Genomic DNA, 55884 nt, shown 5'->3' on the forward strand with positions numbered 1-55884 from the left:
GAACATCATGAGCCGCATCATCCCCTTCCTGATCGCCCTGTGCCTGGCCCTGCCGGCCGCCGCCGAGCGCAAGCAGAGCTTCGGCGATCTCGACGTGCACTACAGCGTGTTCAACTCCAGCTTCATCCAGCCAGACATTGCCGTGGCGGCGGGACTGACTCGGAGCAAGACCCTGGGCGTGATCAACGTCGCCGTGCTCAAGGCCGGCAAAGCCAGCACCGCCGTGGTCGGTGGCGAGGTGAAGAACCTGCTGGGGCAGAGCACCGCGTTGACCTTCAGGCAGGTCACCGAAAGCGGCGCCATCTACTACCTGGCGCAGTTCCCCTTCTCCAGCCGCGAGATTCTCAGTTTCACCCTCGATGTGCGCCAGGGCGACAGCACACACCGCATCACCTTCAACCAGGAAATGTTCCCGGATGACTAATCCCGTCAGTGGTTTCAAGGAACTGGTACTGGCCAGCCATAACGCCGGTAAGCTCAAGGAGCTGCAGGCCATGCTCGGCGATGCGGTGCGCGTGCGTTCCATCGGTGAGTTCAGCCAGGTCGAACCGGAAGAAACCGGTCTGTCGTTCGTCGAGAACGCCATCCTCAAGGCACGCAACGCCGCGCGCATCTCAGGCCTGCCGGCGCTGGCCGACGACTCCGGCCTGGCGGTGGATTTCCTCGGCGGCGCGCCCGGCATCTACTCGGCGCGCTATGCCGATGGCCAGGGCGACGCGGCGAACAACGCCAAGCTGCTCGCTGCCCTGAAAGACGTGCCAGACGCAGAGCGCGGCGCGCAGTTCGTCTGCGCCCTGGCCCTGGTGCGTCACGCTGACGATCCGTTGCCGATTCTCTGCGAAGGCCTGTGGCATGGCAGCATCCTGCATGAGGCACGCGGCGAGCACGGCTTCGGCTACGACCCGCTGTTCTGGGTGCCGGAAACCGGCTGCTCCAGTGCCGAACTGCCTGCCGAGCAGAAGAACCGCCTCAGCCACCGCGCCCGCGCCATGGCCCTGCTCAAGCAGCGTCTGGGGCTGGCATGAGCGATTCCGCTGGCGGGAGTTTCCTGCTCCCGCCCCTCGCGCTTTACATCCACATCCCGTGGTGCGTGCGCAAATGCCCTTACTGCGACTTCAACTCCCATGCTGCCGGGCCGACGCTGCCTGAAGAAGAGTACGTCGACGCCCTGCTCGCCGACCTCGACATCGACGTGCAGCACGCCCATGGCCGGCCGCTGAGTTCGATCTTCTTCGGCGGCGGCACGCCCAGTCTGTTCTCCGACCGCGCCCTGGGCCGCCTGCTGGAAGGTGTCGAGCGGCGCATTGCCTTCGCGCCGAACATCGAGATCACCCTGGAAGCCAACCCGGGCACCTTCGAGCAGGCCAAGTTCAAGGCCTACCGCGCGCTGGGCATCAATCGTCTGTCCATCGGCGTGCAGAGCTTCCAGGAAGCCAAGCTCAAGGCGCTGGGACGCATCCACAATGGCGACGAGGCGATCCGCGCCGCCGATATGGCGCGTGCTGCCGGCTTCGACAACTTCAACCTCGACCTGATGCACGGCCTGCCCGAGCAGAGCATCGAGGACGCCCTGTTCGACCTGCGCACCGCCATCGCCCAGGCCCCCACGCACCTGTCCTGGTACCAACTGACGATGGAGCCGAACACGGTGTTCTGGAGCCAGCCGCCCGAGCTGCCCGAGGATGATCTGCTGTGGGACATCCAGGAAGCTGGCCAGGCGCTGCTCGCCGCCGAGGGCTACGCACAGTACGAGGTGTCCGCCTACGCCCAGCCCGGCAAGCAGGCGCGGCATAACCTCAACTACTGGACCTTCGGCGATTTTCTCGGCATCGGCGCCGGCGCCCACGCCAAGCTGAGCACACCCGCAGGACGCATCCAGCGCACCTGGAAAACCCGGCTGCCGAAGGACTACCTCGACCCGGCCAAGGCATTCCAGGCCGGTGAACGCCTGCTGGAAGCCGACGAGCTGCCCTTCGAGTTTCTGATGAACGCGCTGCGCCTGACCGAAGGCGCGCCGGCCGAGCTGTTCAGCCAGCGCACCGGCCTGCCGTTGCAGCAGCTCGAACAGGCGCGCCGCGAAGCCGAACGTCTGGGCCTGCTGCAAGCCGACGAAACTCGACTGGTCGCCACGGCGAAGGGGCAGCTGTTTCTCAATGATCTGCTGCAGCAGTTCCTGGCCTAGTTCACCCACAGCGCAACGACAATCCGTTAGTCTTGGGCGCTTCGCTCGCGCAGCACTGATTCCGCTGCACTGACCGTTATGCCTGCCAAGGAGCCTGAATGGATCTGCTACTGGACCTGATCGTCACCCTTTCGCGCTGGAGCCGCAGCCACCTCGGCGATATCTCCCTGGCCATCATGGCCACTCTGCTGGTGCTGTTCGGCCCAGCCATCAACGCCTGGGTTCAACGCACCATCGGCAACCTCAATTTCGTCCTGCGTACCCTGCTGTTCGTGGTGTTCTGCGCGGTCGGCTACGGCCTGGCGATCGTCTTCCTCACACCCTGGCTGGCCAAGGGCCTGGCGCACTTCAACAACTACACACTGGCGCCGGTGCTGATCCTGATCTTCGTGGTGATCGGCATATTGGCCGACAGGAATTAGGTCGACAACGACGCGCGATCGCATTCGCTGCAAGAAGAACACCGCCCGACTGGATGCGATTTCCCTTGCGGAGCGGTGTCAGCCACGGATAGTGGCCTTCGCGGCTGAAGCCGCTCCTACGGCGAGGGGGCGAACCGCTGTTTCTACAGCACGAACTTGGACACTTCGCTACCGATCTGCCGGCCGAGCGCCTGCAGGTTGGAGGCAGCTGCCGAGGCAGCATGGCTGCTCTGCGACATCTGATCGCCCATGGCGCGGATGTTCTCGGTGTTGCGGTTGACCTCCACGGTGACACAGGCCTGCTCTTCCGCCGCCGAGGCGATCTGCGCGGCCATGTCGTTGATCTGCCCGACCGCCTCGGTGATCTTCTGCAACAGGTCACTGGCCGCCTGGGCATCACTCACACTCTGCGAAGCCTTGGCAGCGGCGTTGTCCATCACCCCGACTGCCTGGCGGGTGGCGTCCTGCAGTACCTGGATCATCGCCTCGATCTCGCGGGTCGATTCATGGGTGCGCTTGGACAGTACGCGCACCTCGTCGGCCACCACCGAAAAACCACGACCGTGCTCGCCGGCACGCGCCGCCTCGATGGCCGCGTTGAGGGCCAGCAGGTTGGTCTGGTCAGCGATGCTGGCGATGGTGGCGAGAATCGAGCTGATCTCGTTGGAGTGGCGGTGCAATTCATCGATGATACGCCCGGCCCCTTCGACTTCTTCAGCCAGCAGGGCGATGGACTGCTGGCTGCGCTCCACCTGGCGGCGCCCTTCCACGCTCAGGCTGACCGAATCCACGGCCTGGCCGGAGGCGGTCTCGGCATTGTGCGAGATTTCCTGTGTGGCGGAAGCCATCTGCGTCACCGCAGTGGCCACCAGGTGCAGCTCGGACTGGTGCTGCTGCACGTGCTGGTTCTGCGCTTGAGCATCCTGCGCCACCTGTCCGGACTCGTTGCTCAGCGCCACGGCGACCTCGCGCAGACGGGAAATGATGCCGTGCAGTTGCTCGATGAAGCGGTTGAAGCTGCTCGATAGCTGGCCAATCTCGTCGTTGGAGTTGACCGGCAGACGCTGGGTCAGGTCGCCATTGCCTTCGGCGATGGCGTTGAGGTTGTGACGGATCTGCTCGAGATCACGGAACAGCACACGGCCCAGCAGAGCCAGCACCAGAATGGCGACGGCCAGCATGCCGGTACCGATGATCAACTGCACAGCAAGCTGCTTACGCACCGGCGCGAGTACTTTTGCCTCATCCATGACCATCACGAACGTCCACCGGGTATTGGGAATCTCGACGGCGTACAGCAGGCTGTCGGTGCCCGCCACCTCAGCCTGAGTGAGACGACGATGCTGCACCAGGGCCTTGAGCTGCTCGCCACCCAGCGTTGGCGAAAAGTCGGAAGCCGACTTGGTGCGCCACTCCTTGTCGGGGTGCGCGATCATCTGCCCGCTCTGGTCGATCAACAGCGCGTAGCCGTCACCGGGGATACTCAGTTGGCCGATTGTCTCGGTCAGCGTATCGAGCGTCAGGTTGGCACCGACCACGCCAATCAGCGTGCCGTTGCGGCGTGCCGGGTAGGCGATGGTCACGACGTAGGCACCATCGGTGAGCGAAACGTAAGGGTCGCTGATGAACACATCGTTGTTCTTCTCAGCGCCCTGATACCAGCCGCGCTGGCGCGGATCGTAGTTCTGCAGGATCACCGTCGGGTCATTCTGCAGCATCTGTCCATCGACGGTGCCGATGTAGGTGATATTGAAGGCGAAGGTCGCCCAGGTCTGCTGCAGCAGGATGTGTGGGGCGATCTGCGGCTGCTGCACCAGGCTGCCCGCAGTGGTCTTCACGGCGTTGATGCGGTCGTGCATCCAGTTGCCCAGGTTGACCGATATCGACTGAGCGAAGCCATCGATATCCCGCCGCAGGGTGTCATTGACGGTCCGATCCAGGGACGAAACGCTCTGCCAGATCAGCACGATGCTGACCAGCGATAACAGCGCCGCCGCCGTCAGAGTGATTTTCAGGCGCAGCGGCCAATCCTTGATGTTCATGCACAGGACTCCATCGATGCCAGGCTCGAGCAGACACCTGTCGTTGAAAGCCAGATCCATGACAAAGCGACGCAGCGCAGGAGCACGAGCCTCTGGCGGTCGTTCAGCGCAGAGCGTTATCAGCGGGATCTGGAAGCGGTTATGGGTTGCCCGGGAACCTGGGTAGCCTTGACGGGCACACGCAGGTAATAAGCGACCGTAAGACGGAGAACGTGAAGCCGAAAATGTGCAAAACCGCTTAAAAGCACTGAACTAGAGCGGCCCCATACTTCCAGCGGGGGATCTGCTGAGCCCCTCGCTCAGGGCTGCAGCCAGCTCAGCACGCGCTCAGCCAGTTGTTCGGGCGTGTGCCGTGTGGAGTCGAGCCGCAGCAGCGGGCAGCTCAGATGGCGAGCCATCCAGGTTTCGTGCATAAGCAGGCTGCGTGTTTGCAGGTCCCCCTGCTCGTAACCGGCGGCCCATTGCAGGAAGGCCTGACTCTGCTCGTGCATGTCACCTCCCTGCTGGATGCGCCCGCCATAACGCTGCGCTTCACGCTGACGCAGCCGGCGCATGCGCTCCTGGTCATCCAGACGCAGGAACAGTGCATGGCTGAATGATGGGATCAACGCCTCTCCCCAGCTGCACAGCGAACCACTGAGCACCCAGTTGGGCGCTTGTGCGCTACGCTCGCGGATCAGCCTGACGCGTTCCTCGGGTAGCCGCTTGTACAGATAGGGCGGCTCGCTGGGTAACCAGTAGACATCGTCGGAATCCAGATGCAGCCAGCCATTGCGCTCGGCCAGCGTGCGAGCCAGGGTAGTGGTACCCGAACCGGATGCACCGAAGATATGTAACCGAACCTCCATGGATTCACCTCTCCTCGAACAGGATCTCATCATGCTTCGCCCCTACCAGCCCACAGACAGCGACACCGTACTCGACCTTTGGTTGAAGGCCTCCATTCAGGCCCACGACTTCGTGCCGGAGACCTTCTGGTACGAGCAGCTACCCGCCATGCGCGAGCTGTACCTGCCGCAGGCCGAAACCCTGGTGCTGGAGGAAAACGGCCACGTGCTGGGCTTCGCGTCGCTGCGTGAACAACGCCTGGCCGCACTGTTCGTCAGCCCGAGCGCCCAGGGGCGCGGCCTGGGCCGTCAGCTGCTGGACGAAGCCAAGCGCAGGCGCGACAACCTCGAGCTGGGCGTCTACCGCGCCAATACTCGAGCCGTGGCTTTCTACCGAGCGAACGACTTCATGACGCTAGAAGAGACACGCGACCCGCACACCGGCCAGACAGAGCTGACGATGCACTGGTCACGCGGATGATGCGGGTTCAGTTACCTTCGCGGCGCAACGCCTGCGGGGTGAAGTCGCGCGGGCTCAGCCGGGCGTTGAAGTCGTACATCTTCTCGTTGTTATCCAGACCGTCTGCGAAGTAGCGGCCTCCCTTGAGGTCGTAGATGGTCTCCAGAGTCGAGCCGAACATCGGCACGTCGTAGTAGCTGATCGGGTGGGCTTCCTGCAGGCCGATCAGGTTGCCGTCGCGGTCATACAGGTCGACCGCGAGGATCTGCCAGCTGTCCTCGTCCAGATAGAAGCGGCGTTTGCCATAGGGATGGCTGAAGCCGGTACGCAGATCCGCCTCGACCACCCAGACGCGGTGCAGCTCGTAACGCAACAGTTCGGGGTTGATGTGCTTGGCCTGCAGGATATCGGCGTAGGGAATGCCGCGCTGGTGCACGGCATAGCTGTTGTAGGGCACCAGCATCTCGCGCTTGCCCAACAACTGCCACTCGTAGCGATCCGGGGCGCCATTGTAGGAATCCACCTGGTCGGCGGTGGCCATGCCGTTGGTGTCAGGCTGCAGGGTATCGTAGGCAAGCATCGGCAGACGGCGCACACGGCGCTCGCCACGGTTGAAACGCCAGGCCTTGCGGATCGCCAGCACCTGATCGAGGGTTTCCTGCACCACCAGCGCCGAGCCAGCCAGCTTGGCCGGGGCCACGACCTTGTACTTGTAGTGGAACAGGGTGTTGTCCAGGTCCTGCGGGGCCACGCCGTCACGGCCGTAGACGAAGTAGATGTCGCGCTCGAGCTTGAGCAGGTTGTAACTACCGTTGCTGAGCACCGCCGCCTGATTGGTGGCCATGCTGATCTGGTCACCGCGATAACGCATGACGTGGTTCCAGATCGCTTCCTGGCCGTTTGCCGGTAGCGGGAAGGGTATGCCGGAAGCAGCCCCCTGGACGCCATTGCCACCAGCAATCAGCTCGGCATTGAGGGCGTTGAAGCGAGTGGCGTCGTAGATGCGTTGTGGCGCGGCTGCACTGCGGCGGGTCGGGAATACGCGCAGGTAGAAGCTGGGGTTCTGCTGCAGCAGGGTCTTGAGGCCGACCGGCAGCTGCTGTTCGTACTGCGCCAGGTTCTGGCTATCGACCCGGTACAGCAGTTCGTCGTCAGCATAGGGATCAGGGTGATGCATGCCGGGCTGGTAATTGGCCGGCGGCGTGGCCAGGCCACCCGTCCAGGCAGGGATGGTGCCACTGGCATTGCCGGCACGTTCGCCGCCAAGTGGCGTCAGCTCCTGACCCAAGCGCGCGGCCTGGCTGGCGTCGACCTTGGCCTGGGCCTGAAACGCCAGGGCAGTCAGCAGAAGAAGGGAAACCGATCTCAACACAATGCTCTCCTCGCGGCGCCTGCAAGCGGTGCCACTATTGCCCGCGCACCTTGTAGGTGCGCTTGTCTTTGTTGTGTTTGCGGTGAGGCGCCATCCTGGCCGTCGGGTTATCCCGATCTAATCGTGCATCCTGCCGGTTCTAATCGAACGCTTGTCGCGGGGTGGATTATTCCTGACGCTGGAATTTCAGATCCCACACGCCATGGCCGAGACGCTCGCCACGACGTTCGAACTTGGTCACCGGGCGCTCCTCGGGACGCGGCACGTAGGTGCCATCGACTGCCAGGTTGCGATAGCCCGGCGCCGCATTCATCACTTCGAGCATGTGCTCGGCGTAGTTTTCCCAGTCTGTGGCCATGTGCAGTACGCCACCGACCTTCAGCTTGCTGCGTACCAGCTCGGCGAACGCCGGCTGGACGATACGGCGCTTGTGGTGCCGCGATTTGTGCCAGGGGTCGGGGAAGAACAGCAGCACGCGATCGAGGCTGGCATCGGCGACGCAGTCACGCAGTACTTCCAGCGCATCGCAGCTGTAAACGCGAATGTTGCTCAGATTCTGCACCATCGCGCCGCTCAGCAACGCACCGACGCCGGGTTTGTGTACCTCGACGCCAATGAAATCCTGCTCGGGTGCGGCAGCGGCCATCTCCAGAGTGGAGTGGCCCATACCGAAGCCGATCTCGAAGGTGCGCGGCGCACTACGGCCGAATACCTGATCGAAATCGCGCAGGCCATCTTCCAGCTCCAGGCCGAACAGCGGCCAGCCCTTGTCGATGCCGCGCTGCTGGCCTTCAGTCATGCGCCCGGCGCGCATCACGAAGCTCTTGATGGTACGGCGCTGGCGACCGTCTTCGGTCAGTTCGGGCTGTTGGGTATCGGTCATGCTGGGCTCTTGTCGAGTGTTTTACGACTCTGCGGGCTGAAGCCCTGCCTTCAACGCAGCAGGGCCGACGCGCAGCAAATCGTCATCCTTAGTTGATCAGGCCAGTCAGCGGCGACGATGCACTGGCATAAAGTTTCTTCGGCATGCGGCCGGCCAGGTAGGCCAGGCGACCCGCCTCGACGGCATGCTGCATGGCGCGCGCCATCAGCACCGGATTCTGCGCTTCGGCAATGGCGCTGTTCATCAGCACGGCCTCGCAGCCCAGCTCCATGGCGATGGTGGCGTCGGAGGCAGTACCCACACCGGCATCGACCAGCACTGGCACTTTCGATTCCTCGAGAATGATGCGCAGGTTGTACGGGTTGCAGATACCCAGGCCCGAGCCGATCAGGCCGGCCAGCGGCATCACCGCGATGCAGCCAATCTCGGCCAGTTGACGCGCGATGATCGGATCGTCGCTGGTGTACACCATGACGTCGAAGCCGTCCTTGACCAGCACTTCGGCGGCCTTGATGGTTTCAATGACGTTGGGAAACAGGGTTTTCTGGTCGGCCAGCACTTCCAGCTTGACCAGGTTGTGGCCATCGAGCAGCTCGCGAGCCAGGCGGCAGGTGCGCACGGCCTCGACGGCGTCATAGCAGCCGGCGGTGTTCGGCAGGATGGTGTACGTGTCCGGGCTGATCACGTCGAGCAGGTTCGGCTCACCGGGGTTCTGGCCGATATTGGTGCGGCGCACCGCCACGGTGACGATCTCGGCGCCGGAGGCGGCGATGGCGTCACGGGTCTCGTCCATATCCTTGTACTTGCCGGTACCGACCAGCAGGCGCGACTGGAACGTACGACCGGCCAGGGTGAAGGGCTTGTCGCTGCGAACTTGGCTCATGGAATACTCCTCGTGAGGTCAACCGCCGCCGATGGCGTGCACCACTTCCACCTGATCGCCTTCGGCGAGCTGGGTGCTGTCGTGCTGGCTGCGTGGAACGATGTCCTGATTGAGCTCGACCGCCACACGGCGCCCGGTCAGATCGAGGCGAACCAACAGGTCGGCGACGCTCTGGTTATCCGGCAGTTCGAAGGGTTCACCATTCAACTGGATACGCATGACGACTCGGTCACAACTGGAAAGAGGGCCGGCATTCTAGCCCGTTAACTGGCCACTACCAAGGTTAAAAGGCGCCATTCGTCCTCATTTCTGACGCCAGGGTCAGGTCAGCTTCCAGGCGCTCAGGCCCAGGCACAGCCAGCCAACGAGGAAGGCGACGCCGCCGAAAGGCGTGATCATGCCCAGCTTGCCGATGCCGCTGAGGGTCAGCAGATAGAGGCTGCCGGAGAACAGCACGATGCCTAGCGCGAAGGCGCCGCCCGCCAGATTCACCAGCCGTCCGGGTGCATGCATCGCCAGCAGGCCGACGCCGAACAGGGCCAGCGCGTGGATCAATTGGTAATGCGTGCCGGTCTGGAACACCGCCAAGTACTCCGGGGTCAGCCTGTGCTTCAGACCATGGGCTGCGAACGCGCCCAGAGCGACACCGGTGAAACCGGTGAATGCGGACAACAGTAGCCAGAGACGCGCCATGGAAACTCCTGATGAAATCGACCTGAACACAGTTTAACCATTGAGCCTGAAGACGAAATGATCGTTATTGTCACACCGGTACCCAATCCTGTGGTTTCGCGGGAACTGACTCGGCACTTTTTGTTGCCCGCCACCCCTGGCAGCAACCCTTCGGGCCGTCGCAAAGCGACGTCAAAAATCGCTTCCGGCGATTTTTTGTTTTAATAGCGCAACATCCGATCAATGCGAGACCTCATGCTCCGAGCCCTGACCCGCCGCCTGCTGAAACTGCTGCTCTGGCTGATCCTGGCCAGCGTGCTGCTGGTGCTTGCCCTGCGCTGGGTACCGCCGCCCGGTACGGCGCTGATGATCGAACGCAAGATCGAATCCTGGGGCAGCGAACAGTCCATTGAACTGAAGCGCCAGTGGCGTCCCTGGAAAGAACTACCGGACCACCTGAAGATGGCGGTGATCGCCGCTGAAGACCAAAAATTCGCCGAGCATTGGGGGTTCGATGTCGGCGCGATTCAGGCAGCCCTGGCACACAACCAGAGCGGCGGGTCACTCAGGGGCGCCAGCACCCTCAGCCAGCAGGTAGCGAAGAACCTGTTTCTCTGGTCCGGTCGTAGCTGGCTGCGTAAAGGGCTGGAAGCCTGGTTCACCGCGCTGATCGAGCTGCTCTGGCCGAAGGAGCGCATCCTCGAGGTCTATCTCAACAGCGTCGAGTGGGGCGATGGAATCTTCGGCGCCGAAGCCGCCGCACAACATCATTTTGGCGTCGGCGCGCCCTATCTGAATCGCCAGCAGGCCAGCCAATTGGCAGCGGTACTACCCAATCCGCTGCGCTGGAGCGCAGGCCGGCCGGACGCCTACGTCAATCGTCGCGCTGCCTGGATTCGTCAGCAGATGACGCAGCTCGGTGGCAGCCACTACCTCAATCAGCTCAAGCCGCAGCGCCCCGATTGGTGGCCGCGCTGGCTGTAGAATCCGCCGGATGACGCTGCTCGGTGTGCGCGGCGCACCCTACGGTCGGAACGCCGGACGGCGTAACCAGGGATCTCAATCAGCGCGCTAGCGGTGAGGCGCGAACGCGCCTTTGGGCACCGCATGCAGCAACGCGACGTCATCGCCACGCAAGTGCACGGTGAGCCCCCATTGCGGATAGACCCAGGCCTGGCCATCAGCCAGTTCCAGGCTCAGCCGTGGTTGCCCGAGACTGGCGGCCACGCGCTCGCTGGCCAGCGCTTGCGGGGCACTCAGATTGAGGCTGGCAATGGAAAAACCAGCCATCTGGTCGATCAGTGACTGACCAAGGGCCAGCTCGGCGTCACCGGTCTGGAGGCCCTGCGCCACCATCAGGCTGTCGCGCTGCTCCAGGCTCAACCTCAGCTCCGCCTCGAGCAACCAGCCGCCCCCTTCCCCCTCGAGCGACGCACGATAGAAAAGCCGTGCACCGTCCAGGCGCGGTTCCAGCCACAGCTCTCCCGGAGCCACTGCCTGCACATCACCTAGCGTCAGTTCGTCTTCGGCCAACGGCTGCAACAATACATCACGCCACTGCTGCAGATTGGCTAGCGGATGCACCTCACCGCTGCGCATCAGCCAGGCACCCCAGGCGAAAAACAGCACGGCCACGACCACGAATACCAGCCAGTGCTGTGCTTTCAGAGGGGCTTTGTTCACGGCATTGCTCCAGACAGAAAAAAGCCGCACCAGAGTGCGGCTTTTCAGGATCACGACAAACTCAAGCGGCGATGCAGCCCTTGAGCTTGTTCATGGCGTTCTTCTCGAGCTGGCGAATACGCTCGGCGGACACGTTGTACTTGGCAGCCAGGTCGTGCAACGTCGCCTTCTCCTCGGCCAACCAACGCTGGTAGAGAATGTCGCGACTGCGCTCGTCCAGGCTTTCCAGCGCTTCGTGCAGGTTGCTGCTGGAACTGTCACTCCAGTCGGCATCTTCGAGCTGACGAGCCGGGTCGTAGCGGTGGTCTTCCAGGTAATGTGCAGGCGACTGGAAGGCGCTGTCATCGTCGGCATCGGCTGCCGGGTCGAAGGCCATGTCCTGGCCGGTCAGTCGACTTTCCATCTCGCGCACTTCGTGCGGCTCGACGCCCAGGCTTGCGGCCACGGCGGTCACTTCATCGTTGTTCAGCCAGGCCAGACGCTTCTTCTGGCTGCGCAGGTTGAAGAACAGTTTGCGCTGCGCCTTGGTGGTAGCCACTTTGACGATGCGCCAGTTCTTCAGGATGAACTCATGAATTTCCGCGCGAATCCAGTGCACGGCGAAGGACACCAGGCGCACACCCATTTCCGGGTTGAAGCGCTTGACCGCCTTCATCAGGCCAACGTTGCCTTCCTGGATCAGGTCGGCCTGGGCCAGACCATAGCCGGAGTAGCTGCGGGCGATATGCACCACGAAACGCAGGTGGGCCAACACCATCTGGCGGGCGGCCTCAAGATCCTGCTGGTAAAAGAGATTTTCGGCCAGTTCACGCTCCTGCTCGGGCGTCAGCAGCGGAATGCTGTTGACCGCATGCACGTACGCTTCCAGGTTGGCGCCTGGAACCAGAGCATGAACAGGTTGCAAGGAAGTGGACATTCGAATCCTCCGATTCATAAAACTCGTGCAGTGTAGCACTGCGCTATCTGATACAGAGCCTGTGGATAAGTTCCCTGACAGATAGTCAATATCAACCAAAACAATGACTTGCCAGCTTTCGTTCAGCCTCTCCGAACAGCGCCCTAGCGGGGCGCAAGTTCGTTCAGATGCCGTGCCACTGCTAGCCAGGCGCCAATATAGCCCAACAGCACGGCGCCGAGCAGCAGCGAAAAACCGTCGGAAGAAGGTACGCCACCCAGCGCGAAATCGCTACCGTAAAGGCCGGCCAAACGTACTACAGCATCGTTCAGCCAATCCAGCCCGAAGGCCAGCAGCAGCCAGGCGAAGATGCCGGCGCCAAAACCGTACAACGCGCCCATATAAAGGAAGGGACGACGCACGTAGCCATCGGTACCACCAACCAGCTTGATCACCTCGATCTCGGCGCGGCGGTTCTCGATGTGCAGGCGGATGGTGTTGCCGATCACCAGCAGCAGCGCCAGGATCAGCAGCAGGCTGAGGCCGAAGACAAAGCGATCACCCAGCTTGAGGATCGCAGTCAGGCGTTCGACCCAGACCAGATCGAGCTGCGCCTGCTCCACCTTGGGCAGCTCCGCCAGGCGCTGGCGCAGGGCTTCGAGTTTGGTTTTGTCGACCTCCTTCGGCGTCACCAGTACCACGCCCGGCAGCGGGTTCTCCGGCAGCTCCTTCAGCGCCTGACCCAGCCCCGAGAGTTGCTGGAATTCCTCCAGCGCCTGCTCGCGACTGATCCACTCGGCGTCGGAGACGTCATCCATCGCCGCGATCTGCTCGCGCAGCGCCTGGCCGTCACGCTCGCCAGCGGACATGTCGAGAAACAGGGAAATCTGCGCCGCACGCTGCCAGGAACCGCCGAGTTTCTCGACGTTATCCAGCAGCAGCGACAGGCCCATGGGCAGGCTCAGTGCCACGGCCATCACCAGGCAGGTGAAGAAACTGCCGATGGGTTGGCGCGCCAGGCGGCGCAGGCTGTCGACCAGGCTGGCGCGGTGGCTTTCCAGCCAGGCATTGAGCAGCGTGCGAAAATCCGGCTCATCCGCCGGCCCGTCGACCACCTTGTTGCGCGGCGCCGCGCCGACCCGTTCGGCCGGTTGTGGTGTGGGCATCTTCGATGCGCTCATCAGGCAGCCTCCCCGTCACCGATCAGGCGACCGCGTTGCAGGGTCAACATGCGCTGGCGCATGCGCGCGATCAGCGCCAGGTCGTGGCTGGCGATCAGCACCGTGGTACCCAACTGGTTGATGTCTTCGAACACGCCCATGATCTCGGCGGCCAGACGTGGGTCGAGGTTACCGGTGGGTTCGTCCGCCAGCAGCAGGGCCGGCCGGTGGACGATGGCGCGGGCGATGCCGACGCGCTGTTGCTGGCCGGTGGACAGGTCGCCAGGCGACTGCGCCGCCTTGTCGCTGAGGCTGACCCGCTCCAGCGCAGCGCCGACGCGCTTGCCGATTTCCGGCTTGGACAGGCCGAGAATCTGCAGCGGCAGGGCGACGTTGTCATACACGGTGCGGTCGAACAGCAGTTGGTGATTCTGGAACACCACGCCGATCTGCCGACGCAGGAAAGGAATCTGCGCATTGGTGATGGTCGACAGATCCTGCCCGGCCAGCAGCAATTTGCCGCTGGTGGGCCGCTCCATCGCCAGCAGCAGACGCAGCAGTGTGCTCTTGCCGGCTCCGGAGTGACCGGTGACGAAGAGAAATTCGCCGGGGCGAACGCGGAAACTCAGTTCGTGCAGCCCGACATGGCCATTGGGGTATCGCTTGGCGACCTGCTCGAATCGGATCATCCGCGTTCACGCTCCTCGAAGAGTGCCTGGACAAAGGCCTGCGCCTGGAACGGACGCAGATCATCGATGCCTTCACCCACGCCGATATAACGAATCGGCAGGCCGAACTGCTTGGCCAGGGCGAAGATGACGCCGCCCTTGGCGGTGCCGTCGAGCTTGGTCAGCGCCAGGCCGGTGAGGTTCACGGTCTGGTTGAACTGCTTGGCCTGGTTGATGGCGTTCTGGCCGGTGCCGGCGTCGAGCACCAGCAGCACTTCGTGCGGCGCCGTCTCATCCAGCTTGCCGATCACGCGGCGGACCTTCTTCAGCTCCTCCATCAGGTTGTCTTTAGTGTGCAGGCGCCCGGCGGTATCGGCGATCAGCACATCGATGCCGCGCGACTTGGCGGCCTGCACCGCATCGAAGATCACCGAGGCAGAATCGGCGCCGGTGTGCTGGGCGATCACCGCGATGTTGTTGCGCTCGCCCCAGACCTGCAGCTGCTCCACCGCAGCGGCGCGGAAGGTATCGCCAGCAGCGAGCATGACCTTCTTGCCTTCTAGCTGCAGCTTCTTGGCCAGCTTGCCGATGGTGGTGGTCTTGCCCACGCCATTCACGCCCACGACGAGAATCACGTAAGGCTGCTTGGCAGTGTCGATGACCAGCGGCTGCTCGACCGGCTTGAGCAGGGTCACCAACTCCTCCTGCAGCGCCTTGTACAAAGCGCCGCTGTCGGCCAGTTCCTTGCGCGCCACACGCTTGGTCAGGTTACCGATGATCGCGGTGGTCGCCTCGACGCCAACGTCGGCGGTCAGCAGGCGGGTTTCCAGGTCGTCGAGCAGGTCATCGTCAATGGCCTTCTTGCCGAGGAACAGGCTGGCCATGCCCTCGCCGAGACTGGCGCTGGTCTTCGATAGACCCTGCTTGAGGCGGGCAAAGAAACTCGGCTTTTCCTGCGTGACTGGCGCAGCGACGGCAGCCGGCGCAACAACTTCGGGCAGTGCTTCGACGACAGGCTCAGGCACGACCGGCGGCTGTTCAGCGACAACAGGACTGGCGGCCGGGGGTTCGGCAACGAGCGGCTCAGACTGTGGCGCGGGGGCAGGTGCAGGCGCGGCATCGAGCACTTCAGGCTCGACTGCCGACAAGGCTTCGGGCGCGGGCTCAGGGGTCGATGGCTCGGCTGGTATCCGAGCAGACGCTGACTGGTCGGCGGCCTCGGGCTGAGCCGGCTCGACAGCAGTCTCTGCGGGCTTCTTGCGCCACCAACTGAACAGGGATTTCTTCTCTTCATTCACAGGCTGAGCCTGAGTACCGACCTCGGCCGGTGGATTCTTGTCGTCTTTGGAACCAAACATGGGTCATCTCAAAGGGGCGAGCAGTCGCCGCAGGCAGCCTGCGCCGCGGACCGCATCCAGAAAAATTCGCTTGCCAGGCATGTCCCGGGGCAACAGCCCGCACGGGCACATCAGAAGGGCTTGCGCTGTCAGAACAACCCGAGACTTTACCACTTTAGAACGCTACCGCGCAGCGTTGCTGGCTGCCCGTTGCCAGCCGCTGATCAGTCGCCTGCCGCCACCGCCTTCGCCAGCGAGAGCGCCAGGAGCGGCAACGCCAAAAACCTATACAAAACCTGTACAAATCAATGCACAATTGTCGAGAATTTTTTCTAAGCTCAGTCTTTTTGCGGGGTCGCCAACATGCTCGTTCGCCTAACCTATGCCAGCCGCGCCAGCCATGGCATTTCTTCGCAGCTGATCCGCGAGATTCTGGAAAGCTCGCAACGCAACAACCCGGCACGCGGCCTCACCGGCATTCTGTGCTGCAACGCCGATACTTTTCTTCAGGCATTGGAGGGACCGCGGACGGCCATCAACGCCTTGTACAACCGCCTGGCCGAGGACAATCGCCACAAGGACCTGACGATTCTCGACTACGAAGAGATCAGCGTACGCCGCTACGCCAACTGGAGCATGGGCTGGGCCGGCGCCAAGCAGGCCAACCGGGAGCTGTTTCTGAAGTACTCCTGCAGCGACCGCCTGGACCCTTTCAGCATGAGCGCAGCGCAGATCAATGGCCTGTTGCTGGAACTGTCGGCAAGCGTGAGCACTATCAGCGCCCCGATCATCGACTGAATCCAATTCGCTACCCCGCAGAACCTAATTGCCTGCGCCGGTGTCGGAACCGCGGGCGGTGCCTCGTGTGTGGATGGGGTATCCTGACGCCCTCTCGTCAACGGCGGTTCGACCGCCCCGGCCATCCAACAGGACGACACCTGATGATTGTCTCTGCACACCGTACCCTCGGTCTGATCATGGGGGTGCTCTGCCTGCCGCTGGCGGCGTTCGCCGCCGCGCCGCAGCCTACCCACGAATTCAAACTGGACAACGGCCTCAAGGTCATCGTCCGCGAAGATCACCGCGCCCCCGTGGTAGTTTCACAGATCTGGTACAAGGTCGGCTCCAGCTACGAGACGCCCGGTTCCACCGGCCTATCCCACGCACTGGAACATATGATGTTCAAGGGCAGCGGCAAATTCGGCCCCGGCGAAGCCTCGCGCATCCTGCGTGAGCTGGGCGCCGAGGAAAATGCCTTCACCAGCGACGACTACACCGCCTACTACCAGGTACTGGCCAGTGACCGCCTGGGCGTGGCCCTGGAGCTGGAGGCCGATCGCCTCGCCAGCCTGACGCTGCCAGCTGACGAGTTCGCCAAGGAGATCGAAGTAATCAAGGAAGAGCGCCGCCTGCGCACCGACGACCGTCCGTCTTCGCTGGCCTATGAGCGTTTCAAGGCCATGGCCTATCCGGCCAGCGGCTACAGCATCCCCACCATCGGCTGGATGGCGGACCTCGAGCGCATGCACATCGACGAACTGCGTGCCTGGCACCAGAAGTGGTACGCACCGAACAATGCCACCCTGGTGGTGGTCGGTGACGTGACCGTGGATGAGGTCAAGAGCCAGGTTCAGCGCTATTTCGGCGATATCCCGCAGCATCAGGTACCCACGGCCAAACTGCCTCTGGAACTGGCTGCGCCCGGCGAACGCCGCACCACGCTGTACCTCAAGACGCAGTTGCCGAGCCTGATCATGGGCTTCAACGTACCGGGCCTGGCCACCGCCGAAACGCCGCGACAGGTCTATGCCCTGCGCCTGGCCGCCGCCCTGCTTGACGGCGGCTACAGCGCTCGTCTGTCGACCCGACTGGAACGCGGTGAAGAGCTCGTCTCCGGCGCCAGTGCCTGGTACAACGCCTTCACCCGTGGCGACAGCCTGTTCATTCTCTCGGCCACGCCCAACGTGCAAAAAGGCAAGACCCTGGTGCAGACCGAAACCGGCCTTTGGCGCGAGCTGGAAGAACTGAAGAAAGCTCCGCCGTCCGCTGACGAACTGGCGCGGGTGCGCGCCCAGGTCATCGCCGGCCTGGTGTTCGAGCGCGACTCGATCACCAGCCAGGCGACCAGCATCGGCCAACTGGAAACCGTTGGCCTGTCCTGGCAACTGATCGACCAGGAGCTGGCCGAGTTGGAGGCCGTGACCCCGGCCGACATCCAGCAGGCCGCGCGCAATTTCTTCGTCCGCGACCGCCTGAGCGTCGCCCACGTACTGCCCGAAGAGTCTCGCAATGAGGAGTCCCGCCCATGAAGACTGAGCAACGCCGCCTGGGCCTGCTCGGCCTGATCCTGTCCAGCGCCCTGGCACTGGGCGCCTGCGCCAATCTGTCCGATAGCACAGTGACCGGCGATGCTGCCAAGCTGCAGTCGCTGGCTGCGCTCGACGGCAAGGCGCCAACGCGCCGCACCCTGGATATCCAGACCTGGACTACCGCGCAAGGCGCCAAGGTGTTGTTCGTCGAAGCGCACGAGCTACCGATGTTCGACCTGCGTCTGACCTTCGCCGCCGGCAGCAGCCAGGACGGCAGCGTGCCGGGCCTGGCCACCCTGACCAACGCCATGCTCAACGAAGGCGTGCCGGGCAAGGACGTCGGCGCCATCGCCGCCGGTTTCGAGGGCCTTGGTGCCGAGTTCGGCAACGGCGCCTATCGCGACATGGCGGTGGCCAGCCTGCGCAGCCTCAGCGCACAGGAGCAACGCGCGCCCGCACTGGCACTGTTCGCCGATGTACTGGGCAAGCCCACTTTCCCCGCCGACTCGCTGGCACGGATCAAGAACCAGTTGCTCGCCGGCTTCGAGTTCCAGAAGCAGAACCCCGGCAAGCTGGCCAGCCTGGAGCTGTTCGAGCGCCTGTACGGCCAGCACCCCTACGCTCACCCGAGCGACGGCACGGCGCAGTCGATCCCGGCCATCACGCGCCAACAACTGCAGGCCTTCCACTCTCGCGCTTATAGTGCCGGCAATGCGGTGATCGCCCTGGTCGGCGATCTCTCGCGTGCAGAGGCCGAGGCCATCGCCAATCAGGTGTCCGTAGCCCTGCCGCAAGGCCCGGCACTGGCCAAGATCACCCAGCCGCAAGCGCCCAAGTCGGGCGTCAGCCATATCGAGTACCCGTCCAACCAGACCCATCTGATGATCGCCCAACTCGGCATCGACCGCCGCGATCCGGACTATGCCGCGTTGTACCTGGGCAACCAGATCTTTGGCGGCGGCGGTTTCGGTACGCGCCTGATGAGCGAAGTACGCGAGAAACGCGGCCTGACCTATGGCGTCTACTCCGGGTTCAGCGCCATGCAGGCGCGTGGCCCGTTCATGATCAATCTGCAGACCCGTGCCGAGCTCAGCGAAGGCACCCTGGCTCTGGTCAAGCAACTGCTCGCCGACTACCTGCGTGACGGTCCGACCCAGCAGGAACTGGACAACGCCAAGCGCGAACTGGCCGGCAGCTTCCCGCTGTCCACAGCCAGCAATGCCGACATCGTCGGCCAGTTGGCGTCGATGGGCTTCTACGACCTGCCGCTGACCTATCTGGACGACTTCATGCGTGACGTGCAAAACCTGAGCACCGAACAAGTGAAAGCGGCGATGGCCAAACACCTCGACTCCGAGGCACTGGTGGTGGTCACCGCTGGCCCGACGGTGGCGCAGAAGGAACTGCCTCCGCCCACCGACAGGCCGGCTGAACTGCCCAGCGCGGTGCCGCACTGATGCGCGGTCGCACACCGCAAAATCCTGCCGCCAAGGTTCACGGCGGCCAGGGCCAGTTGCGCATCATCGGCGGGCAGTGGCGTTCGCGGCGCTTCGCCTTCCCCGACGGGCCAGGCCTGCGCCCGACCCCGGATCGGGTGCGCGAGACGCTGTTCAACTGGCTGGCGCCCTATGTCGAGGGCGCTCACGTGCTCGACCCCTTCGCCGGCAGCGGTGCACTGCTGCTCGAAGCGCTGTCACGCGGCGCCGCCAGCGGCCTGGCTTGTGATCTCAACCCGGCCTCGGTGAGCGCCTTGCGCAGCCATCTGGCGACACTGCAGTGCAGCGACGGTGAGATCCAACAGGGCGACGCCCTGCAGATGCTGGCCCGCCCGGCGCTGCGCTGCTTCGATATCGTCCTGCTCGACCCGCCCTTTCACAAGGATCTGCTACAGGACGCCTGCAACCTGCTGGAAGCCCAGGGCTGGTTGGCCGACGACGCCTGGGTCTATACCGAAAGCGAAACCGCGCCTTCGACGCTGGGTCTGCCCGGCAACTGGCGCCTGTACCGTGAAAAACATACCGGCCAGGTGCATTACGCGCTGTGGCAAAGAAGTTCGTAAGGTGGATTCTGCCTTTTACATCCACCATGACGGCTTAATCGGTAGATGGATAAAGCGCCAGCTACGCGCCACGATCCACCATACAGGACCGTCGGTTTGCACAGGCCTGCTCCCTCTCCCATTTATGGGAGAGGGCTGGGGAGAGGGTGGACCAGACGACTCGGTTCGACCGGACGGTGCGTAGCGTGGATATCGCCTTTTACACCCACCATGATGGCGCAATCGGTGGATAGGTGAAGCGTCAGCTACGCGCCCCGATCTATCCTATAGGACACCTTCATGACGCCCTTCCAACCCGCCTGGTGGCTCCCCGGCCCGCACCTGCAGACGCTGTGGAACCCCTTCTGTCGCAAGCCGCCGCTGCTCGAACGCCAGCGCGAGCGGTTGTGGCTGGACGATGGCGATTTTCTCGACCTCGACTGGCATGGCCCGCATGACGCCCATGCGCCGCTGGTGCTGGTGCTTCACGGCCTGACCGGCAGCTCCAACTCGCTCTACGTGCTCGGCCTGCAGCAGACGCTGGCCGCACGCGGCTGGGCCAGTGCGGCGCTGAACTGGCGCGGCTGCTCCGGTGAGCCCAACCTGCTACCGCGCGGCTACCATTCCGGCGCCAGCGAGGATCTGGCGTCGGCCGTGGCTCACCTGCGCGCGCAACGGCCGATGGCGCCGCTGTACGCTGTCGGTTATTCGCTGGGTGGCAACGTGCTGCTCAAGTATCTGGGTGAAAGCGGCACCCAGAGCCAACTGCAAAGCGCTGTGGCCGTGTCGGTACCGTTTCGTCTGGACCAGTGCGCCGACCGCATCGGCCTGGGCTTTTCAAGGATGTACCAGGCGCACTTCATGCGCGAGATGGTCGCCTACGTGAACAACAAGCAGCGCCTGTTCAGCGAACAGGGTCAGAGCGAGCGCCTGTCGGTGCTGGAGCGCCTCGGCCCGCTGGATGGCATGCGTACCTTCTGGGACTTCGACGGACGTATCACCGCGCCGCTGCACGGCTTCGCCGATGCCCACGATTACTACCGGCGCGCCTCCAGCCGCTTCTACCTGGGCGACATTCGCACGCGCACGCTGATCATCCAGGCCGAAGACGATCCCTTCATCTTCCGTCACAGCCTGCCCGAGGCCAGCGAGCTCGCCCCTGGCACCGAGTTCGAGCTGCATGCCAAGGGCGGCCATGTCGGTTTCGTCGAGGGCAGCCCACGCCGGCCGGGTTATTACCTGGAACGACGCATTCCACAGTGGTTGGATAATCGCGGCTGAAGCCGCTTCTACGCGGATCGCAGAAACCGTAGCCCGGATGAAATCCGGGAAAACGCGCCGGACTGCAACCGAGCACGGCAATCGCTATCGACTGTAGGAGACAGCTCGCGGCTAAAGCCCTCCCACAAAGACCGTGTGTGCTGGGTAATCACCCCAGCACCTGCTCCAGCGGCACATGCAGACGGCCATACAGCGCCTCGACCGCATCACGGGCTAAAGGGGCGATGTAGCCACTTTCCAGCGCCAGCACCTGGTAGATGCCGCGGCGCAGCATGTCCTGGCTGAGATTGTCCGGGTTGGCCCCGGCGGTGCAGAGAAAGCGCACCCAGGAGGTCATGATGATCCAGGCGTTGAGCGTCAGGGCCTCGATCTGCGCCGGCGTCATAACCAGGATGCCGGCCTCGACGAAACCCTGATAGACCGACTGCGCACCTATCAGGCAGCGCCGGGCGAAAGCACGGTAGCGCTCGGCCAACTCGGCGTCGGATTCCAGCAGATGCTCCAGATCACGGTGCAGGAAGCGGTAGTGCCACATCGCAGCCAGCAGCGCCTCCAGATAGAAGGTCTTGTCCGCCACCGTCAGCGCACGCCCCTCAGGCAGGCGCAGGAAGCTGTCGACCTGCACTTCGTACTGGGCGAACAGCTCGGCGATGATCATCTGCTTGTTACGAAAGTGGTAGTACAGGTTGCCCGGCGAAATCCCCAGGTGCGCGGCGATATGGTTGGTGGTGACAGTGCGCTCGCCCTGGCTGTTGAACAGGGCCAGGCTCTCGGCAACGATGCGGTCGCGGGTCTTGGGTGGCGCCATGAGGCAGCTCGATCTCGACTTCAAAAGTAGCAAAGGTACAGGCGAAACAGCCGAAGTGTTACCCCCTGATGCACCCCGCAAGCCTTGGCAGACCTTTGGTTAGGGTGCGACGAGGGAGGCGTCGCGGCATCCTGTTTGACACATTAGAGTAATTGCTCTAAAAATCCAGCTCAGCCCCAAGCAGCCCGCTGGAACGTCGAGGAGAAACCCATGGTCGCCGACATCGCCTACCTGCAGCACAGCCAGCAGCAGATCAACCAGCTGGATGGTACCTTCGCCCTGCAGCGCTCTGCCTTTGCCGCCAACCCGATGCCGTCGGCCGAGCAACGCATCCAATGGCTGAAATCCCTCAGCGAACTGCTCACTCAGCAACAGAACGCCCTGGTGGCAGCGATCTCCGAAGACTTCAGCAATCGCTCGGCTGACGAGACCCTGCTCGCCGAACTGATGCCCAGCCTGCATGGCATCCATTACGCGAGCAAACGCATCAGGAAGTGGATGAAACCGTCACGGCGCAGCGTCGGCATGCAGTTCATGCCGGCTTCGGCCAAGGTCATCTACCAGCCGCTGGGCGTGGTCGGCATCATCGTGCCGTGGAACTACCCGCTGTTTCTCGCCATCGGCCCGCTGACCGGCGCGCTGGCGGCCGGCAACCGGGTGATGATCAAGATGAGCGAGTCCACACCGGCCACCTCACAGTTGGTCAAGGACCTGTTGGCACGCGTCTTCCCCGAGGACCTGGTCAGCGTCGCCCTGGGCGAAGCGGAAGTCGGCATGGCCTTCTCCAAACTGCCGTTCGACCACCTGTTGTTCACTGGCGCCACCAGCATCGGCAAACACGTGATGCGCGCCGCCGCGGAGAACCTCACCCCGGTGACCCTGGAGCTGGGCGGCAAGTCGCCGGCCATCGTGTCCGCCGATGTACCGCTGGAAGACGCCGCCGAGCGCATCGCCTTCGGCAAAACCCTCAACGCCGGGCAGACCTGCGTGGCGCCGGACTATGTGCTGGTACCGCGTGACCGTATCGACGGTTTTGTCGCAGCCTATCGCGACGTGGTGCAGCGCTTTTACCCAGCGCTCAAGGACAACCCCGACTACACGGCGATCATCAACGAGCGCCAGTTGGCGCGCCTCAACGGCTACCTGCAGGACGCCGAGGCCAAGGGTGCACGCATCGTCTCGCTGTACCCCGAAGCGCAGGGTCGACGCCTGCCGCAGAGCCTGGTGCTCGACGTCAACGACGACATGAAGCTGATGCAGGATGAAATCTTCGGCCCACTGCTGCCGGTGGTGCCCTATGACCGCCTGGAAGATGCCTTTGCCTACGTCAACGCACGGCCACGCCCACTGGCGCTTTACTACTTCGGCTACGACAAGCGCGAGCAACAACGCGTACTGCACGAGACCCACTCCGGCGGCGTGTGCCTCAACGACACCCTGCTGCACGTGGCCCAGGATGACATGCCGTTCGGTGGCGTCGGCCCGTCCGGCATGGGCCATTACCACGGCCACGAAGGCTTCCTGACCTTCAGCAAGGCCAAGGGCGTGTTCATCAAACAGCGTTTCAACGCCGCGCGCCTGATCTATCCGCCCTATGGCAAGTCGATCCAGAAGCTGGTCTACAAACTGTTCGTGCGCTGATCCTTGCGGGCCCGCCCCGTTCCATGTCTGGTGATAACAACAATGAACGACACCGCCCTGAACACATCGCAATTATCGCGGCGCAGCCTGCTCAAGGTCGGCCTGCTGGGCACGGCGCTGCTCGGAACCGCCGGGCTGACCGCGACGCTTAGCGGCTGTTCGGCCAGCACGCCGGCCAATGGTTACCTGATCCTGCGCAGCAGCGACATGCCCTTGCTGCGCGCACTGGTCCCGGTAATGCTCAATGGCGCCGTCAGTGCCGAACAGATGCCGCAGGCCATCGACGGCACGCTGGACAGCCTCGACAACAGCCTCGCGCACCTGTCGCCGGAGATGCTCAAGCTCACCGTGCAACTGTTCGACGTGCTCGCCCTGCCCATCACCCGCGGCCCACTGACCGGCGTATGGGGCAGTTGGGAAAACGCCAGCGGCGGCGACGTGCGCAACTTTCTTAGCCGCTGGCAGAACAGCAGCCTGAGCCTGCTGCGCATGGGCCATGCCTCGCTGCTGCAACTGGTGATGATGGCCTGGTACAGCCGCCAGGACGCCTGGGCACATTGCGGCTATCCCGGGCCGCCCACCGTATAACGGCTGATTCGTAGGGTGGGCCGGCCGGCGATCCGCTTAAGCCCACCACTAGAGACAGCTTGGCGGGCTGAAGCCCACCCTACCAACTGGAATTTAGCCAACCGCGATTATCAGAATGAGGCCTCTGAAACCGTAGCGAGCGGTTCGAGTGCAAGGAAGGCTCGCAGCACGTGGCGAGGCTGTACTGAAGTACGCCGAGCCACGGGCGAGAACCTGACGCCGCAATCGGATCGCGCAGTAGGTTTCAGTGACTCCGAGGAAAAACAATGCCTGTACCCGATCTGTTCAAGCAAGGCCTGACCAGGGGTTGGAAAACCCATGACGGTTCGCGCCTGGAAAACGATCTCACCCTGGAAGCCGACGTCGCCATCGTCGGCAGCGGCGCGGGTGGCGGTACCACTGCGGAAATCCTCAGTGCCGCCGGCTACAAGGTGCTGCTGATCGAAGAAGGCCCGCTCAAGACCAGCGACGACTTCAAGATGCAGGAAGCCGACGCCTATCCGACCCTCTATCAGGAAGGCATCGGGCGCATGAGCAAGGACGGCGCCATCACCATTCTGCAGGGTCGTGCGGTCGGCGGCACCACGCTGATCAACTGGACCAGCAGTTTTCGCACACCGCCGCAGACCCTGGCGCATTGGGCCGAGGTGCACGGTGTGGCAGGGCATGATGAAGCCGCCATGGCGCCCTGGTTCGAGAGAATGGAACAGCGCCTGGGCGTTGCGCCCTGGGCGGTGCCGCCCAATGCCAACAACGAGGTGCTGCGCAGTGGTTGCGACAAGCTCGGCTATCACTGGGCGCCAATCCCGCGCAACGTGCGTGGCTGCTGGAACCTCGGCTATTGCGGCATGGGCTGCCCGACCAACGCAAAGCAGTCGATGCTGGTCACCACCATCCCCGCCACCCTCGACGCCGGCGGCGAGCTGCTCTACCTGGCGCGCGCCGACAAACTGCTGATCGAAGACGACCAGGTGGTCGGCATCGACTGCCTGGGTATGGACGAACGCTGCGTGGCGCCCAGTGGTCGGCGCATCCGCGTCAAGGCGCGGCACTACGTGCTAGCCGGCGGCGGCATCAATACGCCCGGCATCCTGCTGCGCTCCGAAGCCCCCGACCCGCACCAGCGCGTCGGCCGCCGCACCTACCTGCACCTGGTGAACTTCTCTGCGGCGCAGTTCGAGCAGGTGATCAACCCCTTCTATGGTGCCCCGCAGTCGGTCTACTCCGACCATTTTCAGTGGGACGACGGCACCAGCGGGCGGCTGTCCTACAAACTGGAAGTGCCGCCGCTGCAACCGGCGCTGACTGCAACCCTGCTCGGTGATTTCGGCCGTGAAAATGCCCTGCGCATGGAACAGTTGCCGCACACCAACGTGATGCTCGCCCTGCTGCGCGACGGCTTCCACGAGGATAGCGCCGAAGGCCGCGTGGAGCTGCGCAGCGACGGCAGCCCGGTGCTCGACTACCAGATGACCGACTACACCTGGGATGGCGTGCGCCGGGCCTACCTGACCATGGCGGAAATCCAGTTCGCCGCCAGCGCCAAGGCCGTGATGCCGACTCACACCGATGCGCGTTACGTCAGCACCTGGCGAGAAGCCAAGGACATGATCGAGAACCTCGATCTGGCGCTGTACCGCACACGCCTGGGCAGTGCTCATGTCATGGGCGGCTGCGCCATGGGCGAGGATCCACAGCAGGCCGTGGTCGACAGCCTCGGCCGGCACCATCACCTGGCCAACCTGTCGATCCATGACGGCTCACTGTTTCCCACCAGCATCGGCGCGAACCCGCAGCTGTCGATCTACGGCCTGACCGCCAAGCTTGCGACGTTGCTGGCCGAGCGACTGAAAAGCCCGAGCTAGACGCCACTGTCCTGGTACGGGAGAACGCAACGCAGGCCGTGGCTTGGCCGCTGGCATGCGCTGCGCTACCATCCGACTCCTTTTCGACCCGCCAGGACGTCCCGATGAATCGAGTGTTATACCCCGGCACCTTCGACCCCATCACCAAGGGCCACGGTGATCTGGTCGAACGCGCCGCGCGCCTGTTCGATCACGTCATCATCGCCGTCGCCGCCAGCCCCAAGAAGAACCCTCTGTTTTCCCTGGAGCAACGCGTCGAGCTGGCACGCGAGGTGACCAAGCACCTGCCCAACGTCGAAGTGGTGGGTTTCTCCTCGCTGCTCGCGCACTTCGTCAAGGAGCAGAACGCCAATGTCTTCCTGCGCGGCCTGCGCGCGGTGTCGGACTTCGAATATGAATTCCAGCTGGCCAACATGAACCGTCAGTTGGCGCCGGACGTGGAAAGCCTGTTCCTCACCCCGTCGGAAAAATATTCCTTCATCTCCTCTACTCTTGTGCGCGAGATCGCAGCCCTGGGCGGCGATATCACCAAGTTCGTCCACCCTGCTGTGGCCGACGCGCTGAACGAGCGTTTTCGCAAGCATTAAAAACCGGCCGTTCACGGCCATCTGATGACCCTCTCCCGTAAACGGGAGAGGGGAGCAAAGCGCCTAACTGACCGGGCTAATGGCACAAGCCGCACCAATCCGGCACAATTCGCAGCATCGTTGCCCGTAAAGTGTCGAAGCCTGCGCGTCGACAGGAGTTGTCCCATGTCCCTGATCATCACCGACGACTGCATCAACTGCGACGTCTGCGAACCCGAGTGCCCCAACGGCGCCATTTCACAGGGTGAAGAGATCTACGTGATCGACCCTAACCTGTGCACCGAATGCGTTGGCCACTACGATGAGCCGCAATGCCAGCAGGTATGCCCGGTGGACTGCATCCCGCTCGACGAGAACAACGTCGAGAGCAAGGATGAACTGATGCACAAATACCGCATCATCACTGGCAAGGCCTGACCTTTACGGGAGGCTGCCGGCCTTCCGTTTCCTCCGTGCCCGTTCTGCCCTTCGCCAGAGCAAGGCTGTTAAGCTTCCAGCCTCCTTCAGCCGCCTCTGGTAGCTCGCATGTTGCGCACACTCCTGCTATCGACCCTGCTGCTCGGCGCCAGCCTTCTGGCCCAGGCCGCTCCGCAGCAACCCGCCATTGCCACCGCTCACCCCGCAGCCACCGCCGCTGCGCAGCAGATGCTCGACGCCGGCGGCAATGCCTTCGATGCCGCCGTCGCTGCCAGCGCGGCCCTGGCCGTGGTCGAACCCTACGGCTCTGGCCTTGGCGGCGGCGGCTTCTTCCTGCTGCGCACTGCCGGCGATACGCCAGGCTACGACTTCCTCGATGCCCGCGAACGCGCACCGCTGGAAGCCAAACCGAATCTCTATGTCCGCGATGGCAAGGTGCAGCGCGAGCTGTCGCTCAACGGCGCACTTGCTGCCGCCATTCCAGGGCTGCCGGCAGCATTGGTCGAGCTGGCCCAGAAGCACGGCCGCTTGCCGCTGAAAACCAGCCTGGCACCGGCGATTCGCCTGGCCAACGAAGGCTTCGCGGTCGATCGCGTCTACCGCGAGCGCGCAACCTGGCGCCTGGCAGCGCTGCGTGACGACGCCGAAAGCGCCCGCCTGTTTCTCGACCAGGGCGAGGTGCCGGCAGAAGGTTACCGGCTGCGCCAGCCGGAGCTGGCGACCACCTTGCAGGCGCTGGCCGACCACGGCCGCGCCGGGTTCTACGGCGGCGAGCAGGGCAAGCGCCTGATAGCCGGCGTGCGCAAGGCAGGCGGCATCTGGAACGAGGACGATCTGGCGGAATATCGCGTGCAACGGCGCGCACCGCTGCGTTTCGCCCTCGAAGACGGCCGCGAGCTGATCAGCGCCCCACCACCTTCGGCCGGCGGCATCGCGCTGGCGCAGAGCCTGGCCATACTCGAACAGCTGCCCTGGCGCGATGCCGAGCCCGTGCAGCGCACGCATTACGTGGTCGAGGCCCTGCGCCGTGCCTACCGTGACCGTGGCCTGCTGGGCGATCCCGACTTCATCAAGAATCCTGTAGAGCAACTGTTGTCACCCGGGCATCTGGCCGTGCTCGCCGGCAGTATCGACCCCGAACAGGCCACGCCCAGCGCCAGCCTGCCTCCGGCAGGCACCTGGCACGAAGGCGACCACACTACCCACTTCGCCGTGCTCGATGCCGAGGGCAATGCCGTGGCGGCGACGCTGTCGATCAACCTGCCGTTCGGCGCGGCCTTCACCGTGCCCGGCACCGGCGTGCTGCTCAACGACGAGATGGACGATTTCGCCGCCGACGTGCAGGGCGCCAACGCCTATGGCCTGGCAGGCAGCCAGGCCAACGCCATCGCAGGTGGCAAACGCCCGCTGTCATCGATGAGCCCGAGCTTTGTCGAAAGCAGCGATGAGTTCACTGCCTTCGGCACACCGGGCGGCAGCCGTATTCCGAGCATGGTGCTGCTGTCGATGCTCGAATACCTGGACGATAAGCCCATCGAGCGCTGGCCGGCGGTGGCGCGCTACCACCACCAGTTCCTGCCGGACGTGATCGAGCATGAGCCGGATACTTTCAACGATGAACAGATCGCCGAACTGCAACGACGCGGTTACGAACTCAAACGCCTGGACCGGCAGTACGGCAACCAGCAGGTGTTGTTCTGGGACAAGGTCAGCGGTGAAGTGCAGGCCGCGAGCGATCCTCGCGGGATTGGTACGGCGACGCCGTGAAGCGCAGCGCTCGAGGGTGATCGTAGCCCGGATCAAATCCGGGGGTGTCGTGGCCCAAGAGCCCCGGATTTCATCCGGGCTACCAGGGCTCAGGAGAGCCTGATCAGGCTCTCCTGCTCCTCACCGAACTTGCGCAACTCGCGGAAAAGCGCCTGCTCGCTGCCCAGCATCAGCACGTTGCGCAGGCTCTGGAAGATGCGGCTGACGTAGCCCAGGTCGTTCATCAGCGAGCTGGTCTGCAAGCCATCCAGGCGGCCGTCGCGTACCTCGGCGAACAGACGCTGACGAAACCGCGCATCGAAGCTCGCGGCCTGCTCGTCGAGCCAGCGCAGGCGCGATTGCCACACCTCATCCGGCAGATCGGCACGAGCCAACTCACGCACCTCATGCAGGGTCGTGAGCAAATGGCGACGCAACTCCACATAGGCATCACGCACTGCCGAGGGCGGTGCGTCCAGATAATGGCCAAGGTTCTTCTGCAGGTGCTTGGCGTCCTTGACCGCATCCACCAGTTGCAGCGCCGCCAATTGGCAACTGACCCAGAACTGCTGATGCGCTTCATCCATGGGCAGCTCCATGCGCCCCATGAAGCTCAGCAGATCGCCATACACGCCCTTGATATGGAATTGGTACAAGTGCTCCGCTTCGAAGCCGCCCTGCGTAGGCTTGGCCTGCAAGAGCTGTTCATCCGCGTGAGCGCGCGCCAACTGATCGACCGGCAGATAGAGCGCATGGCAGATCACCTCCAGGCTCAAGCGGCCGAGGTGCCCCAGCTCCTGCACCACCGCACCGGACGCGGCATCCACCGAATCGAGCGCGCGCTCATTGAGGTAGCGCGCGCGCGTGCGCTCGGGTTCGGCGACCGCCTCTGACGCCAACTCCGTAATCAATACCCGTGGCTCGGCGCGCTCCGGCAGCCAGCGGATCAACCACTGCGCCAAACGCCCTTGCAGCGGCCAGAACAGCGCGACGCCCATGGCATTGAACAGGGTATGGAACATCGCCAGCTGGATCAGGCTGTTCTCGCCAAGGCCCATGGGTTCGGCCAGCGCATGCACCAGCCAGGTCAACGGTCCAAGCAGGCAGAAGGCGAGAAAGCCGGTGGTGATGTTGAACAGTACATGGGCCAGGGCCAGACGCTGACCGCTCCGATTGCCACCCAGCGAGCCAACGAACGCGGTGGTTACACTGCTGCCGACGTTGGAGCCGATGGCAATCGCCAGGCTCTGACCGAGCTCCAACTGGCCGCCGGCCAGGGCCGCCAGCGTCAGCATCAAGGTCGCGTGGCTGGACTGCAGCACCACGGTGATTGCCAAGCCGATGGCGGTGAACAGAAGTGCACCGCGCAGCCCGCCCTCCTGGTAGCCGGTCATGTCCAGGCCGTCACCGAAACTGGCGAAGCCGTCCTTGATCTGATCGATGCCGAGAAAGATGAAGGCGATACCCAGGACGATACGCCCGGCTGCCTTGCTCCTGGGCCCGAAGAAACCGGCCAGCACGCCAAATACCAACAGCGGCAGGGCCAGCGGACTGAGGCTGAGGTTCTGCCCGGCCAGCGCCAGCAACCAGATGCCGCTGGTGGCGCCCAGATTGGCACCGAACAGAATGGCGATGCCGCCAGCCAGCTGGATCAGCCCGGTACTGATGAAGGCAATGGTCAAGAGCGACACCAGGGTGCTGGACTGCAACAACAGGGTACCGCCGACGCCGAACAGCAGGCTCTTGAAAGAGGTAGAGGTGCTGCGCCCGAGTATCTGCTCCAGTTTGCTGCCCGCCAGCTGGCGCAAGCCCTCTTCCAGGCACTGCATGCCGAACAGGAAAATCGCGAGCCCGGCGCAGAGTTGCAGCCAGCCCTGGCTGAACCAGAACGAGGCGATCAGCCCCATTACCACCAGCAGCAATATCACCCAGCGCAGGTACTTCATCACCACCGCTTCTTCCCTTTTCGGCGTTCAAACGTAAACGGCCCCTCGCCTTCAGGAAAAGGCGAGGGGCCGCGACAAGCGGATCGCAGCGAATCAGTCTTGCTTGTAGCCGCTGCTGGTGCAGCCCAGGCAGCGTACGAAGGCTTCTTTGCCTGGTTCTACCACGAGGGACTGCGCGGCTTCACCGACGTTACCGCCCAGCGCGGTGAACGGCAGGCTGACGATGAAGGCTGCGGCACCGATCGCAGTGGCGCCGATCAGCAGGGGGCGGGCGATGACCAGATCACCGACCATGGCATAGCCCTTGGGTGCCTCGATGGAGTACAGCGGGTCACCACTGGCGTTCTGCTGAACCACTTCCGCTTGCGCCGATAGCGCCAGCAGGCCAGAGGTCAGCGCCAGGACAACAGCGGAGGTGCGGAACGCTTTCATGGATCGATCCTTCAGATTATTCGGGAAAGTGCCAGTAACTATAACAGCGCATTGATAATTGTCAGCGTGACGGACGTCAATCGCCGTGAAAGGCATATTCCGGCTTTTTCGGTACGTATGGACGAAAGAACGCCAGCATGGCTGTCAGGTCGGCTTTCTCGTCACCGGTTGGCTGGAAGATCGGACCGATCACCACCCGACGATTCTGGTAATCCAGCGCGCCCAGCACGATGGGTACGCTCGCGCCCAGCGCGATATGGTAGAAGCCCATCTTCCAGCGTTCGACCTTCTTGCGCGTGCCCTCGGGCGACAACACCAGGATGAACTCGTCATGCTCACGAAAGGCCTGAATGGCCTGTTCGACGGTGTTCAACTGGCGATCCCGACGAATCGGAATACCGCCCCAGCTGCGCATCAGGCCGCCGAAGGGCCAGCGGAAGATGCTGTGCTTGCCGAACCAGCGGGCGTTGAGGCGCAGCACGAATTTCAGCGCTATGAAGATCACGAAATCCCAGTTGGACGTGTGATGAGCGCCGATGGCGACGAACTTGTCGAGCTTCGGCAACTGTCCCTCGATACGCCAGCCCATCAGTTTCAGCACACTGCGCCCCAGCCACTCAGCGGCCCGATTGCGCGGCAGGTAGTTACCGGACATCGATCAACCTCGGTATTTCTTGTTTTTATGACGTAGGGCGGGTGCAACCCGCCCTACGGCTCGCCCATCCGGCGGATCATCAGCTCAGCGTTGGCACCTGGGACAGTAGACACTCGCGCGCTGCCCCAGCTTGACCTCACGTAGCGTACTGCCGCAGGCCTTGCAGAACTCGCCGCCGCGCCCGTAGGCGAACAACTCCTGCTGGAAGTAGCCCGGCTGGCCGTCGCCGCCGACGAAGTCACGCAAGGTGGTACCGCCACGCTCGATGGCATGAGCCAGGATGCGTTTGATCTCATCGGCCAGGCGCAGGTAGCGCGCCCGCGAGATGGAGCCGGCTTCGCGGCGCGGATCGATACCGGCAGCGAACAGCGCTTCGGTGGCGTAGATGTTGCCCACGCCGACGACCACGGCGTTATCCATGATGAAGGGTTTCACCGCCATGCTGCGACCGCGCGACATCTGGAACAGACGCTCACCCTCGAACAATCCGCCCAACGGCTCTGGGCCGAGCTTGCTGAGCAGTTCGTGGCGCAGCGGATCTTCGCTCCATAGCAGCGCACCAAAACGGCGCGGGTCGGTGTAACGCAGTGCGAGCCCTGACTCCAGTTCGATATCCACGTGCTCGTGCTTGGCCGCAGCCAGCCCGCACTCGACCAGTCGCAGACTGCCCGACATGCCCAGATGACTGATCAGCGTGCCGACTTCGGCCTTGATCAGCAGGTACTTGGCCCGGCGCTCGACGCATTCGATTCGCTGACCCGACAAGCGCACGTCCAGGTCTTCGGGGATGGGCCAACGCAGGCGGCGCTCACGCACGATCACACGGCTGACGCGCTGGCCTTCCAGGTAGGGCGAGATACCGCGGCGGGTAGTTTCGACTTCGGGTAATTCAGGCATGGCAATACGACAGGAAAACGGCGGTGCGCCACCTTATCAGGAGCCGTGCAGCCAGCGGTAGAGGCGGCCGCTTACCCGCTCATCTGCACGGCGGCGCAAGCGCATGAAGACTCAGAGCACGGCCAGGTCCCGAATGCTTTCGCGCAGGTTCTCGAAGTCATACTCCGACAACCCCAGATACTCGAGAATCGGCTGCGCGATGTACTGCCACTCCAGGTCAGTGGCCTGCCCGCCCTGCACGCGATGCGTCTCGCAGATATGCTCGGCCATCTTGAGAATGCCCAGCAGCGTCTTCAACTGAGCGTCGCGCCCCGAGTCATCGCTGAAGATCGACAAGGCGTTGTGGTGATTGGCGATGACCTCGCAGAGATGCTCCGGCAGGCGCCAGGAACGCGCGGTGAAATAACCGACCACAGCATGATTGGTGGTCAGCAGACGGTTCTCGGTGTCGACCACCCGGCGCTCTTCACTGGCACTGGCATAGGCTTCCTCCAGCACCTGCATGTAGTTGGGAAAGCGCTTGAGCATCAGCGGAATGCCGCAATCGTGGAACAATCCCAGGCTGTAGGCTTCGTCGGGCGAGTGATAACCGAGGCGTTTGGCCAGGGTCAGACAGGTCATCGCCACGTCCTGAGCACTGTCCCAGAAGCGGTTGAGCACCAGGATCGCTTCGTCGGTCAGCTCGCCTTTGATCGACTGCGCATTGATCAGGTTGATCACTGTGTTGCAGCCCATCAGATTGACCGCCTGCTGAATCGAAGCGATGCGATTGGCCAGACCGAAATGCGGCGAGTTGACGATTTTCAGCAGCGCGCCGGACAGCCCTGGGTCCTGACTGATCAGCTTGGCGATGCTGCGCAGATCGGGGCTGGGCATGATCTGTTCCATCTGTAGATCGACCATGATCTGTGGTTGCGGCGGTACGCTGATCCCCTGCAGGACTTGCTGGATCTGTTCGGCGGTAAGTTCGTAGGTCATGAAAGAGGGATCGTGCAGGGTGAGAAGTAGCGCACAGTCTAGCCAAAGCACAGGCCAGCCCGCAGTCGACTTTTGTAACCGCCGTCCCCGTGTGCAAACCGCTATAATCCCGCTCTTTTCCCCGCGGAGCCCGAACTCATGTCTTCCCTGCCCAGTCTGCGCCTGAAAGCCAACGCCGACCGACGCCTGCGCGCCGGCCACCTGTGGGTCTACAGCAACGAGATCGATGTCGCCGCCACCCCGCTGCATGGTTTTGCCGCCGGTGACCAGGCTGTTCTCGAAGCCGCCGGCGGCAAGCCGCTGGGCATCGTCGCCATGAGTCCGAACAACCTGATCTGCGCGCGCCTGCTGTCACGCGACGTCAAGCACGTGCTGGACAAATCCCTGCTGGTGCACCGCCTCAACGTCTGCCTGTCGTTGCGCGAGCGCCTGTTCGACAAGCCCTGCTACCGCCTGGTGTATGGCGACTCCGACCTGCTGCCGGGGCTGGTGGTCGACCGTTTCTTCGATATTCTGGTGGTGCAACTGGCCTCTGCCACCATGGAGGCACACAAGGAGGACGTGCTCGCGGCCCTGATCCAGGTGTGCAAGCCCAGCGGTATCCTGTTCAAGAACGACTCCAGCGCGCGCGACGCCGAAGGTCTCGAGCGCTATGTGGCGACCGCCTACGGCGAGGTGCCGGAGTGGGTAGCGCTGGAAGAGAACGGCGTTAAGTTCGAAGCCCCGGTGATCGAAGGACAGAAGACCGGCTGGTTCTACGATCACCGCATGAACCGCGCGCGCCTGGCGCCCTACGTCAAAGGCAAGCGCGTGCTCGACCTGTTCAGCTACATCGGCGGCTGGGGTGTGCAGGCCGCGGCGTTCGGCGCCAGCGAAGTGTTCTGCGTGGACGCCTCAGGTTTTGCTCTCGACGGCGTTGAGCGTAATGCCACGCTCAACGGTTTCGCCGAGAAGGTCACCTGCGTCGAGGGTGATGTATTCGCCGCGCTACGCGAACTGAAATCCGCAGAAGAGCGCTTCGACGTGGTGATCGCCGACCCGCCCGCCTTCATCAAGCGCAAGAAGGACATCAAGAACGGCGAAGCGGCCTATCGTCGTCTCAACGAAACCGCCATGCGCCTGCTGAGCAAGGACGGCATCCTGGTCAGCGCCAGTTGCTCCATGCACCTTGAGGAAGACAACCTGCAGAACATCCTGCTGACCAGCGCGCGTCACCTGGACCGCAATATCCAGCTACTCGAGCGCGGTGCCCAGGGCGCGGATCATCCGGTACACCCGGCCATCAATGAGACCCGCTACATCAAGAGCCTCACCGTCCGCCTGCTGCCCAACAGCTAAAACCTGACTCTTGTAGGGTGCGCCGTGCGCACCGATTATCGGGGGGCATACTCGATATTGCGGTGAATGCCTGCCCCTGATGCGCACAGCACACCCTACGCGACACGCGCCGAAACAGGGACGCTCTCCAGACCGTGCACCTGCCATGTGCGTGTCGACAGGAGCCCCATCCCTCCTCTCGCTGTTACCTCCCCCCACACCCGCCTCGCATCTCGCCCAGCATGGACTAGGCTTTAACCTGCATAGCAGAGCGCTATCAGCCAATCACTGGCTAACTGGCGTGCTTATTGCTTTCGGCTATCAACATAACGAACGCCTTCCACGCAGGAGGCGAATCGACTCAGAAGTTGGAGTCTTGGCCACGAGCTGACTCCGTATTGCGGCCTTTCACGGACAACAGCGGGGAGGACTATGACTGCGCAGGCTGGGAACGATGCGTTCCTGCGATTCACCAACGTCAAGAAGACCTACGATCACAAGACCCTGGTGGTCAAGGACTTCAACCTCAACGTGGCCAAGGGCGAATTCATCACCCTGCTCGGCCCCTCCGGTTCGGGCAAGACCACCTGCCTGATGATGCTCGCCGGCTTCGAGGACGTGACCAGCGGCGAGATCCTGATCAACGGCCGTAACGTCACCAGCATCGCCCCCTATGCTCGCAACATCGGCATGGTCTTTCAGCAGTACGCGCTGTTCCCGCACATGACCATCCGCGAGAACCTGGCCTACCCGCTGAAGATTCGCAAACTGCCCAAGGACGAGATTCGCGCCAAGGTCGAGGAGTACCTCGCACTGGTCGAACTGCAGGCCTTCGGCGGCCGCTACCCCGCCCAGCTCTCCGGCGGCCAGCGCCAGCGAGTGGCCCTGGCCCGCGCGCTGATCTTCGCTCCGGACATCGTACTGATGGATGAGCCGCTCGGCGCGCTGGACAAGAAGCTGCGTGAGCAGATGCAGTTCGAGATCAAGCGCCTGCACGAACAGCTCGGCTTCACGGTGATCTACGTGACCCACGACCAGACCGAAGCGCTGACCATGAGCGACCGCATCGCCGTGTTCAACAACGGCGTGGTGCAGCAATGCGCGGCGCCGCACGTGCTCTACGAACGTCCGGCCAACATGTTCGTCGCCGACTTCATCGGCGAGAGCAACAAGTTGTCTGGCGTGATCGAGGCGGTCGAGGCTGATCGCGTCCAGGTGCGCCTCGACGATGGCGACCTGGTCAGCACGCTGAAAGCCAACTGCACCGAAGTCGGCCAGGCCACCACGGTGTCGGTACGCCCGGAGAAGCTGAGCTTTACCGACCGACTCGGCGCCAGCGGCAATCAGGTCAAGGCCCGCTTCGTCACGCGTCATTACGTCGGCGAATACATCCGCTACCACTTCGAGACCGCCAGCGGTAGCGAGCTGGTGGTGAAGAATCTGAACGACAGTTCAGCCCCGCAACTCAGCGCTCAGGAAGAGATCGCCCTCGCCTGGCTGCCGGAAGACAGCCAGGCCCTGGACCGATCGGACGTGCCGAAGACGCTCTGACCCCCACAACTAGTAGAAGCAAATGGAGCACAGCAATGGCTAGATCACTGACTACCAGCTTTTCCACCTTCGCCCTGGTGGCGGCATTGGGACTCACAGCGGGCAACGCCACGGCCCAGGACAGCCTCACCGTGGTTTCCTGGGGCGGTGCCTACGGCGCGGCGCAGAAAAAACACGTCATCGACCCCTACCAGGCGGAATCCGGCGTCAAGGTATTGTTCGAGGATTACTCGGGCGGCGTCGCCGAGATCAAGGCCCAGGTCGAGTCCGGCAACATTCAGTGGGACGTGGTCGACTTCGAGGTGATCGACCTCGAGCGTGCGTGCTCCGAAGGCCTGCTGGAAACCCTCGATCACAGCGTGTTGCCGGCCGGCATCGACGGCACCCCGGCTGCTCAGGACTTCATCCCCGAAGCACTGGCCAGCGAATGCGCGGTGGGCAATATCGTCTGGTCGGTGGTATTCGCCTACAACCAGAACACCATCGGCGGCACCAAGGCTGCCAGCATCGAGGACTTCTTCGATACCGCCAAGATTCCGGGCAAACGCGCCATGCGCAAGCGCCCGCAGGTGAACATGGAATGGGCCCTCATGGCAGACGGCGTCGCACCTGAGGAAGTCTACGAAGTACTGGCAACCCCGGAAGGCCAGCAACGTGCCTTCGACAAACTGGCCAGCATCAAGGATGACATCGTCTGGTTCGACTCCTGGTCGCAAGCGCCGCAATTGCTCAACGACGGTGGCGCAGTGCTGGTGCAATCGGCCAACGGCCGCTTCTACGATGCCATCGTGCAGGAAAAGAAACCCTTCGAAATCGTCTGGGACGGCCACGTCTACGACCTCGACGCCTGGGCCATCGTCAAGGGCAGCAAGAAGAAGGACCTGGCCATGGAGTTCATCAAGTACGCCACCGGCTCCAAGCCGCTGGCCGGCATGCCGGACGTGGCCTACGGCCCGACCCGCAAGTCCTCCATGCCGCTGGCCGACCAGAGTGCGGCGCCGCACCTGCCGACCGCTCATCTGGACAAAGGCATCCAGGCTGGCTCCGAGTTCTGGGCTGACTATGGCGAATCGTTGGGCGAGAAATTCAACGAGTGGCTGTTGAAGTAAAGGCCATCAGCTCCCCTCTCCCACCTGTGGGAGAGGGCGCTATTGATCGGCACTCGCTCTACGCCCTGCTTTACGGAGTAACGCCTTGTCATCCCTGACCACCAGCGAAGCCGGCCAAGCTGCCAGCGCCCGTCGCAAGAAACGCCTCGCCGCCTTCCTGTTCGTGGTGCCGCTGCTGCTGTTCATCATCGTCACCTTCGTCGCACCGATCGGCACCATGCTGTGGCGCAGCGTGCATCACCCGACCGTGGCCGAACTGATTCCACTGACCCTGGCCGAACTCGAGCGGTGGGACGATCACAAGCAACTACCGGACGACAAGACCCTGCAGGTATTCGTCAAAGAGCTGCAGGGTCTTAACGAGCAACGCCTGTCTGGCAAGCTCTCCGAAGAGTTCAACCGTGCGTACACCGGCATGTCCAGCGTGGTCAAATCCACCGCCCGCCGTGTTGGCCGGCTGGATGCGCAAGAGCTGCAGAGCCAAGGCACAAAGACCCTGCTCGACGCCCATCGCAACTGGAGCAAGCCCGAGCTGTGGTACGCCATCGAGCGCGCCGGCAAGGTCTACACCTACGACTACTACCTGACCGCTCTGGATCTTGAACTGCACCCCGACGATGGCATCCAGGTACGCCAGGACACGCAGATCTACCTGCAGCTTTACTCCAAGACCCTGAACATGGCGCTGGTCATCACGCTGCTTTGCGCCCTGCTCGGCTACCCACTGGCCTACTACCTGGCCGGGTTGCCATCGAATCGCGCCAACCTGCTGCTGGTGTTGGTACTGCTGCCGTTCTGGACCTCGTTGCTGGTGCGCACCACCTCGTGGATCGCCCTGCTGCAGACCAACGGCGTGATCAATTCCTTCCTCATGGGCATCGGCCTGATCAGTCAGCCCTTCGAGATGCTCTACACCTCGTTCGCCACCGTGGTGGCGATGACCCACATCCTGCTGCCGTTCATGATCCTGCCGCTGTACAGCGTGATGCGCGGCATCGACCCCAGCTACATGCGGGCGGCGCTAAGCCTCGGCGACAAACCCATTCCGGCGTTCGCCCGCATCTACTTCCCGATGACCTTGCCTGGCCTCAGCGCCGGAGCGCTGCTGGTGTTCATCATCTCGGTGGGCTACTACATCACCCCGGCGCTGGTCGGAGGTACTGATGGGCAGATGATCAGCAACATCATCGCCTTCCACATGCAGCGCTCGAACAACTGGGAGCTGGCCGCCGCACTGGGCTCGCTGCTGCTCGGGCTGATCCTGTTGCTGTACTGGGTGTACGACCGCTTCGTCGGCGCCAGCAATATCAAGTTGGGATGAACATGTCCGTACCGTCATTTCCTCATAACGGCGTAGCCCGGATGCAATCCAGGAAACCAGCCGCCTTTCCTTCCCCGGACTGCGTCCGGGCTACAGGCGGCACCCGTCGTCTCCTCGATACGGGCTCAGCGCTATGAAAATTCCCGCCTATTACGGCTTCTGGCACCACCTCGGCAGTTGGCTGCTCAAGGTCAGCTCCTGGCTGGTGCTGCTGTTCCTGATCCTGCCGATTCTGGTGATCGTGCCGCTGTCGTTCAATGCCGAGCCGTTCTTCAGCTTTACCGAAGGCATGCTCAGACTGGACCCCGAGGCCTACTCGCTGCGCTGGTACCAGGAGATCTTCAACGATCCGAAGTGGATACTGGCGATCAAGAACAGCTTCTTCATCGGCATCCTCTCCACCCTTCTCGCCACGATTCTGGGTACCTGCGCCGCCGTGGGCCTGGCGCGCGACGAGATGCCGTTTCGCCGCTTCATCACCGCCCTGCTGCTGTCGCCGATGATCGTGCCGCTGATCATCACCGCCGCTGGCATGTTCTTTTTTTACTCAGACCTCGGCCTGGCCGGCGGCTATCTGGGTGTGATCCTGGCCCACGCGGCGCTCGGCACGCCCTTCGTCATCATCACTGTCACCGCCACGCTCACCGGCTTCGACTACAGCCTGGCGCGCGCAGCGCTGAATCTCGGCGCCACGCCAATACGCGTGTTCTTCGACGTGATCATGCCGCTGATCCGCCCCGGCGTGATTTCAGGCGCACTGTTCGCCTTCATCACTTCCTTCGATGAGGTGGTGGTAATCCTGTTCATGGCCGGGCCACAACAGCGCACCATTCCGCGGCAGATGTTCTCGGGCCTGCGCGAGCAGATCAACCCGAGCATCCTGGCCATCGCCACTCTGCTGATTCTGGTATCCATCGCGTTGCTGGTAACCATCGAACTGCTGCGCCGCCGTGCCGAGCGGATGCGAGGGATCGAAATTCCGCACTGAGGCCCTGCCCCGAAAGACGCAGCAGGCGCTGATGTCAGGAGCGATAGCGCTGTAACGACCGACGCAGACCGCTACACAGCCCGCATGTCCTGAAAGGTACTGCGGGAACTGCGCTCATCCTTCAACGGGAAGCGAGAATCAGGCAGTAGTGGAGGCGTGGGAGGAGTCGCCGATCGGCTCGCAATGACGGACATAAGGTCACTCGCCCCGGGACACCGGCAATCAGCAGCGCCTTGGCGCTGCGCCAGTAGCGGGAGTAGAATCACCGAATCCCTCGCCATCATCCCCTGGCGGGCCCTGAGCACGGGCCAGACGCGCGCCCACACTGCGGCGTCCTGCGGCCCCGCCGAACGCACGGCCACCTTCCGTTTGCATCCGGTTCAGTCGACGCTCACCATACGAACATCACCTGATCAGCCGCAGGAACCGTGTCATGCCCGATTACCGCTCGAAGACCTCCACCCATGGCCGCAACATGGCCGGCGCCCGCGCCCTGTGGCGCGCCACCGGGATGAAGGACGAAGACTTCAAGAAACCGATCATCGCCATCGCCAACTCCTTCACCCAGTTCGTGCCCGGCCACGTGCACCTGAAGGACCTGGGTCAACTGGTCGCCCGCGAGATCGAGAAGCACGGCGGCGTGGCCAAGGAATTCAACACCATCGCCGTCGACGACGGCATCGCCATGGGCCACGACGGCATGCTCTATTCGCTGCCGAGCCGCGAGATCATCGCCGACTCCGTGGAGTACATGGTCAACGCCCACTGCGCCGACGCCATCGTCTGCATCAGCAACTGCGACAAGATCACCCCCGGCATGCTGATGGCCGCCCTGCGCCTGAACATCCCGGTGGTGTTCGTTTCCGGCGGCCCGATGGAAGCCGGCAAGACCAAGCTGGCCAACCATGGCCTGGATCTGGTCGACGCGATGGTGATTGCCGCCGACTCCAGCGCCTCCGACGAGAAGGTCGCCGAGTACGAGCGCAGCGCTTGCCCGACCTGCGGCAGCTGCTCCGGCATGTTCACCGCCAACTCGATGAACTGCCTGGTCGAAGCCCTGGGTCTGGCGCTGCCAGGCAACGGTTCGACCCTGGCCACCCACAGCGATCGTGAACAGCTGTTCCTGCGCGCCGGTCGCCTGGCCGTCGAACTCTGCCAACGCTACTACGGCGAAGGCGACGACTCGGTGCTGCCGCGCAATGTCGCCAACTTCAAGGCGTTCGAAAACGCCATGACCCTGGACATCGCCATGGGCGGTTCGACCAACACCATCCTGCACCTGCTGGCTGCTGCCCAGGAAGCGGAGATCGCCTTCGACCTGCGCGACATCGATCGCCTGTCGCGCAAGGTACCGCAGCTGTGCAAAGTCGCGCCGAACATCCAGAAGTACCACATGGAAGACGTGCACCGCGCCGGCGGCATCTTCTCCATTCTCGGCGAGCTGGCACGTGGCGGCCTGCTGCACACCGATGCCCACACTGTGCACAGCCCGAACATGGCCGAAGCCATCGCCCAATGGGACATCACCCAGACTCAGGACGAATCGGTTCATCACTTTTTCAAGGCAGGCCCGGCCGGCATCCCCAGCCAGACCGCGTTCAGCCAGAGCACCCGCTGGGACAGCCTGGATGACGACCGCGAGAATGGTTGTATTCGCAGCGTCGAGCACGCTTACTCGCAAGAGGGTGGACTTGCAGTGCTGTACGGCAACATCGCCCTCGATGGCTGCGTGGTGAAGACCGCCGGCGTCGATGAGTCGATCCACGTCTTCGAAGGCACCGCCAAGGTCTTCGAAAGCCAGGACAGCGCGGTCAAGGGCATCCTCGCCGACGAAGTGAAGGAAGGTGACATCGTCATCATCCGCTACGAAGGCCCGAAAGGCGGCCCGGGCATGCAGGAAATGCTCTATCCGACCAGCTACCTGAAGTCCAAGGGCCTGGGCAAGGCCTGTGCCCTGCTCACCGACGGTCGTTTCTCCGGCGGCACCAGCGGCCTGTCCATCGGCCACGCCTCGCCGGAAGCGGCAGCAGGCGGTGCTATCGGCCTGGTCAACGATGGCGACAAAATCCTCATCGACATCCCCAACCGCAGCATCAACCTGCTGGTAAGCGATGAAGAACTGGCCTCCCGCCGCGCAGAGCAGGACAAGAAGGGCTGGAAGCCTGCTGCACCGCGTACCCGCAAGGTGACCACGGCACTCAAGGCCTACGCCCTGCTCGCCACCAGCGCCGACAAGGGCGCGGTGCGTAACAAGGCCATGCTGGACGACTGATTCGTCACATTGCTACAGCAAAAGCCCGGCCTGGTTTGCCGGGCTTTTTGTGGACGGAAGGTTTTGCAACTGGCGCCGATCGCCAGCAAGCTGGCTCCTGCATCCATGCTCGGGACCTCATCATGCGTATCGGTCTGATCGCTGACACTCACAATCTGCTGCGCCCCGAGGCCCTGGCAGCGCTGCAAGGCGTCGATCACCTGATCCATGCCGGCGATATCGGCGGGCCGCACATCCTGGCCGAGCTGGAGCGCATCGCACCACTGTCGGTGGTACGCGGCAACAATGATCGGGACAGTTGGGCCGACGCCATCCCCGAGCGTCTGACGCTACGCTTCGGCGCCATCACCCTGCATGTGCTGCACGACCTCAAGCAACTGGATATCGACCCGGCTGAGCAGAACATCGACGTGGTGATTGCCGGTCACTCGCACAAGCCGCTGCACGAGCTGCTTGGCGGCGTGCTCTACCTCAATCCAGGCAGTGCCGGGCCACGACGTTTCAAGCTGCCCGTCGGCGTTGGCATCCTGCATATCAACGACCAGAGGGTCCGGGCCGAACTGATCACGCTACAGGTCTGATACCTGCCCTTGGGTGGACGACGCTTCATCCGTCCACCGCCCTACCAACCGATCGGCGACTGCGAATGGCCCAGGTGCGCACGGCGCACCCTACCCTTGAAAAACGCCCTCAGCGAGTCCATCTAGGCTGGTACAGCCTTTTCCCCGCCTGATGGAGAACCCCATGACCCTCGACGAGCTCAACGCCATTGCCGGCGTGACCGCCAACCCCGACGTCGCCACTGCCGACTTCGTCTACAACCACACCATGATCCGCGTGAAGGACCTGCAGAAATCCCTGGACTTCTACACCCGCGTGCTGGGCTTCACCTTGCTGGAGAAGAAGGACTTCCCCGACGCCGAGTTCAGTCTGTACTTCCTCGCCTTGATCGCCGACAAGTCGCAGATCCCGGCTGACTCGGCGGCCCGCCATCAGTGGCGCAAGTCGATCCCCGGCGTGCTGGAGCTGACCTACAACTACGGTACCGAGAAAGACCCGGAATTTTCCTACCACAGCGGCAACAGCGACCCGCGCGGCTTCGGTCACCTGTGCGTGTCGGTACCGGACATCAAGGCGGCCTGCCAGCGCTTCGAAGACCTTGGCGTGGACTTCCAGAAGCGCCTGACCGACGGCCGCATGCGCGACATCGCCTTCATCAAGGACCCGGACGGCTACTGGGTCGAAATCATCCAGTTCACCGACGTGATCTGATTCTCGCGCCCGCGATAAACGACGAGGAGCTGCCTCCAGCGAGGCAGCCCCTCGTTCGTTCATGGGCTCAACTGACGCCGACGTAGCGATCAGCCCGGTGATTGATCGCCAGCACCAGATTGAGCATCACCGCCCCTAGCACCGAGAGCAGCACCTTGTCTGGCGACACCACGAAGATCGCCGCCAGCACGATGCTCGCATCGATGGCCATCTGCACGGTGCCCGCACGGAAACCGAAGCGCGCCTGCATGTACAGCGCGAGAATGTTCACCCCTCCCAGGCTGGCGCGGTGGCGGAACAGCATGAGCAAACCCAGCCCCATGGCGGCACCACCGAACAGCGCGGCATACACGGCGCTGAGGTGGGCGAAGGCGACCCACTGCGGCGTCAGCTCCGCCAGCAACGAAACCAGCAACACCGCGCAGCCCGTGCGCAAGGTGAAACCCCAGCCCATACGCCAGATGCCGAGCAGATAGAACGGCAGATTGACCAGACAAAACACCAGACCGAACGACCAACCAGCCTGGTAGTTGGCCAGAAAGGCGATGCCGACGGTGCCGCCCGTCAGCAAGCCCGCATGGGCGTAGAAGGCGATGCCCAGCGCCACCAGAGCGGTGCCGAACAGCAGGGCCAGCGCATCTTCCCAGAGCGGATGACGCACGAAGAGTGCAGCGACGGCGTTCAGTTGCTCGTCGTCGGGCGATTGCTCAGACATGTAAAAACCTGCATCAGGATGCACGAAAGAAAATTACGGCAAAGGCAAGGCAGTGGCCATCACGTCGCGCAGAAGAACCTGGCGGCAAAGAGGGCCGGAACGCTCGGTGGGTTATGCGCCGTGGCGCTCCCACACTTCGAAGGCGTAGAACGGTGTCTCGGCCGAAGCCGCGTGCTCGACGCTGGAGGTCATGCGCCATGTAGCCTCGTCGAGCTCGGGGAAGAAGGCATCGCCTTCGGGGTCGAGGCCGACACGCGTCAGGTACAGGCGATCAGCCTGGGCCAGGCCCAGCTCATAAAGCTGCGCGCCGCCGATCAGCATCAGCTCCCCGGCATTCTCCTCACGTGCCCAGGCGTCGGCTCGCTCGATGGCCTCTTCCAGCGTCGCGAATACCTCGGCCCCTTCCAGGGCCAGGCCCACCTGGCGGCTGACCACGATATTGAGCCGGCCGGGCAACGGCCGACCGAGCGAATCCCAAGTCTTGCGCCCCATGATGATCGGCTTGCCGAGCGTCAGTGCCTTGAAGTGCTTGAGGTCCGCCGGCAGATGCCAGGGCAGCTGATTGTCGCGACCAATCACACGGTTGTGCGCGAGCGCGGCGATCAGGGAAAGAGGTAGAGTCGTTTTCATGGCTGCGAGCATAGCAGAGCACCCAGAGGCCTCGCAGCCCACCCGTGGCCGAAGCAGCGCTGTCGTCGTATCGTCATATTCGCCGTAGCAGGCTAGCGGCTGAACTTACGAGCAAGGAGCTAGCGTCATGTCGAAATCACTCTCCGCCTGGATATTGGGCGTCACACTGCTGCCACTGTCGGTCTTCGCCAGCCCGGCTCTGGACAACGTCCAGGCCGCCATCGACTGGGCCCAGCAGCAACCCAGCGCCAAGCAACCCCAGACCTCGGACACCAAGGCGCCACTGGTGATCGCCCACCGCGGTGCCAGTGGCTACGCGCCCGAGCACACCCTGGCCGCCTACGCACTGGCGGCCTTGCAAGGCGCCGACTACATCGAGCCCGACCTGGTGATGACCCGCGACGGCCAACTGGTCGCCCGCCACGACAATGAACTGGGGCTGACCACCGATGTGGCGCAGCGCCCCGAGTTCGCTGACCGCAAACGCACCCAGAGCGTAGACGGACGCAGCCTGGAAGGCTGGTTCAGCGAAGACTTCACCCTGGCCGAGCTGAAAACCCTGCGCGCCATTGAGCGCATCCCGCAGCAACGGCCGGGCAATACCCGCTTCGATGGCCAGTTCGAGATTCCTACCTTGCAAGAGGTCATCGATCTGGTGAAACGGCTGGAAGCCCTCCAGCAACGAACCATCGGGTTGTACCCGGAAACCAAGCACCCCACGCATTTCCAGCAACTCGACCTGGCCATGGAAAAACCGCTGCTGGCGGTGCTCGAACGCAACGGCTATGACAGCGCCGACGCGCCCGTTTTCATTCAGTCCTTCGAAGTGGACAACCTCAAGACGCTGAGCACGCTGACCCCGATCCGCCTGGTGCAGCTGCTGTGGATAGAGGGCCAACCCTACGATCAGCAGGCACAGGGCAGTGACCTGGGCTATCAACAGATGATCACCCCACAAGGCCTGCAAGACATCGCGCGTTACGCCGCCGGCATCGGCCCGGAGAAAGGCATGATCATTCCGCGTGATGCCGCCGGTAACCTCACCGCGCCGACCAGCCTGGTACGTGATGCCCATGCTGCCGGGCTCAAGGTGCATCCCTACACCTTCCGCGCCGAGAACGCCTTCCTGCCCACCAGCCTGCGCAGTGGTAGTGCCCCTGCCGAACACGGCGACATCGATGCCGAACTGCGTGCCTTCCTCGCCACCGGCATCGACGGCCTGTTCATCGACCAACCGGACATCGCCGTGCGCCTGCGCCAGCAGCGCTGATTCGCACCGCGGCGGATCAGGGGTTATCCTCAACCCCTGATCCGAACGACGAGACGCCGCGTGACAGACGCCTCCTCCCCGACGCCCTTGCAACGCCTCTGGCTCAGCGAGACCATTCGCCTGCGCGAGGAACACGCCGGCCCGCTCGAAGACGCCGAAGCCAATCGCCTGGCCCGTGCCGAGCAGGTTGACCTGGCCGAGCGCATCCAGCATCGCGCCGTGCATCTGGCCCGCCGTGATGGTCAGTGGCAGGCGCTGCTGCACTGGCTGCAGGGCGCACGCCTGGCCGGCCTGCTGCTGGCGCTGCTGGCCCTGCTCAGCGGCTTCGGTCTGGCTCTGGCCGCGTTGGGTGACGGGCGCCAACCCGTCAACGTGTTCTGGGCGCTGGGCAGCCTCCTCGGGCTCAACCTGCTGATGCTGTTTGGCTGGCTGCTGGGCCTGCTGCTGACCCGCGACCACCCTGGCGCGCTCGGTCGCCTGTGGCTGTGGCTCAGTGAAAAACTGGCGCGCGATGCCAGCGCCGCGCAACTGGCCCCGGCCCTGCTGCTGATGCTGCAACGCCAGCGCCTGACCCGCTGGGGCCTGGGTCTGCTGGTCAACGGTCTGTGGACGATGGCCATGCTCACGGCATTGGTCACCCTGCTATTGCTGCTCGCCACGCGCCGCTACGGCTTCGTCTGGGAAACCACCATCCTCGGCGGCGACACCTTCATCGCCCTGACCCAGGCCATCGGTGCCCTGCCCGCGCTGCTCGGCTTCAGCCTGCCGGATATCGAGGTCATCCGCGCCAGCGGCGACGCTGCCATCGCCAGCGAAGTGGCGCGGCAGAGCTGGGCCGGCTGGCTGGTCGGTGTACTGCTGGTCTACGGCCTGCTGCCACGCCTGTTGCTGGCGCTGCTGTGCCTGTGGCGCTGGCAATCGGGCAAAGGCGCGCTGAGGCTGCACCTTGAACTGCCCGGCTACGGCCTGTTGCGCCAGCGCCTGCAGCCGGACAGCGAGCGCCTCGGCATCTGCGACCTGGCCCCCGCCGCGCTGCATCAGCCGCAAGGCGGCGCCAGTATCCAAGTTGGCAGCGGCGCGCTGCTGCTGGGCATAGAGCTGGACGCGCGCCGCCCCTGGCCGCCCGCTCCACTGCCCCAGGGTGTGGCCGATGCCGGTGTGGTCGACAGCCGCGAACAACGCCGCCAGTTGCTCGAACAACTGACCCGCTTCCCGCCCGAACGTCTGGCGATCGCCTGCGATCCGCGCCGCTCACCGGATCGCGGCACTCTGGCGCTGCTTGGCGAATTGGCGCGTTGTGCGAGTGCCACGCGCATCTGGCTGTTGCCCCCCGCCCCTGGCGAAAGCCTGGACAGCGCTCGCCTGGCGGACTGGCACCAGGCAATCGCCAGCCTGGGGCTGCAGCATGGCGATACGGCGCCCTTGAGCTGGCTGGAGAGCGGACATGACTGACGCGTTGAAGCCCCTCTCCCCTAACCCCTCTCCCGCAAGCGGGAGAGGGGAACGTCAGCCCGTAGCCCGGATGCAATCGGGGAACACGGCGTCGGGGGCTGCACCATGAGCCAACCACTGAAGCTCGCCCTGGTCGGCCACACCAACGTCGGCAAGACCTCGCTGCTGCGCACCCTGACCCGCGACGTGGAGTTCGGCGAGGTCTCGCCACGCGCCAGCACCACGCGCCATGTCGAGGGTGCGCGCCTGTCGGTGGACGGCCAGGCGTTGCTGGAGCTGTACGACACCCCCGGCCTGGAGGACGCTATCGCTCTGCTCGATTACCTGGAGCGCCTCGACCGCCCCGGTGAGCGCCTGGACGGCCCGGCACGCCTGAGTCGTTTTCTCGAAGGCAGCGAAGCCCGCCAGCGCTACGAACAGGAAGCCAAGGTACTGCGCCAGCTGATGGCCTCCGACGCCGGGCTGTACGTGATCGACGTACGCGAGCCGGTGCTGGCCAAGTATCGAGACGAACTGGCGGTGCTCAACATGTGCGGCAGACCCTTACTGCCGGTACTCAACTTCGTCGCCAGCGCCAGCCATCGTGAAAGCGAGTGGCGCGAAGCCCTGGCCCGCCTTGGCCTGCATGCGCTGGTGGCGTTCGACAGCGTGGCGCCCCCCGAAGATGGAGAACGCCGTCTGTACGAAAGCCTGGCCCTGTTGCTGGAGCGTTCGCGCCCGCAGCTGCAGCGACTGATCGAGGATCATGAAGCGCAGCGCGTGGCCCGTCTTCAGAGCGGTCACCGCCTGATCGCCGAACTGCTGATCGACTGCGCCGCCTGCCGCCGCAGCGTCGCCGCCCAGCCGTTGCTGGAACAGGGCGCCATTACCGAGCTACGAGATGCGATTCGCCAACGCGAGCAACGTTGCGTCGATGCCATATTGCGCCTGTACGCCTTCCGCAGCAGCGATGCCAAGGCGGCCGATCTGCCACTGCTCGATGGCCGCTGGGGCGACGACCTGTTCAACCCGGAAACGCTGAAGCAACTCGGCATCAAGGTCGGCGGCGGCATGGCGGCCGGTGCAGCCACCGGCGTCGGTGTCGACCTGCTGGTTGGCGGTCTCACCCTGGGCGCCGCCGCGGCGCTGGGCGCGGTGATCGGCGGCAGCGCGCAGACTCTGCGCAACTACGGCGAAAGGCTGAAAGGAAAGTTGAAAGGCCAGCGCGAGCTGACCGTCGACGATGCCGTGCTGCGCCTGCTCGCCCTGCGTCAGCAGCAACTGCTGGCGGCACTGGATAAACGCGGACATGCCGCCATGGACGCCATCACCCTCGGCGCTCCGCAGGACACCCTGTGGCGCCAGGGCAAGCTGCCCATGCCACTGAAGGTAGCGCGCGCGCACCCCGAATGGTCATCACTGAACCCGTTCACACGTTTGGAAGAGGCCGAGCGCGCCGAACAGGTGGAGCGCCTGCGCAGCGACCTCTCCATGCAACCAGCGGGCTAAAGCGGAACGCAGCCCGGCCCACCCTGAAGGCAGCCTGCACCGGGCCTGGATGAGCGGAGGCTGACGTGGGGCAACTGGCTGGAATGGGCGATCAGCGAGCCGCGCGATTTCATCGATGAAATCACGCAGCGCTTCTCGCTGAAGACCAAGCCGCAAGGGACGCCTGAACAACCACTCGTCTCAGAGTTCCTCTCCCAGATAGTCGCTCACCGTTCGCGGCCATTGCGGATCATCCATGATACCCAGTACCGCCCGACTGATCGGCTCCCGCAGCGGGCTGCCGCTGCGCACCAGGAATCCGTAGCTCTGGTTCTCGAAGGTACCGGGCAACACCTGCAGGCGCACGCCGACAAGCTCGCGGTTACGGTACTGCAGGATAGGTTTGTCGTAGACGATGGCATCGGCCTCGCCCTGCTGCACGGCCAGTAGCGCCTGGGTCAGGTTCGGATAGTCGCTCTGGCGAATGCGCCGCTCCTGCAGCCAGTCCGAGCTGGCTGTGCGCTGCACGCTGGCGACGTGGGCACCTTGCAGGTCGCCAGGGCCCTGGATGGTGCCCTGTAGATTGCTCACCGTCAGGGCCGTGGTCATTGCCGCCGTGAAGGTCGAGACCATGATCAATGCGGCGAACATCCACACCACCGCGACCAACCGCCCTCCCAGCGTCACCGGTGACTTGTCACCATAGCCAACGGTGGTCATGGTCACTGCAGCCCACCAGAAGCCATCGCCCAGACCGCGCACAGGCTCTTCAGGGAACTGCTCGCGGTTACGTCGTCGTTCGAAGAACCAGATCAAGGCCCCCACCAGCATCAGAACCGCAGCCAGCCCCAGCACCACGCTGATGAAACGCCAGGAGAACAGCCGCTTGAAGGTCGTCCACCAGCCCGCCGAGGCAGTTGCCGGCACTGCGATGGCGAGGCCGGTGAAGTAGAACGGGTGGGTGAAGTCGAAGCGCGCCTCGCGCTCGGGAGTCATGGTCATCGCCCCGACCACGACGTCGACTTTGTTCTGCTCGAGGCTGTCGAGCAGGCGGTCGAAGGGCATCGGCTCGTACTGAAAGGCATAGCCATTCTTATCGGCGATGGCATTCCACAGATCGATGCTGATGCCGCTCCAGCTACCGTCGTGCTGCTTGATCACGAACGGCGGCACTTCGGAGATGCCGACCCGCAGCGGCGAGGTCTCGGCATGACTTGTCAAACAACTGCAGACCAGCAGCAGGGCCAGTGCGATTCGGCTCACGGGGGACTCCTTTTCACGCGTTGAGGGAAAAGGGTAGCAAATTGCCCCCGCCTGCCGGCCTCCCTCAGACCGCGACCGGCGCCTTGATATGCGGGTGCGCTTCGTAACCGACCAGTTCGAAGTCCTCGAATTTGAAGGCCAGCAGGTCCTTCACCTCGGGGTTTAGCTTCATGGTCGGCAACGGCAACGGCTGGCGCGTCAGTTGCAGGTCGGTTTGTTCGATGTGGTTGGCGTACAGGTGGCAGTCACCGCCGGTCCAGATAAACTCGCCCGGCTGCAGGTCGCAGACCTGCGCCACCATCAGCGTCAGCAGCGCATAGCTGGCGATGTTGAAGGGCACGCCGAGGAAGATGTCCGCCGAGCGCTGATAGAGCTGGCAGCTGAGCTTGCCGTCCGCCACGTAGAACTGGAACAGCGCGTGGCACGGCGGCAGCGCCATCTGCTCGACCAGCGCCGGATTCCAGGCCGAGACGATCAGACGACGCGAGTCCGGGTTCTTCCTGATCATCTCGATCAGCTTGGCGATCTGGTCGATGGACTCGCCGTTGGGTGCCGGCCAGCTACGCCACTGGTAGCCGTAGACCGGGCCGAGGTCGCCGTTCTCGTCGGCCCACTCGTCCCAGATGCTGACGCCATTGTCCTTGAGGTACTTGATGTTGGTGTCACCCTGCAGGAACCACAGCAGCTCGTGGATGATCGAGCGCAGGTGGCACTTCTTGGTGGTGACGATGGGGAAACCATCGGCCAGGTCGAAGCGCATCTGGTAGCCGAACACGCTGTAGGTGCCGGTGCCTGTGCGGTCTTCCTTGAAGGTGCCGTGCTCACGCACGTGGCGCATCAGGTCGAGGTACTGTTTCATCAGACGGCTCCTTGTGCGGGCTGGCGCTTGTAGGCGTAGGCGATCAGGCCCAGGCCGGCGAGAATCATCGGTATGCAGAGGACCTGCCCCATGGTCAGCCAGCCCCAGGCCAGATAGCCGAGTTGGGCGTCCGGCACGCGAACGAACTCGACGATGAAGCGGAATACACCGTAGCAAGCGGCAAACATGCCGGAAACGGCCATGGTCGGACGCGGTTTGCGCGAATAGAACCAGAGGATGGTGAACAGCGCGACGCCTTCCAGGGCGAACTGGTACAGCTGCGACGGGTGGCGCGCCAGTTGCTGCGGGTCGGTGGGGAAGACCATTGCCCAGGGCACGTCGGTGGCCTTGCCCCACAGCTCGGCATTGATGAAGTTGCCAATGCGCCCAGCACCCAGGCCAATCGGCACCAGTGGCGCGATGAAGTCCATCAGTTCGAAGAAGCTCTTGCCGTTGCGCTTGCCGAACCACCAGGTCGCCAGCATTACCCCGATCAGGCCGCCATGGAAGGACATGCCGCCCTCCCATACCCGCAGGATCTTCGCCGGTTCGGCGATATAGGCGGCAAAATCATAGAAAAAGACGTAGCCCAGGCGCCCACCGAGAATCACCCCCATGGCCACCCAGAACACCAGATCGGAAAGCTTCTCCTTGTTCCAGGTCGCGTCGAAACGCTCAAGCCGGCGCGAGGCCAGCCACCAGGCACCGCCGATACCGACCAGATACATCAGGCCGTACCAATGGATTTTCAGGGGACCGAGGGCGATGGCCACCGGGTCGATCTGCGGATAAGGCAGCATCCAGGACTCCTTAAATGAAAAAACTCAGGCCCACGCTGAACAGCAGCAGGGCGAACAGACGCTTGAGTAACAGTGGCGACAGGCGATGAGCCAGGCGCGCACCAAAACGGGCAAAGAACATGCTGGTCAGGGCGATCCCCAGCAATGCCGGGAGATACACGAAACCGACGCTCCATTGCGGCAGACTCGGATTCCCCCAGCCGGTAAATATGAAACTCAGCGCACCGGCGATGGCGATCGGCAAACCACAGGCCGCCGAAGTCGCCACCGCTTGCTGGATCGGCACGCTGCGCCAGACCAGAAAGGGCACGGTCAGCGAACCACCGCCAATCCCGAAGATCGCCGACGCCCAACCGATCACCCCACCGGCTACGGTCAGCGTCGGCTTGCCTGGGACACCGAGACTGGCCTTGGGTTTCAGGTCCAGCGCCATCTGCGCGGCAACGATGATGGCGAACGTACCGATGATCTTCTGCAGCAGCGGCCCCTGGATCAGCGACGCGGTCATCGCCCCCAGCGCTGCACCGAGCACAATGCCCAGGGTCAACCAGCGAAACAGGGGCCAGCGCACCGCGCCCTTGCGATGGTGCTCGAGCAGCGAATTGGTCGAGGTAAAGACGATGGTCGCCAGGGACGTTCCCACTGCCAGGTGAGTGAGGATTTCCGTTGCCATACCCTGGGCAGTGAAGCTCAACACCAGCACCGGTACGATGATCAGACCGCCGCCCACGCCGAACAGACCCGCCAGCACACCGGCAGCCGAACCCAGCACCAGGTAGAGCAGCAGTTCCATCGACACCCCCAAAAATAAAGCGGCATGGTAGCGGAAATGCCCCCTCAACGGCATACGGATCGACGGAACGGTTGCCGCCCCACGCTCAGCTCGCTAGCCTGCCAGACTCCGTGAGTAGAGAAATGCGCATGTGCCTGATCGTCTTCGCCTGGCAGCCCGAAAGCCCAACGGTGCTGCGCCTGGCGGCCAATCGCGACGAGTTTTACGCGCGCCCCAGCGCAGCACTAAGCCAATGGCCGGATGCACCCGGCGTATTCGCCGGTCGCGATCTGCAGGCTGGCGGTACCTGGCTCGGTGTTACCGCACAAGGGCGCTTCGCGGCACTGACCAATATCCGCGACCCGCAGCAAAAAGCCGGCCCGCGCTCACGCGGCGCGCTGACGGCCGACTACCTGCTGGGCCAGGACTCGGCACCGGCCTATCTCGACCGAATCATGCGCGACGCACGAGAGCATGCCGGCTTCAACCTGCTGTTGGGCGACCGCCATCAGCTCTGGCATCTCAACTCCCAGGAAGGCCTGCCTCGGCAATTGCACAGCGGCATTTATGGCATGTCCAACGCCAACCTGGACACGCCCTGGCCGAAGCTGTTGCGTGCCAGAAGTGCCCTGAGCGATAGCATCGAGCGCGAAGATGAAGCGCTACTGGAGCTGCTGAGCGACAGCAGCCTGCCAGCCGATCACCTGCTGCCGGACACCGGCGTCGGGCTGGCGACGGAGCGACTGCTGTCGAGTGTCTTCATATCCAGCGCAACCTATGGCACTCGTGCCAGCACGGTGCTGAATCTTCGCCGGGATGGACGCTGGAATATCACCGAACGCAGCTTCGGCCCGCATGGTGCCCTGTTGGGCGAGGTCACCTTGCGCGGGTAGCCCGGATGCAATCCGGGAATAGAGAGCGACGTTGTCTCGGATTGCATCCGGGCCACGAAACTGCCCGCGAATCTTGGCGGCGCAAAAGCTTCGCGAGCAGAGCTCGCTCCTACAGGCGATTCAGGCCTGGATATTGGATGCCGGATTGATCACCCGCCCGAGCCCCAGATTGCGCAGTGCCAGGTGCAAGGTGCTGTAGATCAGATGCGGGTTATCCATGGTCATCACCTGGCCGAGCAGTTCCTTGGCCTTGCTCTGGGTGACCTGACGCAACAGCCATTTCACCTTGGGCAGGTTGGTGGCGTTCATCGACAGCGAATCGAAGCCCATCGCCAGCAGCAACACGGCAGCCGCCGGGTCACCGGCCATCTCGCCGCAGATGCTCACTGGCTTGCCTTCGAGATGCGCGTCGTTGACCACCTTCTGCAAGGCCTGCAGCACCGCCGGGTGGAGGAAGTCGTAGAGATCCGCCACGCGCGGGTTGTTGCGGTCGACCGCCAGCAGGTATTGGGTCAGGTCATTTGAGCCGACCGAGAGAAAGTCCACCTGACGCGCCAGTTCACGGGTCTGATAGACGGCTGCCGGGATCTCGATCATCACGCCGATAGGCGGCAGCGGCACATCGGTGCCCTCGTCACGCACCTCGCCCCAGGCACGGTGAATCAGGTGCAACGCCTCTTCCAGCTCCTGCGTGCCGGAAATCATCGGCAGCAGGATGCGCAGGTTGTCCAGCCCCTCGCTGGCCTTGAGCATGGCGCGGGTCTGTACCAGGAAGATTTCCGGGTGATCGAGGGTCACGCGAATGCCGCGCCAACCCAGGAAGGGATTCTCTTCCTTGATCGGGAAGTAGGACAGCGACTTGTCGCCGCCGATATCCAGGGTGCGCATGGTCACCGGCAGAGGGTGGAAGGCCTGCAACTGCTCGCGATAGGTGGCGAGTTGTTCCTTCTCGCTGGGGAAGCGCTCATTGATCATGAACGGCACTTCGGTGCGGTACAGGCCGACGCCTTCGGCGCCACGCTGCTGAGCACGCGCAACATCGGCGAGCAGGCCGGTGTTGACCCACAGCGGCATGCGGTGACCATCGAGAGTCTCGCAGGGCAACGCGCGCAGGGCATCGAGCCCTTCGGTGAGCTGGCGCTCCTCCTCGACCACTTCGGCGTACTGCTTGCTCAGCAGCTCGCTGGGGTTGGTGAAGACTTCGCCGTGGTAGCCGTCGACGATCAACTTGATGCCGTCGATCTTCGAGTACGGCAGGTCGACCACACCCATGACGGTGGGAATACCCATGGCGCGGGCGAAAATCGCCACGTGGGAGTTGCCCGAGCCGGTCACCGAGATCAGGCCGACCAGCTTGCCTTCCGGCACTTCGCCGAGCATCGCCGGCGAAAGCTCCTCGCTGACCAGGATGGTGTTATCCGGGTAGACCAGCGTGGTCTTGCGCTCTTCCTGCAGGTAGGCGAGCAGACGCCGGCCAAGGTCGCGCACGTCGGAGGCGCGCTCGCGCAGGTAAGCGTCGTCCATCAGCTCGAAACGATTGACGTGGTCGAGCACCACCTGGCGCAAGGCGCCCTGTGCCCACTGGCCGGTACGGATGACCTTGCGCACCTCGTTACCCAGCGCGGCGTCCTCGAGCATCATCAGGTAGACGTCAAACAGCGCGCGCTCTTCCTTGCGTAGCTGAGTGGCGAGCTTCTCGGACAGCTCCTGCATGTCCTCGCGCACCCAGCCCAATGCCTTGTCGAACAGTTCCAGCTCGGCCGCGATGTCATCGACACTGCGGTCTGGAACTACATTCAAATCGGCCGGGGGCAGCACCACGACAGCGGTACCGACCGCTGCCCCCGGCGCCCCCGGCACGCCGACGAACTTGGCCTCCTGCACGCCCTTGCCCTGGCGCCCCAGACCGCGAATCGAGCCAGTCGCCTCGGCATGGGCGATCACGCCAGCGAGCTGCGCGCTCATGGTGACCAGGAAGGCTTCCTCGCCTTCGTCGAACTGGCGGCGCTCCTTCTGCTGCACCACCAGAACACCCATCACCCGCCGGTGGTGGATGATGGGCGCACCGAGGAAGGAGGCATAGCGTTCCTCGCCGGTCTCGGCGAAGTAGCGGTAGCGGGGATGGCTGGCGGCATCTTCGAGGTTCAGCGGTTCTTCACGGCTACCGACCAGGCCAACCAGACCTTCGCTGGGCGCCATGCTGACCTTGCCGATGGAGCGCTTGTTGAGACCATCGGTGGCCATCAGCACGAAGCGATT

The 55884-nt window shown here is 63.5% G+C and carries 54 protein-coding genes and 1 pseudogene (1 of these 55 running past the window's edge); 29 read left to right on the top strand and 26 right to left on the bottom strand.

Features of this window, described 5'->3' with window-relative positions; all coding sequences use genetic code 11:
• The first annotated feature begins 7 nt into the window (after positions 1 to 7).
• From H3221_RS12785 to H3221_RS12800, 4 genes are all read left to right on the top strand, one after another.
• Positions 8 to 424: a DUF4426 domain-containing protein gene (locus H3221_RS12785; RefSeq protein ID WP_196477011.1), complete on the top strand. Its 417-nt coding sequence runs from the start codon at positions 8 to 10 to the stop codon at positions 422 to 424.
• A complete protein-coding gene (rdgB, locus tag H3221_RS12790) occupies positions 417 to 1025 on the top strand; it encodes an RdgB/HAM1 family non-canonical purine NTP pyrophosphatase (RefSeq protein WP_196477012.1) in 609 nt (202 codons plus the stop codon). The genes H3221_RS12785 and rdgB overlap by 8 nt, the downstream gene beginning before the upstream one ends.
• Positions 1022 to 2182: a radical SAM family heme chaperone HemW gene (gene hemW, locus H3221_RS12795; protein WP_196477013.1), complete on the top strand. Its 1161-nt coding sequence runs from the start codon at positions 1022 to 1024 to the stop codon at positions 2180 to 2182. The genes rdgB and hemW overlap by 4 nt, the downstream gene beginning before the upstream one ends.
• Before the next feature lie 98 nt (positions 2183 to 2280).
• The gene (locus H3221_RS12800; protein WP_017675845.1) at positions 2281 to 2604 is read left to right on the top strand and encodes a DUF3392 domain-containing protein; all 324 of its coding nucleotides are present in this window, start codon (positions 2281 to 2283) and stop codon (positions 2602 to 2604) included.
• A 143-nt stretch (positions 2605 to 2747) separates the two neighbouring features.
• Here H3221_RS12800 and H3221_RS25815 read toward each other — a convergent pair whose 3' ends face one another.
• From H3221_RS25815 to H3221_RS12810, 3 genes and pseudogenes are all read right to left on the bottom strand, one after another.
• Positions 2748 to 3452 carry a methyl-accepting chemotaxis protein gene (locus tag H3221_RS25815; RefSeq protein ID WP_397428043.1) on the bottom strand — a complete coding sequence of 235 codons (705 nt, stop codon included), beginning with the start codon at positions 3450 to 3452 and terminating at the stop codon, positions 2748 to 2750.
• A 153-nt stretch (positions 3453 to 3605) separates the two neighbouring features.
• Positions 3606 to 4706 (bottom strand): annotated as a pseudogene (locus H3221_RS25820) (HAMP domain-containing protein); the annotation flags it as partial.
• Positions 4707 to 4945: 239 nt separating this feature from the next.
• Complete coding sequence (locus H3221_RS12810; protein ID WP_196477015.1) at positions 4946 to 5494, bottom strand: AAA family ATPase; 549 nt, start codon at positions 5492 to 5494, stop codon at positions 4946 to 4948.
• Between the two features lie 31 nt (positions 5495 to 5525).
• Between H3221_RS12810 and H3221_RS12815 the strand changes: the two genes are divergently transcribed.
• The gene (locus H3221_RS12815; RefSeq protein ID WP_397428039.1) at positions 5526 to 5954 is read left to right on the top strand and encodes an N-acetyltransferase; all 429 of its coding nucleotides are present in this window, start codon (positions 5526 to 5528) and stop codon (positions 5952 to 5954) included.
• A 7-nt stretch (positions 5955 to 5961) separates the two neighbouring features.
• Here H3221_RS12815 and H3221_RS12820 read toward each other — a convergent pair whose 3' ends face one another.
• The 5 genes from H3221_RS12820 to H3221_RS12840 all read right to left on the bottom strand — a co-directional run bounded on the left by H3221_RS12820 (position 5962) and on the right by H3221_RS12840 (position 9764).
• Positions 5962 to 7305: a DUF1329 domain-containing protein gene (locus tag H3221_RS12820; RefSeq protein ID WP_196477017.1), complete on the bottom strand. Its 1344-nt coding sequence runs from the start codon at positions 7303 to 7305 to the stop codon at positions 5962 to 5964.
• Positions 7306 to 7471: 166 nt separating this feature from the next.
• Positions 7472 to 8188 (bottom strand): tRNA (guanosine(46)-N7)-methyltransferase TrmB, encoded by a 717-nt coding sequence (gene trmB / locus H3221_RS12825; protein ID WP_196477018.1) that lies wholly within the window; start codon positions 8186 to 8188, stop codon positions 7472 to 7474.
• 88 nt (positions 8189 to 8276) lie between these two features.
• Complete coding sequence (locus tag H3221_RS12830) at positions 8277 to 9071, bottom strand: thiazole synthase (protein WP_196477019.1); 795 nt, start codon at positions 9069 to 9071, stop codon at positions 8277 to 8279.
• 18 nt (positions 9072 to 9089) lie between these two features.
• The gene (thiS, locus tag H3221_RS12835) at positions 9090 to 9290 is read right to left on the bottom strand and encodes a sulfur carrier protein ThiS (protein ID WP_061240208.1); all 201 of its coding nucleotides are present in this window, start codon (positions 9288 to 9290) and stop codon (positions 9090 to 9092) included.
• A 102-nt stretch (positions 9291 to 9392) separates the two neighbouring features.
• The gene (locus H3221_RS12840) at positions 9393 to 9764 is read right to left on the bottom strand and encodes a DUF423 domain-containing protein (RefSeq protein WP_160020057.1); all 372 of its coding nucleotides are present in this window, start codon (positions 9762 to 9764) and stop codon (positions 9393 to 9395) included.
• 234 nt (positions 9765 to 9998) lie between these two features.
• Here H3221_RS12840 and mtgA point away from each other — a divergent pair, with 234 nt between their 5' ends.
• Positions 9999 to 10727, top strand: a complete 729-nt coding sequence (gene mtgA / locus H3221_RS12845; RefSeq protein ID WP_196477020.1) for a monofunctional biosynthetic peptidoglycan transglycosylase — start codon at positions 9999 to 10001, stop codon at positions 10725 to 10727.
• An 87-nt stretch (positions 10728 to 10814) separates the two neighbouring features.
• On the opposite strand, the gene H3221_RS12850 is transcribed toward mtgA, so the two are convergent.
• The 5 genes from H3221_RS12850 to ftsY all read right to left on the bottom strand — a co-directional run bounded on the left by H3221_RS12850 (position 10815) and on the right by ftsY (position 15507).
• Complete coding sequence (locus tag H3221_RS12850; protein ID WP_196477021.1) at positions 10815 to 11426, bottom strand: hypothetical protein; 612 nt, start codon at positions 11424 to 11426, stop codon at positions 10815 to 10817.
• 61 nt (positions 11427 to 11487) lie between these two features.
• On the bottom strand, positions 11488 to 12342 hold the full coding sequence (gene rpoH / locus H3221_RS12855) for an RNA polymerase sigma factor RpoH (protein ID WP_017675856.1): 855 nt from the start codon (positions 12340 to 12342) through the stop codon (positions 11488 to 11490).
• Positions 12343 to 12485: 143 nt separating this feature from the next.
• Positions 12486 to 13502 carry a permease-like cell division protein FtsX gene (gene ftsX, locus H3221_RS12860; RefSeq protein ID WP_160020061.1) on the bottom strand — a complete coding sequence of 339 codons (1017 nt, stop codon included), beginning with the start codon at positions 13500 to 13502 and terminating at the stop codon, positions 12486 to 12488.
• Positions 13502 to 14170, bottom strand: coding sequence for a cell division ATP-binding protein FtsE (gene ftsE / locus H3221_RS12865; protein WP_017675858.1), 669 nt, complete (start codon positions 14168 to 14170; stop codon positions 13502 to 13504). The genes ftsX and ftsE overlap by 1 nt, the downstream gene beginning before the upstream one ends.
• Positions 14167 to 15507 carry a signal recognition particle-docking protein FtsY gene (ftsY, locus tag H3221_RS12870; RefSeq protein WP_224490589.1) on the bottom strand — a complete coding sequence of 447 codons (1341 nt, stop codon included), beginning with the start codon at positions 15505 to 15507 and terminating at the stop codon, positions 14167 to 14169. Before ftsY ends, ftsE begins: the two co-directional genes overlap by 4 nt.
• A 342-nt stretch (positions 15508 to 15849) precedes the next feature.
• On the opposite strand from ftsY, the gene H3221_RS12875 reads away from it, so the two are divergent.
• The 5 genes from H3221_RS12875 (at position 15850) to H3221_RS12895 (ending at position 21114) form a co-directional block, all read left to right on the top strand.
• Entirely contained in the window at positions 15850 to 16284 is a 435-nt protein-coding gene (locus H3221_RS12875) for a BLUF domain-containing protein (protein ID WP_196477022.1), read from the top strand.
• A gap of 143 nt (positions 16285 to 16427) precedes the next feature.
• Entirely contained in the window at positions 16428 to 17795 is a 1368-nt protein-coding gene (locus H3221_RS12880) for a M16 family metallopeptidase (RefSeq protein WP_196477023.1), read from the top strand.
• Positions 17792 to 19252, top strand: coding sequence for a M16 family metallopeptidase (locus tag H3221_RS12885; protein WP_196477024.1), 1461 nt, complete (start codon positions 17792 to 17794; stop codon positions 19250 to 19252). Before H3221_RS12880 ends, H3221_RS12885 begins: the two co-directional genes overlap by 4 nt.
• Positions 19252 to 19854: a 16S rRNA (guanine(966)-N(2))-methyltransferase RsmD gene (gene rsmD, locus H3221_RS12890; protein WP_196477025.1), complete on the top strand. Its 603-nt coding sequence runs from the start codon at positions 19252 to 19254 to the stop codon at positions 19852 to 19854. Before H3221_RS12885 ends, rsmD begins: the two co-directional genes overlap by 1 nt.
• A 279-nt stretch (positions 19855 to 20133) precedes the next feature.
• Complete coding sequence (locus H3221_RS12895; RefSeq protein ID WP_196477026.1) at positions 20134 to 21114, top strand: hydrolase; 981 nt, start codon at positions 20134 to 20136, stop codon at positions 21112 to 21114.
• A gap of 148 nt (positions 21115 to 21262) precedes the next feature.
• Here the strand turns inward: H3221_RS12895 and H3221_RS12900 are convergent, their stop codons facing one another.
• A complete protein-coding gene (locus H3221_RS12900; RefSeq protein WP_196477027.1) occupies positions 21263 to 21922 on the bottom strand; it encodes a TetR/AcrR family transcriptional regulator in 660 nt (219 codons plus the stop codon).
• A gap of 210 nt (positions 21923 to 22132) precedes the next feature.
• Here H3221_RS12900 and H3221_RS12905 point away from each other — a divergent pair, with 210 nt between their 5' ends.
• The 6 genes from H3221_RS12905 (at position 22133) to ggt (ending at position 28787) form a co-directional block, all read left to right on the top strand.
• Positions 22133 to 23563, top strand: coding sequence for a coniferyl aldehyde dehydrogenase (locus H3221_RS12905; RefSeq protein ID WP_196477028.1), 1431 nt, complete (start codon positions 22133 to 22135; stop codon positions 23561 to 23563).
• A 42-nt stretch (positions 23564 to 23605) separates the two neighbouring features.
• Positions 23606 to 24151, top strand: coding sequence for a twin-arginine translocation pathway signal protein (locus H3221_RS12910; protein ID WP_196477029.1), 546 nt, complete (start codon positions 23606 to 23608; stop codon positions 24149 to 24151).
• A 266-nt stretch (positions 24152 to 24417) separates the two neighbouring features.
• The gene (locus tag H3221_RS12915; protein WP_196477030.1) at positions 24418 to 26016 is read left to right on the top strand and encodes a GMC family oxidoreductase; all 1599 of its coding nucleotides are present in this window, start codon (positions 24418 to 24420) and stop codon (positions 26014 to 26016) included.
• A gap of 104 nt (positions 26017 to 26120) precedes the next feature.
• On the top strand, positions 26121 to 26603 hold the full coding sequence (gene coaD / locus H3221_RS12920) for a pantetheine-phosphate adenylyltransferase (RefSeq protein WP_196477031.1): 483 nt from the start codon (positions 26121 to 26123) through the stop codon (positions 26601 to 26603).
• A gap of 165 nt (positions 26604 to 26768) precedes the next feature.
• Entirely contained in the window at positions 26769 to 27020 is a 252-nt protein-coding gene (locus H3221_RS12925; protein WP_003464019.1) for a YfhL family 4Fe-4S dicluster ferredoxin, read from the top strand.
• A gap of 108 nt (positions 27021 to 27128) precedes the next feature.
• Complete coding sequence (ggt, locus tag H3221_RS12930) at positions 27129 to 28787, top strand: gamma-glutamyltransferase (protein WP_224490591.1); 1659 nt, start codon at positions 27129 to 27131, stop codon at positions 28785 to 28787.
• Between the two features lie 89 nt (positions 28788 to 28876).
• Here the strand turns inward: ggt and H3221_RS12935 are convergent, their stop codons facing one another.
• The 5 genes from H3221_RS12935 to H3221_RS12955 all read right to left on the bottom strand — a co-directional run bounded on the left by H3221_RS12935 (position 28877) and on the right by H3221_RS12955 (position 33674).
• Positions 28877 to 30712, bottom strand: a complete 1836-nt coding sequence (locus H3221_RS12935) for a Na/Pi cotransporter family protein (protein WP_196476645.1) — start codon at positions 30710 to 30712, stop codon at positions 28877 to 28879.
• Between the two features lie 93 nt (positions 30713 to 30805).
• Positions 30806 to 31144, bottom strand: a complete 339-nt coding sequence (locus tag H3221_RS12940; RefSeq protein WP_196476644.1) for a multidrug transporter — start codon at positions 31142 to 31144, stop codon at positions 30806 to 30808.
• Between the two features lie 76 nt (positions 31145 to 31220).
• Positions 31221 to 31799: a lysophospholipid acyltransferase family protein gene (locus H3221_RS12945; protein WP_196476643.1), complete on the bottom strand. Its 579-nt coding sequence runs from the start codon at positions 31797 to 31799 to the stop codon at positions 31221 to 31223.
• Positions 31800 to 31883: 84 nt separating this feature from the next.
• Entirely contained in the window at positions 31884 to 32696 is an 813-nt protein-coding gene (gene mutM / locus H3221_RS12950) for a bifunctional DNA-formamidopyrimidine glycosylase/DNA-(apurinic or apyrimidinic site) lyase (RefSeq protein ID WP_196476642.1), read from the bottom strand.
• A gap of 111 nt (positions 32697 to 32807) precedes the next feature.
• Positions 32808 to 33674, bottom strand: a complete 867-nt coding sequence (locus H3221_RS12955; RefSeq protein ID WP_196476641.1) for an HDOD domain-containing protein — start codon at positions 33672 to 33674, stop codon at positions 32808 to 32810.
• Between the two features lie 138 nt (positions 33675 to 33812).
• Between H3221_RS12955 and H3221_RS12960 the strand changes: the two genes are divergently transcribed.
• The 8 genes from H3221_RS12960 to gloA all read left to right on the top strand — a co-directional run bounded on the left by H3221_RS12960 (position 33813) and on the right by gloA (position 43504).
• Positions 33813 to 35012 (top strand): class I SAM-dependent rRNA methyltransferase, encoded by a 1200-nt coding sequence (locus H3221_RS12960; RefSeq protein WP_196476640.1) that lies wholly within the window; start codon positions 33813 to 33815, stop codon positions 35010 to 35012.
• Positions 35013 to 35423: 411 nt separating this feature from the next.
• Complete coding sequence (locus tag H3221_RS12965) at positions 35424 to 36542, top strand: ABC transporter ATP-binding protein (protein WP_196476639.1); 1119 nt, start codon at positions 35424 to 35426, stop codon at positions 36540 to 36542.
• Between the two features lie 35 nt (positions 36543 to 36577).
• Complete coding sequence (locus H3221_RS12970) at positions 36578 to 37651, top strand: ABC transporter substrate-binding protein (protein ID WP_196476638.1); 1074 nt, start codon at positions 36578 to 36580, stop codon at positions 37649 to 37651.
• 85 nt (positions 37652 to 37736) lie between these two features.
• A complete protein-coding gene (locus tag H3221_RS12975; RefSeq protein ID WP_196476637.1) occupies positions 37737 to 38972 on the top strand; it encodes an ABC transporter permease in 1236 nt (411 codons plus the stop codon).
• 133 nt (positions 38973 to 39105) lie between these two features.
• Positions 39106 to 39960 carry an ABC transporter permease gene (locus H3221_RS12980; RefSeq protein WP_196476636.1) on the top strand — a complete coding sequence of 285 codons (855 nt, stop codon included), beginning with the start codon at positions 39106 to 39108 and terminating at the stop codon, positions 39958 to 39960.
• Between the two features lie 433 nt (positions 39961 to 40393).
• Positions 40394 to 42232 carry a dihydroxy-acid dehydratase gene (gene ilvD / locus H3221_RS12985; protein WP_196476635.1) on the top strand — a complete coding sequence of 613 codons (1839 nt, stop codon included), beginning with the start codon at positions 40394 to 40396 and terminating at the stop codon, positions 42230 to 42232.
• 122 nt (positions 42233 to 42354) lie between these two features.
• Positions 42355 to 42813 (top strand): metallophosphoesterase family protein, encoded by a 459-nt coding sequence (locus tag H3221_RS12990; protein ID WP_196476634.1) that lies wholly within the window; start codon positions 42355 to 42357, stop codon positions 42811 to 42813.
• 163 nt (positions 42814 to 42976) lie between these two features.
• Positions 42977 to 43504, top strand: coding sequence for a lactoylglutathione lyase (gene gloA, locus H3221_RS12995; protein WP_196476633.1), 528 nt, complete (start codon positions 42977 to 42979; stop codon positions 43502 to 43504).
• Positions 43505 to 43571: 67 nt separating this feature from the next.
• Here gloA and H3221_RS13000 read toward each other — a convergent pair whose 3' ends face one another.
• The gene (locus tag H3221_RS13000) at positions 43572 to 44219 is read right to left on the bottom strand and encodes a YitT family protein (RefSeq protein ID WP_196476632.1); all 648 of its coding nucleotides are present in this window, start codon (positions 44217 to 44219) and stop codon (positions 43572 to 43574) included.
• 111 nt (positions 44220 to 44330) lie between these two features.
• On the bottom strand, positions 44331 to 44849 hold the full coding sequence (locus H3221_RS13005; RefSeq protein WP_397428041.1) for a dihydrofolate reductase: 519 nt from the start codon (positions 44847 to 44849) through the stop codon (positions 44331 to 44333).
• A 127-nt stretch (positions 44850 to 44976) separates the two neighbouring features.
• On the opposite strand from H3221_RS13005, the gene H3221_RS13010 reads away from it, so the two are divergent.
• The 3 genes from H3221_RS13010 to H3221_RS13020 all read left to right on the top strand — a co-directional run bounded on the left by H3221_RS13010 (position 44977) and on the right by H3221_RS13020 (position 49059).
• Positions 44977 to 46119 (top strand): glycerophosphodiester phosphodiesterase, encoded by a 1143-nt coding sequence (locus H3221_RS13010; RefSeq protein WP_196476630.1) that lies wholly within the window; start codon positions 44977 to 44979, stop codon positions 46117 to 46119.
• A gap of 60 nt (positions 46120 to 46179) precedes the next feature.
• Positions 46180 to 47571, top strand: coding sequence for a DUF2868 domain-containing protein (locus tag H3221_RS13015; RefSeq protein ID WP_196476629.1), 1392 nt, complete (start codon positions 46180 to 46182; stop codon positions 47569 to 47571).
• A 105-nt stretch (positions 47572 to 47676) separates the two neighbouring features.
• Positions 47677 to 49059, top strand: coding sequence for a GTPase/DUF3482 domain-containing protein (locus tag H3221_RS13020; RefSeq protein WP_196476628.1), 1383 nt, complete (start codon positions 47677 to 47679; stop codon positions 49057 to 49059).
• A 180-nt stretch (positions 49060 to 49239) separates the two neighbouring features.
• Here H3221_RS13020 and H3221_RS13025 read toward each other — a convergent pair whose 3' ends face one another.
• The 4 genes from H3221_RS13025 to H3221_RS13040 form a co-directional block, all read right to left on the bottom strand.
• Positions 49240 to 50301, bottom strand: coding sequence for a transporter substrate-binding domain-containing protein (locus tag H3221_RS13025; protein ID WP_224490594.1), 1062 nt, complete (start codon positions 50299 to 50301; stop codon positions 49240 to 49242).
• 64 nt (positions 50302 to 50365) lie between these two features.
• On the bottom strand, positions 50366 to 51160 hold the full coding sequence (locus tag H3221_RS13030) for a thymidylate synthase (RefSeq protein ID WP_196476627.1): 795 nt from the start codon (positions 51158 to 51160) through the stop codon (positions 50366 to 50368).
• Positions 51160 to 51960 (bottom strand): prolipoprotein diacylglyceryl transferase, encoded by an 801-nt coding sequence (lgt, locus tag H3221_RS13035; RefSeq protein ID WP_196476626.1) that lies wholly within the window; start codon positions 51958 to 51960, stop codon positions 51160 to 51162. The genes H3221_RS13030 and lgt overlap by 1 nt, the downstream gene beginning before the upstream one ends.
• Before the next feature lie 10 nt (positions 51961 to 51970).
• Positions 51971 to 52753, bottom strand: coding sequence for a sulfite exporter TauE/SafE family protein (locus tag H3221_RS13040; protein WP_196476625.1), 783 nt, complete (start codon positions 52751 to 52753; stop codon positions 51971 to 51973).
• 128 nt (positions 52754 to 52881) lie between these two features.
• On the opposite strand from H3221_RS13040, the gene H3221_RS13045 reads away from it, so the two are divergent.
• Entirely contained in the window at positions 52882 to 53625 is a 744-nt protein-coding gene (locus H3221_RS13045) for an NRDE family protein (protein ID WP_196476624.1), read from the top strand.
• A gap of 120 nt (positions 53626 to 53745) precedes the next feature.
• Here the strand turns inward: H3221_RS13045 and ptsP are convergent, their stop codons facing one another.
• Positions 53746 to 55884, bottom strand: partial view of a phosphoenolpyruvate--protein phosphotransferase gene (gene ptsP / locus H3221_RS13050; RefSeq protein WP_046493394.1) — the 3' portion only. Its footprint extends 141 nt past the window's final position; only the last 2139 of its 2280 coding nucleotides appear in the window; its start codon lies off the right edge, out of view — the gene reads right to left on this strand; it ends in the stop codon at positions 53746 to 53748.

Source organism: Pseudomonas chaetocerotis (assembly GCF_015712105.2).
In the GTDB taxonomy this organism is placed as follows: domain Bacteria; phylum Pseudomonadota; class Gammaproteobacteria; order Pseudomonadales; family Pseudomonadaceae; genus Aquipseudomonas; species Aquipseudomonas chaetocerotis.

Coding starts and splice junctions, on each gene's coding strand:
- H3221_RS12945 (WP_196476643.1), bottom strand. CDS start 31,799: ATGTCCGGTAACTACCTGCCGCGCAATCGGGCCGCTGAGTGGCTGGGG.
- hemW (WP_196477013.1), top strand. CDS start 1,022: ATGAGCGATTCCGCTGGCGGGAGTTTCCTGCTCCCGCCCCTCGCGCTT.
- H3221_RS12955 (WP_196476641.1), bottom strand. CDS start 33,674: ATGACCTACGAACTTACCGCCGAACAGATCCAGCAAGTCCTGCAGGGG.
- rdgB (WP_196477012.1), top strand. CDS start 417: ATGACTAATCCCGTCAGTGGTTTCAAGGAACTGGTACTGGCCAGCCAT.
- rpoH (WP_017675856.1), bottom strand. CDS start 12,342: ATGTCCACTTCCTTGCAACCTGTTCATGCTCTGGTTCCAGGCGCCAAC.
- thiS (WP_061240208.1), bottom strand. CDS start 9,290: ATGCGTATCCAGTTGAATGGTGAACCCTTCGAACTGCCGGATAACCAG.
- ftsY (WP_224490589.1), bottom strand. CDS start 15,507: ATGTTTGGTTCCAAAGACGACAAGAATCCACCGGCCGAGGTCGGTACT.
- coaD (WP_196477031.1), top strand. CDS start 26,121: ATGAATCGAGTGTTATACCCCGGCACCTTCGACCCCATCACCAAGGGC.
- H3221_RS12815 (WP_397428039.1), top strand. CDS start 5,526: ATGCTTCGCCCCTACCAGCCCACAGACAGCGACACCGTACTCGACCTT.
- H3221_RS12910 (WP_196477029.1), top strand. CDS start 23,606: ATGAACGACACCGCCCTGAACACATCGCAATTATCGCGGCGCAGCCTG.
- H3221_RS12830 (WP_196477019.1), bottom strand. CDS start 9,071: ATGAGCCAAGTTCGCAGCGACAAGCCCTTCACCCTGGCCGGTCGTACG.
- H3221_RS12800 (WP_017675845.1), top strand. CDS start 2,281: ATGGATCTGCTACTGGACCTGATCGTCACCCTTTCGCGCTGGAGCCGC.
- trmB (WP_196477018.1), bottom strand. CDS start 8,188: ATGACCGATACCCAACAGCCCGAACTGACCGAAGACGGTCGCCAGCGC.
- H3221_RS12875 (WP_196477022.1), top strand. CDS start 15,850: ATGCTCGTTCGCCTAACCTATGCCAGCCGCGCCAGCCATGGCATTTCT.
- H3221_RS13005 (WP_397428041.1), bottom strand. CDS start 44,849: ATGAAAACGACTCTACCTCTTTCCCTGATCGCCGCGCTCGCGCACAAC.
- mutM (WP_196476642.1), bottom strand. CDS start 32,696: ATGCCTGAATTACCCGAAGTCGAAACTACCCGCCGCGGTATCTCGCCC.
- H3221_RS12905 (WP_196477028.1), top strand. CDS start 22,133: ATGGTCGCCGACATCGCCTACCTGCAGCACAGCCAGCAGCAGATCAAC.
- H3221_RS12925 (WP_003464019.1), top strand. CDS start 26,769: ATGTCCCTGATCATCACCGACGACTGCATCAACTGCGACGTCTGCGAA.
- H3221_RS12895 (WP_196477026.1), top strand. CDS start 20,134: ATGACGCCCTTCCAACCCGCCTGGTGGCTCCCCGGCCCGCACCTGCAG.
- H3221_RS12965 (WP_196476639.1), top strand. CDS start 35,424: ATGACTGCGCAGGCTGGGAACGATGCGTTCCTGCGATTCACCAACGTC.
- H3221_RS12990 (WP_196476634.1), top strand. CDS start 42,355: ATGCGTATCGGTCTGATCGCTGACACTCACAATCTGCTGCGCCCCGAG.
- H3221_RS12810 (WP_196477015.1), bottom strand. CDS start 5,494: ATGGAGGTTCGGTTACATATCTTCGGTGCATCCGGTTCGGGTACCACT.
- H3221_RS12885 (WP_196477024.1), top strand. CDS start 17,792: ATGAAGACTGAGCAACGCCGCCTGGGCCTGCTCGGCCTGATCCTGTCC.
- H3221_RS12940 (WP_196476644.1), bottom strand. CDS start 31,144: ATGAAAGCGTTCCGCACCTCCGCTGTTGTCCTGGCGCTGACCTCTGGC.
- H3221_RS13045 (WP_196476624.1), top strand. CDS start 52,882: ATGTGCCTGATCGTCTTCGCCTGGCAGCCCGAAAGCCCAACGGTGCTG.
- gloA (WP_196476633.1), top strand. CDS start 42,977: ATGACCCTCGACGAGCTCAACGCCATTGCCGGCGTGACCGCCAACCCC.
- H3221_RS13010 (WP_196476630.1), top strand. CDS start 44,977: ATGTCGAAATCACTCTCCGCCTGGATATTGGGCGTCACACTGCTGCCA.
- H3221_RS12785 (WP_196477011.1), top strand. CDS start 8: ATGAGCCGCATCATCCCCTTCCTGATCGCCCTGTGCCTGGCCCTGCCG.
- H3221_RS12970 (WP_196476638.1), top strand. CDS start 36,578: ATGGCTAGATCACTGACTACCAGCTTTTCCACCTTCGCCCTGGTGGCG.
- H3221_RS12980 (WP_196476636.1), top strand. CDS start 39,106: ATGAAAATTCCCGCCTATTACGGCTTCTGGCACCACCTCGGCAGTTGG.
- H3221_RS13020 (WP_196476628.1), top strand. CDS start 47,677: ATGAGCCAACCACTGAAGCTCGCCCTGGTCGGCCACACCAACGTCGGC.
- ftsX (WP_160020061.1), bottom strand. CDS start 13,502: ATGAGCGCATCGAAGATGCCCACACCACAACCGGCCGAACGGGTCGGC.
- lgt (WP_196476626.1), bottom strand. CDS start 51,960: ATGCTGCCTTATCCGCAGATCGACCCGGTGGCCATCGCCCTCGGTCCC.
- ilvD (WP_196476635.1), top strand. CDS start 40,394: ATGCCCGATTACCGCTCGAAGACCTCCACCCATGGCCGCAACATGGCC.
- H3221_RS25815 (WP_397428043.1), bottom strand. CDS start 3,452: ATGGCTTCCGCCACACAGGAAATCTCGCACAATGCCGAGACCGCCTCC.
- H3221_RS12840 (WP_160020057.1), bottom strand. CDS start 9,764: ATGGCGCGTCTCTGGCTACTGTTGTCCGCATTCACCGGTTTCACCGGT.
- rsmD (WP_196477025.1), top strand. CDS start 19,252: ATGCGCGGTCGCACACCGCAAAATCCTGCCGCCAAGGTTCACGGCGGC.
- mtgA (WP_196477020.1), top strand. CDS start 9,999: ATGCTCCGAGCCCTGACCCGCCGCCTGCTGAAACTGCTGCTCTGGCTG.
- H3221_RS12880 (WP_196477023.1), top strand. CDS start 16,428: ATGATTGTCTCTGCACACCGTACCCTCGGTCTGATCATGGGGGTGCTC.
- H3221_RS12915 (WP_196477030.1), top strand. CDS start 24,418: ATGCCTGTACCCGATCTGTTCAAGCAAGGCCTGACCAGGGGTTGGAAA.
- H3221_RS13000 (WP_196476632.1), bottom strand. CDS start 44,219: ATGTCTGAGCAATCGCCCGACGACGAGCAACTGAACGCCGTCGCTGCA.
- H3221_RS13040 (WP_196476625.1), bottom strand. CDS start 52,753: ATGGAACTGCTGCTCTACCTGGTGCTGGGTTCGGCTGCCGGTGTGCTG.
- ftsE (WP_017675858.1), bottom strand. CDS start 14,170: ATGATCCGATTCGAGCAGGTCGCCAAGCGATACCCCAATGGCCATGTC.
- H3221_RS12935 (WP_196476645.1), bottom strand. CDS start 30,712: ATGAAGTACCTGCGCTGGGTGATATTGCTGCTGGTGGTAATGGGGCTG.
- ggt (WP_224490591.1), top strand. CDS start 27,129: ATGTTGCGCACACTCCTGCTATCGACCCTGCTGCTCGGCGCCAGCCTT.
- H3221_RS12900 (WP_196477027.1), bottom strand. CDS start 21,922: ATGGCGCCACCCAAGACCCGCGACCGCATCGTTGCCGAGAGCCTGGCC.
- H3221_RS12960 (WP_196476640.1), top strand. CDS start 33,813: ATGTCTTCCCTGCCCAGTCTGCGCCTGAAAGCCAACGCCGACCGACGC.
- H3221_RS13030 (WP_196476627.1), bottom strand. CDS start 51,160: ATGAAACAGTACCTCGACCTGATGCGCCACGTGCGTGAGCACGGCACC.